Annotated in this window: 53 protein-coding genes and 2 riboswitches; of the genes, 16 read left to right on the forward strand and 37 right to left on the reverse strand. The window is 37.9% G+C overall.

All coding sequences use genetic code 11. The annotated features are described in order from the left end of the window. Window positions 1-696 precede the first annotated feature (696 nt). On the forward strand, window positions 697-1,023 hold the full coding sequence (locus tag ABS917_RS09175; RefSeq protein ID WP_350478690.1) for a hypothetical protein: 327 nt from the start codon (window positions 697-699) through the stop codon (window positions 1,021-1,023). Between the two features lie 100 nt (window positions 1,024-1,123). Here the strand turns inward: ABS917_RS09175 and ABS917_RS09180 are convergent, their stop codons facing one another. The 6 genes from ABS917_RS09180 to ABS917_RS09205 form a co-directional block, all read right to left on the reverse strand. After that, window positions 1,124-1,672, reverse strand: a complete 549-nt coding sequence (locus ABS917_RS09180) for a VUT family protein (protein WP_350478691.1) — start codon at window positions 1,670-1,672, stop codon at window positions 1,124-1,126. A 9-nt stretch (window positions 1,673-1,681) separates the two neighbouring features. After that, window positions 1,682-2,335: a 7-cyano-7-deazaguanine synthase QueC gene (gene queC / locus ABS917_RS09185; RefSeq protein ID WP_350478692.1), complete on the reverse strand. Its 654-nt coding sequence runs from the start codon at window positions 2,333-2,335 to the stop codon at window positions 1,682-1,684. A 45-nt stretch (window positions 2,336-2,380) separates the two neighbouring features. Then, on the reverse strand, window positions 2,381-2,881 hold the full coding sequence (gene queF, locus ABS917_RS09190; RefSeq protein WP_350478693.1) for a preQ(1) synthase: 501 nt from the start codon (window positions 2,879-2,881) through the stop codon (window positions 2,381-2,383). A gap of 121 nt (window positions 2,882-3,002) precedes the next feature. Continuing rightward, window positions 3,003-3,049: riboswitch (PreQ1 riboswitch) on the reverse strand. Window positions 3,050-3,164: 115 nt separating this feature from the next. Beyond that, window positions 3,165-3,893: a 7-carboxy-7-deazaguanine synthase QueE gene (gene queE, locus ABS917_RS09195; protein WP_350478734.1), complete on the reverse strand. Its 729-nt coding sequence runs from the start codon at window positions 3,891-3,893 to the stop codon at window positions 3,165-3,167. Beyond that, the gene (queD, locus tag ABS917_RS09200; RefSeq protein ID WP_350478694.1) at window positions 3,886-4,359 is read right to left on the reverse strand and encodes a 6-carboxytetrahydropterin synthase QueD; all 474 of its coding nucleotides are present in this window, start codon (window positions 4,357-4,359) and stop codon (window positions 3,886-3,888) included. The genes queE and queD overlap by 8 nt, the downstream gene beginning before the upstream one ends. A gap of 152 nt (window positions 4,360-4,511) precedes the next feature. Further along, window positions 4,512-4,558: riboswitch (PreQ1 riboswitch) on the reverse strand. Window positions 4,559-4,905: 347 nt separating this feature from the next. Continuing rightward, complete coding sequence (locus ABS917_RS09205; protein WP_350478695.1) at window positions 4,906-6,015, reverse strand: NAD(P)-dependent alcohol dehydrogenase; 1,110 nt, start codon at window positions 6,013-6,015, stop codon at window positions 4,906-4,908. Between the two features lie 198 nt (window positions 6,016-6,213). Here ABS917_RS09205 and ABS917_RS09210 point away from each other — a divergent pair, with 198 nt between their 5' ends. After that, window positions 6,214-6,810, forward strand: a complete 597-nt coding sequence (locus tag ABS917_RS09210; RefSeq protein ID WP_350478696.1) for a TetR/AcrR family transcriptional regulator — start codon at window positions 6,214-6,216, stop codon at window positions 6,808-6,810. Window positions 6,811-6,975: 165 nt separating this feature from the next. Here ABS917_RS09210 and rlmH read toward each other — a convergent pair whose 3' ends face one another. From rlmH to ABS917_RS09280, 14 genes are all read right to left on the reverse strand, one after another. Then, window positions 6,976-7,455: a 23S rRNA (pseudouridine(1915)-N(3))-methyltransferase RlmH gene (gene rlmH, locus ABS917_RS09215; RefSeq protein ID WP_350478697.1), complete on the reverse strand. Its 480-nt coding sequence runs from the start codon at window positions 7,453-7,455 to the stop codon at window positions 6,976-6,978. Window positions 7,456-7,545: 90 nt separating this feature from the next. Then, window positions 7,546-7,710 carry a CxxH/CxxC protein gene (locus ABS917_RS09220; RefSeq protein WP_350478698.1) on the reverse strand — a complete coding sequence of 55 codons (165 nt, stop codon included), beginning with the start codon at window positions 7,708-7,710 and terminating at the stop codon, window positions 7,546-7,548. 163 nt (window positions 7,711-7,873) lie between these two features. Further along, entirely contained in the window at window positions 7,874-9,166 is a 1,293-nt protein-coding gene (locus tag ABS917_RS09225; RefSeq protein ID WP_350478699.1) for a S1C family serine protease, read from the reverse strand. A 181-nt stretch (window positions 9,167-9,347) separates the two neighbouring features. Continuing rightward, the gene (locus ABS917_RS09230; protein WP_350478700.1) at window positions 9,348-10,136 is read right to left on the reverse strand and encodes an MBL fold metallo-hydrolase; all 789 of its coding nucleotides are present in this window, start codon (window positions 10,134-10,136) and stop codon (window positions 9,348-9,350) included. 12 nt (window positions 10,137-10,148) lie between these two features. Next, window positions 10,149-10,982, reverse strand: coding sequence for a two-component system regulatory protein YycI (locus tag ABS917_RS09235; protein ID WP_350478701.1), 834 nt, complete (start codon window positions 10,980-10,982; stop codon window positions 10,149-10,151). After that, window positions 10,969-12,303: a YycH family regulatory protein gene (locus ABS917_RS09240; protein ID WP_350478703.1), complete on the reverse strand. Its 1,335-nt coding sequence runs from the start codon at window positions 12,301-12,303 to the stop codon at window positions 10,969-10,971. The genes ABS917_RS09235 and ABS917_RS09240 overlap by 14 nt, the downstream gene beginning before the upstream one ends. Continuing rightward, on the reverse strand, window positions 12,300-14,135 hold the full coding sequence (gene walK / locus ABS917_RS09245; protein ID WP_350478704.1) for a cell wall metabolism sensor histidine kinase WalK: 1,836 nt from the start codon (window positions 14,133-14,135) through the stop codon (window positions 12,300-12,302). Before walK ends, ABS917_RS09240 begins: the two co-directional genes overlap by 4 nt. A 5-nt stretch (window positions 14,136-14,140) precedes the next feature. Then, complete coding sequence (yycF, locus tag ABS917_RS09250; protein ID WP_008408338.1) at window positions 14,141-14,851, reverse strand: response regulator YycF; 711 nt, start codon at window positions 14,849-14,851, stop codon at window positions 14,141-14,143. A 238-nt stretch (window positions 14,852-15,089) separates the two neighbouring features. Further along, the gene (locus ABS917_RS09255; RefSeq protein ID WP_350478705.1) at window positions 15,090-16,559 is read right to left on the reverse strand and encodes a peptidoglycan DD-metalloendopeptidase family protein; all 1,470 of its coding nucleotides are present in this window, start codon (window positions 16,557-16,559) and stop codon (window positions 15,090-15,092) included. Window positions 16,560-16,843: 284 nt separating this feature from the next. Continuing rightward, a complete protein-coding gene (locus tag ABS917_RS09260) occupies window positions 16,844-18,130 on the reverse strand; it encodes an adenylosuccinate synthase (protein ID WP_350478706.1) in 1,287 nt (428 codons plus the stop codon). 194 nt (window positions 18,131-18,324) lie between these two features. Then, window positions 18,325-19,677, reverse strand: coding sequence for a replicative DNA helicase (gene dnaB / locus ABS917_RS09265; protein WP_008408341.1), 1,353 nt, complete (start codon window positions 19,675-19,677; stop codon window positions 18,325-18,327). 12 nt (window positions 19,678-19,689) lie between these two features. After that, window positions 19,690-20,136, reverse strand: a complete 447-nt coding sequence (gene rplI / locus ABS917_RS09270; protein ID WP_350478707.1) for a 50S ribosomal protein L9 — start codon at window positions 20,134-20,136, stop codon at window positions 19,690-19,692. Beyond that, window positions 20,133-22,109 carry a DHH family phosphoesterase gene (locus ABS917_RS09275; protein ID WP_350478708.1) on the reverse strand — a complete coding sequence of 659 codons (1,977 nt, stop codon included), beginning with the start codon at window positions 22,107-22,109 and terminating at the stop codon, window positions 20,133-20,135. The genes rplI and ABS917_RS09275 overlap by 4 nt, the downstream gene beginning before the upstream one ends. Window positions 22,110-22,122: 13 nt before the next feature. Then, on the reverse strand, window positions 22,123-23,070 hold the full coding sequence (locus ABS917_RS09280) for a YybS family protein (RefSeq protein WP_350478709.1): 948 nt from the start codon (window positions 23,068-23,070) through the stop codon (window positions 22,123-22,125). Between the two features lie 503 nt (window positions 23,071-23,573). On the opposite strand from ABS917_RS09280, the gene ABS917_RS09285 reads away from it, so the two are divergent. From ABS917_RS09285 to rbsB, 6 genes are read left to right on the forward strand one after another with little or no spacing between them, the layout of a single operon-like run. Continuing rightward, window positions 23,574-24,560, forward strand: a complete 987-nt coding sequence (locus ABS917_RS09285; protein ID WP_350478710.1) for a LacI family DNA-binding transcriptional regulator — start codon at window positions 23,574-23,576, stop codon at window positions 24,558-24,560. Continuing rightward, the gene (rbsK, locus tag ABS917_RS09290; RefSeq protein WP_350478711.1) at window positions 24,557-25,435 is read left to right on the forward strand and encodes a ribokinase; all 879 of its coding nucleotides are present in this window, start codon (window positions 24,557-24,559) and stop codon (window positions 25,433-25,435) included. The genes ABS917_RS09285 and rbsK overlap by 4 nt, the downstream gene beginning before the upstream one ends. Beyond that, window positions 25,432-25,821 carry a D-ribose pyranase gene (gene rbsD / locus ABS917_RS09295; RefSeq protein ID WP_350478712.1) on the forward strand — a complete coding sequence of 130 codons (390 nt, stop codon included), beginning with the start codon at window positions 25,432-25,434 and terminating at the stop codon, window positions 25,819-25,821. The genes rbsK and rbsD overlap by 4 nt, the downstream gene beginning before the upstream one ends. 15 nt (window positions 25,822-25,836) lie before the next feature. Further along, entirely contained in the window at window positions 25,837-27,333 is a 1,497-nt protein-coding gene (locus tag ABS917_RS09300) for a sugar ABC transporter ATP-binding protein (RefSeq protein ID WP_350478713.1), read from the forward strand. Further along, a complete protein-coding gene (rbsC, locus tag ABS917_RS09305) occupies window positions 27,320-28,261 on the forward strand; it encodes a ribose ABC transporter permease (RefSeq protein WP_350478714.1) in 942 nt (313 codons plus the stop codon). Before ABS917_RS09300 ends, rbsC begins: the two co-directional genes overlap by 14 nt. A 16-nt stretch (window positions 28,262-28,277) precedes the next feature. After that, complete coding sequence (gene rbsB, locus ABS917_RS09310; protein WP_350478715.1) at window positions 28,278-29,216, forward strand: ribose ABC transporter substrate-binding protein RbsB; 939 nt, start codon at window positions 28,278-28,280, stop codon at window positions 29,214-29,216. A 151-nt stretch (window positions 29,217-29,367) separates the two neighbouring features. Here the strand turns inward: rbsB and rpsR are convergent, their stop codons facing one another. The 6 genes from rpsR to ABS917_RS09340 form a co-directional block, all read right to left on the reverse strand. Further along, complete coding sequence (gene rpsR, locus ABS917_RS09315; RefSeq protein ID WP_172954456.1) at window positions 29,368-29,607, reverse strand: 30S ribosomal protein S18; 240 nt, start codon at window positions 29,605-29,607, stop codon at window positions 29,368-29,370. 41 nt (window positions 29,608-29,648) lie between these two features. Beyond that, window positions 29,649-30,206 (reverse strand): single-stranded DNA-binding protein, encoded by a 558-nt coding sequence (ssb, locus tag ABS917_RS09320; protein WP_008408356.1) that lies wholly within the window; start codon window positions 30,204-30,206, stop codon window positions 29,649-29,651. Between the two features lie 38 nt (window positions 30,207-30,244). Then, window positions 30,245-30,535 carry a 30S ribosomal protein S6 gene (gene rpsF, locus ABS917_RS09325; protein WP_008408357.1) on the reverse strand — a complete coding sequence of 97 codons (291 nt, stop codon included), beginning with the start codon at window positions 30,533-30,535 and terminating at the stop codon, window positions 30,245-30,247. 208 nt (window positions 30,536-30,743) lie between these two features. Next, window positions 30,744-31,844: a redox-regulated ATPase YchF gene (ychF, locus tag ABS917_RS09330; protein WP_350478716.1), complete on the reverse strand. Its 1,101-nt coding sequence runs from the start codon at window positions 31,842-31,844 to the stop codon at window positions 30,744-30,746. A 128-nt stretch (window positions 31,845-31,972) separates the two neighbouring features. Then, window positions 31,973-32,173, reverse strand: coding sequence for a DUF951 domain-containing protein (locus ABS917_RS09335; RefSeq protein WP_079523585.1), 201 nt, complete (start codon window positions 32,171-32,173; stop codon window positions 31,973-31,975). Window positions 32,174-32,176: 3 nt separating this feature from the next. After that, on the reverse strand, window positions 32,177-33,082 hold the full coding sequence (locus ABS917_RS09340; RefSeq protein WP_350478717.1) for a mechanosensitive ion channel family protein: 906 nt from the start codon (window positions 33,080-33,082) through the stop codon (window positions 32,177-32,179). 115 nt (window positions 33,083-33,197) lie between these two features. Here ABS917_RS09340 and yyaC point away from each other — a divergent pair, with 115 nt between their 5' ends. Beyond that, window positions 33,198-33,824, forward strand: coding sequence for a spore protease YyaC (yyaC, locus tag ABS917_RS09345; RefSeq protein WP_008408365.1), 627 nt, complete (start codon window positions 33,198-33,200; stop codon window positions 33,822-33,824). Here yyaC and ABS917_RS09350 read toward each other — a convergent pair. The 11 genes from ABS917_RS09350 to rpmH all read right to left on the reverse strand — a co-directional run bounded on the left by ABS917_RS09350 (window position 33,741) and on the right by rpmH (window position 44,021). Then, window positions 33,741-34,448 carry a DUF554 domain-containing protein gene (locus ABS917_RS09350; RefSeq protein WP_350478718.1) on the reverse strand — a complete coding sequence of 236 codons (708 nt, stop codon included), beginning with the start codon at window positions 34,446-34,448 and terminating at the stop codon, window positions 33,741-33,743. The two genes, yyaC and ABS917_RS09350, sit on opposite strands and share 84 nt — an antisense overlap. A gap of 109 nt (window positions 34,449-34,557) precedes the next feature. After that, the gene (locus ABS917_RS09355; RefSeq protein WP_350478719.1) at window positions 34,558-35,403 is read right to left on the reverse strand and encodes a ParB/RepB/Spo0J family partition protein; all 846 of its coding nucleotides are present in this window, start codon (window positions 35,401-35,403) and stop codon (window positions 34,558-34,560) included. Next, window positions 35,396-36,157 carry a ParA family protein gene (locus ABS917_RS09360; protein ID WP_079523590.1) on the reverse strand — a complete coding sequence of 254 codons (762 nt, stop codon included), beginning with the start codon at window positions 36,155-36,157 and terminating at the stop codon, window positions 35,396-35,398. The genes ABS917_RS09355 and ABS917_RS09360 overlap by 8 nt, the downstream gene beginning before the upstream one ends. Window positions 36,158-36,378: 221 nt before the next feature. After that, complete coding sequence (gene noc / locus ABS917_RS09365) at window positions 36,379-37,263, reverse strand: nucleoid occlusion protein (protein WP_350478720.1); 885 nt, start codon at window positions 37,261-37,263, stop codon at window positions 36,379-36,381. Between the two features lie 248 nt (window positions 37,264-37,511). Then, entirely contained in the window at window positions 37,512-38,228 is a 717-nt protein-coding gene (rsmG, locus tag ABS917_RS09370; protein ID WP_350478721.1) for a 16S rRNA (guanine(527)-N(7))-methyltransferase RsmG, read from the reverse strand. 59 nt (window positions 38,229-38,287) lie between these two features. Further along, a complete protein-coding gene (mnmG, locus tag ABS917_RS09375; protein ID WP_350478722.1) occupies window positions 38,288-40,183 on the reverse strand; it encodes a tRNA uridine-5-carboxymethylaminomethyl(34) synthesis enzyme MnmG in 1,896 nt (631 codons plus the stop codon). A 27-nt stretch (window positions 40,184-40,210) separates the two neighbouring features. Then, window positions 40,211-41,596, reverse strand: coding sequence for a tRNA uridine-5-carboxymethylaminomethyl(34) synthesis GTPase MnmE (gene mnmE, locus ABS917_RS09380; protein WP_350478723.1), 1,386 nt, complete (start codon window positions 41,594-41,596; stop codon window positions 40,211-40,213). A gap of 174 nt (window positions 41,597-41,770) precedes the next feature. Continuing rightward, window positions 41,771-42,535 carry an RNA-binding cell elongation regulator Jag/EloR gene (gene jag / locus ABS917_RS09385; RefSeq protein WP_350478724.1) on the reverse strand — a complete coding sequence of 255 codons (765 nt, stop codon included), beginning with the start codon at window positions 42,533-42,535 and terminating at the stop codon, window positions 41,771-41,773. After that, window positions 42,536-43,318 (reverse strand): membrane protein insertase YidC, encoded by a 783-nt coding sequence (yidC, locus tag ABS917_RS09390; RefSeq protein ID WP_087617927.1) that lies wholly within the window; start codon window positions 43,316-43,318, stop codon window positions 42,536-42,538. It abuts the gene before it with no gap. Between the two features lie 130 nt (window positions 43,319-43,448). Then, window positions 43,449-43,790, reverse strand: a complete 342-nt coding sequence (gene rnpA / locus ABS917_RS09395) for a ribonuclease P protein component (RefSeq protein ID WP_008408387.1) — start codon at window positions 43,788-43,790, stop codon at window positions 43,449-43,451. A 96-nt stretch (window positions 43,791-43,886) separates the two neighbouring features. Next, on the reverse strand, window positions 43,887-44,021 hold the full coding sequence (gene rpmH / locus ABS917_RS09400; RefSeq protein WP_008408389.1) for a 50S ribosomal protein L34: 135 nt from the start codon (window positions 44,019-44,021) through the stop codon (window positions 43,887-43,889). 687 nt (window positions 44,022-44,708) lie between these two features. On the opposite strand from rpmH, the gene dnaA reads away from it, so the two are divergent. The 7 genes from dnaA (at window position 44,709) to ABS917_RS09435 (ending at window position 54,701) form a co-directional block, all read left to right on the forward strand. Further along, window positions 44,709-46,052, forward strand: coding sequence for a chromosomal replication initiator protein DnaA (gene dnaA / locus ABS917_RS09405; protein WP_350478725.1), 1,344 nt, complete (start codon window positions 44,709-44,711; stop codon window positions 46,050-46,052). A 171-nt stretch (window positions 46,053-46,223) separates the two neighbouring features. Further along, window positions 46,224-47,360, forward strand: a complete 1,137-nt coding sequence (gene dnaN / locus ABS917_RS09410; RefSeq protein ID WP_079523597.1) for a DNA polymerase III subunit beta — start codon at window positions 46,224-46,226, stop codon at window positions 47,358-47,360. A gap of 125 nt (window positions 47,361-47,485) precedes the next feature. Continuing rightward, complete coding sequence (yaaA, locus tag ABS917_RS09415) at window positions 47,486-47,722, forward strand: S4 domain-containing protein YaaA (RefSeq protein WP_350478726.1); 237 nt, start codon at window positions 47,486-47,488, stop codon at window positions 47,720-47,722. A 3-nt stretch (window positions 47,723-47,725) separates the two neighbouring features. Next, the gene (gene recF, locus ABS917_RS09420) at window positions 47,726-48,844 is read left to right on the forward strand and encodes a DNA replication/repair protein RecF (RefSeq protein WP_350478727.1); all 1,119 of its coding nucleotides are present in this window, start codon (window positions 47,726-47,728) and stop codon (window positions 48,842-48,844) included. A gap of 61 nt (window positions 48,845-48,905) precedes the next feature. Next, a complete protein-coding gene (gene gyrB, locus ABS917_RS09425) occupies window positions 48,906-50,831 on the forward strand; it encodes a DNA topoisomerase (ATP-hydrolyzing) subunit B (protein WP_350478728.1) in 1,926 nt (641 codons plus the stop codon). 92 nt (window positions 50,832-50,923) lie between these two features. Beyond that, the gene (gene gyrA, locus ABS917_RS09430) at window positions 50,924-53,422 is read left to right on the forward strand and encodes a DNA gyrase subunit A (protein WP_350478729.1); all 2,499 of its coding nucleotides are present in this window, start codon (window positions 50,924-50,926) and stop codon (window positions 53,420-53,422) included. 163 nt (window positions 53,423-53,585) lie between these two features. Beyond that, entirely contained in the window at window positions 53,586-54,701 is a 1,116-nt protein-coding gene (locus ABS917_RS09435) for an HD-GYP domain-containing protein (RefSeq protein ID WP_350478730.1), read from the forward strand. The last annotated feature ends 409 nt before the right edge of the window (window positions 54,702-55,110 follow it).

A 55,110-nucleotide genomic window follows, 5' to 3' on the forward strand; every position in this document is an offset into this window, starting at 1 on the left:
TTTACAATTTTTCGTAAGTTATTCTATCCAACCTATTAAGAGTACCATTATTTGTACTTTTAGGTGTATGTGTTTATAAAAGTATAATAATAGAGATTCTATTATTTTTAATTGCAATTATCTCATTGGATATTCTATCAATGTCTCTTACAGAAAGCCTCTCTGCTTAAAAAGTTTTTCACTACTGTATAATACGCTTCTCCGTAACGAGTATAAGTGCGGTTACGTCTACGTTTATAATAATGAAAAGGAGTGATAACATGCTTGGAAAAAACATAGAAAATCAGCTAATAAATTTAATTCAAACTAAAATAAATCCAGATTCAGGATATTGTTCGGTTCATTTGCAAAGGGAACAAATCGCGATGATGCGATATCGACTTAGCTTATTTCAGCAATGAGCTGTTATCATTGTACGAACGTTTTTTGCTTACAGGCAAATGGCTGAAATAGCAGGGCGAGAAGTAGATTAAGTTGATCTATAACAAATTGATACAGTTTTTACGTTTCAACCACAAGGAATACCTATATATTCAAGATGAAAATGAATTTATGCGACAAAAAATGCGAGGATACAGTATATTGGCAACATTAAATAAGCAACGTGCAGGCATAATTGAAAGTATTAAAGAACGGGGAAGTGTTTTTAGCGATGAATAATGTATTTTATAGATTTTACGAAGGTAGTGTTACAACTTGAAGCATAACTATTTTAAGTTAAATGAAGATGATATTATAAGTATTCTAAAAGATTACTTACTTACTCAACTCGATTACAATCAATCTCAAGGAAATCTGGCATTAGTTCAATCTGAAAATAATGAGATTCAATTAATCGCAGCGTTTGGGGAAGCTAGCGATGACTCTATTCATAAATTAGATTTAAAAAATTTAGCGAGCACTATACCTTTAAATGGACCTATCTCAGCATTAATGGATGAATCTCAATTTAATTTAAACTCGCCTGAAGCAAAAACAGCACTTGAAAAATTTATAGAAAAACTAGAAAACGAAGGAATCTAACAGGATTCCTTCGTTTTCTTTATGGGCTGACTTTCTTATGATACGGTTCACCTTAATTAATGTAAGTGCGGTAAAAATATATTTAGCGTACTATTCTTAATTAGGCAGATATTTTAGATAGACGCTTTTCTTTATACACTAAACCTTGCGCTAATAAAGCCGCGCCAATCATTTGCATCACTATTTTCACAAACACTTGACCAACTATAGCTGCAGGGACGGCTACCCAAGGTATAAAGCCCGCACCAATCGGACTTAATCCTACAACTACAAAAATAACTGAATCTAACAAGCCTCCTACAATTCCACTATAAAACACGCGCCACGCCATCGGTAATTTTAAACGTGTATATATTTCTGTATCTGTCGTTTCTGCTACTAAAAATGACAACGCTGAAGCTGCAACGATGACCAATGTATCTCCTAATAAATAGGACACCACTGCTGATAATACTAACGCTAAGAAAATAAAGGCATATGTCTTTTTGCGGCCGTATTTATTTTGAACTATGTCGCGGAAAATAAATGTCGCACCAATAAAGAATGAACCCATCGGTACAATAAACATTCCAAATTCAAGTGGCATAAATCTCGCTGTTACGACATTTGCCGCAACAATTGATATTAAATAAAGTAAAACTCTACTCATAAAATCCTCCTATCTTAACGATTGTGCATAAGCTTCCATTCCTTGCAGACGAAGCTTACATGCCGGACACTCCCCGCATCCATCCGCTATTATTCCGTTGTAACATGTCAATGTTTTTTGACGTACAAAATCAAACGCACCTAGCTGATCCGCTAAAGCCCATGTCTCTGCTTTATTGATCCACATGAGTGGCGTATGTATAACAAATGATGTATCCATTGATAAATTTAATGTGACATTTAATGATTTTACAAAGGCATCGCGACAATCTGGATAGCCACTAAAATCGGTTTCGCATACACCTGTCACAATATGCTTAGCGCCAATTTGGCTTGCTAAAATCCCTGCGAATGATAAAAAAACTAAATTACGACCCGGTACAAATGTAGATGGGAGCTCGCCTTCCTCTCCTTCATTTATTTCGATATCGTCACGCGTTAAAGCATTCGGTGCTAACTGATTCAAAAGCGACATATTTAAAACATGATGTCGTACGTTCAATTCCTGTGCAATATGTTTAGCGCATTCGATTTCTAGTGCATGTCGTTGTCCATAATCAAAAGTTACTACTTCTACCTCTTTAAAGTTTTTTAAAGCCCAAAACAAACACGTTGTACTATCTTGTCCGCCACTAAATACAACAACGGCTTTTTCATGCTTCATTATTTTTCCCCTCTCTTTGCATGCAAAATTTATTGAATAAAGAAATTATCGATTATCAATTTTTTCAGGATATAAATCATGATTCATTAAACGATAGTTTGCTATTTCTTCATATTTCGTACCTGGACGACCGTAGTTACACCACGGATCGATTGAAATACCCCCACGTGGCGTAAACTTGCCCCATACTTCAATATAGCGAGGATCTAAAAGTTTAATCAAATCATTCATAATAATATTTACACAATCTTCGTGGAAATCACCGTGGTTTCGGAAACTAAATAAATATAATTTTAATGACTTACTTTCCACTATTTTTTTATCTGGAATATATGAAATATACATCGTTGCAAAATCCGGTTGCTGCGTAATCGGACAAAGACTTGTAAACTCTGGGCAATTAAATTTTACAAAATAATCACGGTTTACATGTAAATTGTCGACAGACTCTAATACTTCTGGTGCATATGCAAATGTGTAATTCACATTTTGATTCCCTAATAACGTTAAATCCTCTAATCCTTCTGTTTGGTGACGACCAGACATAAAAAAACCTCCTTAAGTTAATACCGTAGTATTCCAAGGAGGGCTAGCTGTAACGACTATAAACAAACTATTAGAGGCATAAAAAAAGCCACATCCGATATGGACATGGCGTAATATACATGTATCCATAGTTTTTTATAGAGGGTATCAGCTATGAACCTCTCCTGAACAACTCAGGTATTTCATTGTTTTTCATTTTATTATATATATTGTCATATGTAAATTAATATTTCTAAAATAATTTGAACTTACTTAAGATTCCCTATCATTTTACTGTCCTGAATTACACGCCTCTTTTATTTCCCCATATGAGAGTATGCAGCTGTGGAAGAACTTTAACATCGTTTAATTGTTCATCCATCATCACTTGATCAATGAGCATTTCATACTTTGCCAATAGATAGTTTGCTAATTGTCCTGTGTCTAAAGAGGTAATGTCATCATTTCCGACTTGTAAATAAAATGGGGTGTCTGGGTATCGTCGATGTACTTCTTTTGCATACTCATAATCCTCTTGATTAAACACGACGATTTTTAGCGACACGTGCTGATTCCCATTTTGAATTTTCAACTTCTCTAAAATATGGGACAGCATCAGAAAATCTGTTGTCATGCCTGAGCTAGGTGGCTTTGGTGAAATTGTTAATTCATCGATATCGTATAGCCAATCCTGCCACTTACTTCCTTGCGTCTCTACCCCAATTTTTATATTATTTTCTTTCAAAATCGCAGTCAGTGCACCTAGGTTGAAAAGAAGAGCTGGATTTCCTCCTGAAATGGTGACAAACGAAAACCTGTTTCCACCAAGACGTTTTAACTCCGCCCATATATCCTCCGCTGTCATTTGCTTGATTAAATGCTTGCCGCTGCCATCCCATGTAAATGATGAATCGCACCAAGAACAGGCATAGTCACATCCAGCTGTGCGTACAAACATCGTCTTCTGACCTATTACCATACCCTCACCTTGAACTGTAGGACCGAAGATCTCGATTACAGGGACTTTACTCAACTTCCATCCATTCCCTTCTTGCTTCAGCATAGCTCGTAGGCGTTTCATATAGCTTAACAAACTCTACACGTGCGCCATCATAACGTTGCTCCTTTTGCAAAGCTTCACTTAACCTTTCATAAATCCAAACAACGATATTTTCAGCTGTTGTATTCATCGGTGGTAGCGTTTCATTGATATAATGATGGTCCAAGTGCGTTTCGATTTGTTGCTTCCAAATTTCCTTAATATCCCCAAAATCAATCATCAATCCTCGATCATCCGTATAGCCGCTCAAGCCTAAAATTACACGATACGTATGTCCATGTAAATTTTTACACTTTCCCTCATAGTTATGTAAATGGTGCGCGGCGTCAAACGTAAACTCTTTACTCACAAGCACCCGTTTTGAATGATACTTTAATTGACTTTTTTTTATATCTACATCCATTTTTTGTAGCTTATCGACAATTCTAAAACCTGGCATACGTTAAAATCCCCTCCACATATAAATATAAAAAAACTCCCTCGTAAAATGTTTCCGACACTTTCCAAGAGAGGTTGCTATGAATCGTTCTATTAAAACATATGAATAAAACATAAAAAGCCATGTCCTATATGGACATGGCGAATTGTCATGTTTCCATAGTTTTTTATAGAGGGTATTAGCTATGAACCTCTCCCGTTTTACTTCGGGTGTTATTGTATAAGATTATAATATATAAGTTTCCGGAAGATTTCAAATGTAATTCCAATAAAACGGCACTTACTTATGATACCTTTGAAGATTTTTTAGGTAAATTAGATATTGGAAGGAGTTTTTAAATTGTCTAGTATTTACTCAACAGCTATTTTTTCTGGTATCGGATTAATAAGTAATTTTTATTATTCGCTACTTTATTAAGAAACAACGGACTCATAAGGACTTTTATATTGTAGTCATATCATGCGTTTTTTTCTCTATATTAACATTATATTTAATTGATATTCATTTAAAGTGAATCAATATCCTTAAAAATGTGCGAAATTAGTTTTAAGCCTTATACGCCTTGTCTAAAACTAATATAGGTTTAATAGTTGAACCGTTTTTAGAATCAGCAAATGCTTGTTCAATTTGATTAAAATCATAAAACTTCACTAATTTATCTACCGGGAATTGGCCATTTTTAAAGAATTGAACTAATTTTGGGATAATTAATTGTGGTACTGCGTCACCTTCAATAACCCCTTTTAAAGTTTTTGCAGGACCAACAATCTCAGTAAACACGTTTAAAGTTAAGTCACGTTTTCCAACAGCTACAGAAGCGATTTCACCTTTTACGCGTAATGAGCGAATGCCCGTTAATGTTACTTCTGGAACACCAGTAGTTTCTAATGCATAATGAGCACCTTTACCAGTGATTTCAATAATGCGTGCTGTTACATCTTCTTGCTTACTATTAATTGTGTGTGTTGCACCTAGCTCTTTTGCTAATTCAAGTCGACTATCATGAATGTCTACAGCAATGATTGGGTAGCATCCCGCAATTTTTGATGCCATCATACCTGCTAATCCTACAGCACCAGTACCGAAAACGACAAAGCTTGAACCTGGTTCTGGTGCAAGTGAATTTAATACAGTACCACTACCAGTCATAATACCGCAACCTAATGGTCCAAGAAAGCGTAGGTCAATATCTTTATCTACTTTAATTGCATTACCTTCAGCAACTGTGGCGTAAGTGGCGAATGAAGATTGTCCAAAGAATTGAGATACATCTTGATTGTTTTCTGTGTGAAGTGGCGTCTCACCGTGTTTATTTTTACCCCCGAAGTTTAGAGGAAGCATATTTTCACAGCCACCAGCGTTACCTTCTAAGCAGTTATCACAGTGACCGCAGTAAGTGAAACCAAGTACCACATGGTCTCCTGGTTGAACTGTCGTTACGTTTGCCCCAACTTTTTCTACAATTCCAGCACCCTCGTGGCCAAGTACCGCTGGGTAAGGAACAGGTGTAGATTTATCTAAAACAGTTGCATCCGTATGGCAAACACCCGTTGCAACGATTTTCACAAGTACTTCATCAGCTTTAGGCTCGTCTAAAATCAAAGTTTGTTGTTCGAAACTAGTAACATCCGTTGTTACCATTGCTTGAATTTTCATGTTAATACCTCCTAAAAGTTGAAATGAATAAGATTCTATCGGTATGATAGTATTACTCATTTAGAACTAATTATAGTTAGCGGAAAATTTGTATTCAATCATTATAAAAGTATTTTTGTATAGGTTTTCATCACCTAATCATAAGATGTATTGGTATTCAACATTATTATAAAAATGTCGATTTTGGAGGGTTGGTTGGTGGAAAAAAAAGAAGATCGTCGCATTGAAAGGACTAAGAATCAACTTAGGCAAACATTGAAAACACTTGTGGTAAAGAACGGTTATTCGAATGTACGTGTAAAGGATATTGTAGAAAATGCTAACTATAACCGAACAACCTTTTATGTGCATTACGATAGCAAGGATGAGCTTGCTGCAGAAATTATTGCGCTCGAAATGGAAAATTTCTTGTATGAATTTTGTAAGCCAGTTCGAGATAATCCATTATTAGATTTACGTAAAATGGATGCTTCAGGTACGGACGTATTTCATTATATCAAAGAGAATCGAAGCTTTTATGATTTACTTGTGCTTGAAAATACAATTCCAAATATTAATCAAACCTTATTAGCAGTATTACAAGATATATTCCAAAATCGGATGTATTTTTTAGGAGATCAAGCTTCTGAAATTAACGCACCTTACTTTATTAATTATCGCTCCTACGGTATATATGGATTTATTTTAGAATGGATTCGAAGTAGCTACGATGCAAAACCAGCCGAAATGGCAAGACGGATTATTAATCTATTACATTATCATTCCTCACTTATGACTCAACTAAGTGAGGAATGAGGTAATGGCGAATTGCTCATACAAGCCGTCGAGTGAAAAGCCAGTCGAAATAATTATGATAAACGCAAAAAGTGACCTCTTTGATCGTAAAAAAATATATAAATAACAAAGCACCTAGAACACTTGATTAGGAAGCGTCCTAGGTGCTATTTTTAAAAACCGCACTTACTTATGATAAGGTTCACCCTTAATAATTCTAAAACTGCGGTAAATTTGTTCTACTAGCACGAGTTTCATCAACTGGTGGGGTAGTGTCATTTTTCCGAAGCACAATTTTTCATCCGCGCGCTTAAGTACATCCGTATGCAATCCCAATGATCCGCCTATAACAAACGCCACTTTGCTTTTCCCGTAAGTCATTAGCGCCTCTAGGTCTGCGGCCATTTCTTCACTTGTTTTCATTTTACCGTCAAGAGCTAACGCGATGACATATGTACCGTCATTAATTTTAGCAAGGATACGGTCCCCTTCCTTACGTTTGACGATTTCCATATCAGCTTCACTTAACTGCTCAGGTGCTTTCTCATCCGGTACTTCTACTAAATCGATTTTTGCATAGCCGCCTAATCGCTTCACATATTCCTCAATGCCCATTTTTAAATATTTTTCTTTCAACTTACCAACCGAGATGATAGTAATATTCACAACTTATCCACCTTTACGTTCCATTTACAAACAAGTTATCCACAAAAGTTATGCACATATCCACAAATATAAACTATATATTGTGTAAAGTTATTTACTTGATACAACATATGTTGCTGGCTGTTCACAGTAGGAACAAGTTGTTGATAACTTTTCCCCTTCTGATAACAAATCCATCATCGGGAAATTTTCCGTTTCTGCCACGTGCATATCTAACGCATGATCTATATGGGTTTCACAGCTGTATGTCTCCATTTTTAAACCTTCTTTCTATTCTGAAATTTCCACAAACTTATTCACAATTTTTAAAATGTTATCCACAACCCATTGTAACAGACAAAAAACGAGTAGAAAAGACAAGCCTTTTTCTTCTCTACCCGTTGTGTACAATTTCATTCTTTAATTAAGTTATCCACATTTACAATTGTGCATTTTCTACTAACTCTAAATTAGCTTCTACTATTTTACCGTTGCGATATACTTTAATTTTCAACGTATCGCCTATAGATTTTTCATTATATAAATGTTTGCGAAGTTCAATTGCATTTTCAATTTTTTCTCCATCCATTTCTACAATGACATCATACTGCTGTAATCCTGCCTTATCCGCAGCTGAACCTCTTACAACTTGGGAAATGACAACACCATTCGTTACTTCTTCAGGTAATTTTAACGTTTGCTGTTGATAATAAGCCGGTACTTCCGCTAAATCAACTAAGGAAATTCCCATCGTTGGGCGTTGTACTTCTCCGTGCTTTTCAAGTTGTTCAATAATCGGAATTGCTGAATTGATTGGAATTGCAAATCCTAAGCCCTCAACTGAAGACTGGGCAATTTTCATAGAATTTATACCGATTAATTCACCTGCAATATTCACTAATGCGCCACCTGAGTTTCCTGAGTTGATTGCTGCATCAGTCTGTAATACTTCTGTAGACCAGTCTTCTGCACCATCCTCATTTAAGTCGACTGGCACCGAGCGGTCTTTCCCCGAAATTACACCTGTTGTTACAGAACCATAAAAATCTAAGCCCAATGGATTTCCGATCGCGATTACCGTTTCACCTTGTTTTAATACATCCGAATCTCCGAAGTTAGCTACTGTATCAATTCCTTCACTTGGTATTGAAAGTATTGCTAAGTCTGTCCAAATATCAGAACCGATAAGCTCTGCTTTTACTTTTTCGCCATCATCTAAAGTTACTTCAATTTGTTCTGCCCCATCTACAACATGGTGGTTCGTTACGATAAAGGCAAAGTTCCCTTCTTTTTTATAAACAACCCCTGAACCGCTACCTACCGCTTGAGCTTCTCCAGTACTTTGATTCCAGAAGTTTGGTGCTACATTTTGAATATTTGTAATCCCAACAACGGCACTCGATACTTTTTCAACCGCATTTGTTACATCTGTTGTCACCTCTGTTGCAGTTTGACTGATCGTTGAGTTTGGGGAATCATTTGTAACCGAGTTTACATCATTACCACCTGGTAGCTGATTTGCCAACGAGGGAAGCAGGAGCCATAATAATAAAGCACCAACGACAACACCGCTTAAGCCAGATAAAAAGTATCCGCCTTTATTGCCTCCTTTTTTTTCTTTTCTATTTTGCCGCTGTTTTTTTTCTTCTTCTTCTCTTTTTAAACGAGCCTCAAGCTCTGCAATACGATCATTTTGGGTTTCTTTCTTATCGTCTTCAGGATAGTATCCCATATCGCTCATCCTTCCTTTATTCTTCTTACTGATAGCATACACACTTAACATTAAAATTAGATGAAAATCACATAAAACCTAATTAAAAATTGTCACAAAAATAAAAAAGGTATGCTAAAAGTAGAAACTTTTAACACACCTATCTTTTACCCATATTTACTTCAATTATGCCTTGCTGCAATTAAACTGTCACAAGCTTTGTCGGCTCATTTGCATCGGTATCATGCAGATGCAGATATTCCCCTGCCATAATGCCGCAAGACTCCAATGTCTGTTCTACGCTCATCCGCGCCAAATCTTTCATATTGTTGTCTTTACTTAAATGCGCCAAATAAATTTGCGTCGGTTTTTCTGCAACAACATCAGCCATTGCCACTGCAGCATCCTCATTCGATACATGTCCTACATCGGATAATATACGGCGTTTAATACTCCAAGGGTATTTGCCCATTTGAAGCATACTCACATCGTGATTACTTTCAAATACGTAGGCATCTGCTGCTGAAATATATCCTTTCATCCGGTCGCTGACATAGCCTGTATCTGTAATGACCACAAGCTTCCGTCCGTTTTCATAGAATGTATAGAACATTGGTTCAGCAGCATCGTGAGACACGGCAAACGATTGAATATCCAGCCCTCCAAACGTTTTTACTGTTTCCATATCAAAGTCGAAACATAAATCTGTTGGAATTGTTCCTATGAGCCCGTCCATTGCTGTCCATGTTTTTGCATTTGCAAAGACCGGAATATTATATTTACGTGCAATGACACCAAGCCCTTTAATATGGTCACTATGCTCATGTGTTACTAAAATACCTGATAAATTTTTCATATCACGATCTATATTAGCAAACAGTTGCTCCATTTTCTTTCCGCTTAAGCCTGCATCAATCAAAAATGAATGTTCATCATTTTCTACGTAGACTGCGTTTCCTGTACTGCCACTTGCTAAAACGCTAAATCGCATTGTTAAAACTCCCTACTCTTCCAAATCCTCTGTCTGCTCGACAATTTCGGATAAGTCATTTTGGATCTCCACAATTCGTCCCTGTACCGCATTCACAAAATGTATTTCTTCTGTGTCATCAGCCAGCTTTACCCGTACTTCCCATGTCGGTGCAAATACTTGTGTTTGCGTTAATTGAACAATTGTAGAGTAGCCTAGATTCATTTCCGTAATCTGAGAATCCGGTTTTAATAAATTCTTTCCATATAAAATCTGCAATACTTGTCTTGCAGTTAATAGATTTTGCTGTTTATCTAACTTTTCATGCTTTTCCAGCATTGTTTGCTCATAAGAAACAATATGGTTTTCATCATCCCAGTAAAGTTTTACATAACCACGCACATTATAATACAGTGTTACGTCATTCACCTTCTGGAAAAATGTCGCTTCTTTTTTCTCTTTATCGATATCCCAAAGCACATAGGAATCACCTTCATATACATTGTTGTGGACAAAATCAGTATAGGAATCTCGGGTATCGCTTTTCTGAAGCTTTACAGGCTTGTCCATTGTCACAATCAGCTTATTGTTATTTTCTATCTTTGCGCTTTGATTCTTAAAATATGGCACCTCAGATGGAGAGAAATTTTTAATTTGTCCGGAATAATATGCTGCACTTTCCTTATTGTTCGGAAGGGCAATATACGTTATATTATCTTCCTTCAAACGTGCTTCAATTTCCATCGTTTCCCCTAAAACTTCTATTTTCTCTCCTTCTTTATAGCTTTCTAAATACTGCGTATATAAAAAGAGATTCAATACTAGAAAAACCCATATAAAAATAGTTTTCGTTCTACTCCAATCCAACTTCATCACCCCCTATTTCCTCGGGTGAAAGGCGTGTCCATACATTGTTTGTAACGGCAAACCATCTTGGCTCCAATACGAGGACCAAATCCGTATCCTGCTCTGATTCTTCAAGCGTTAATTCGTACCCAACAACGATTTCCTCTGTTTCATTAAATAATTTATTATCTTTTGTACGAAGCAACTCAACTATTTGTTCCCCTGATTCCAGATCCCTCTGTACCCTTTCAATATTAGTACCCATTGAATAATAAGGGCGGCGGTAACGGAAAATACGGTTTTCACCCCAAGTAGTTACGAGACGCGTTGTCGTAACTTTACTGTATACAGGAAGACCCTGTAAAAATAGCTGATATTCTGCAATATGCCTATCAATGTCCATAGAAGACAGGCGGTAATCCATTGTAAATCCACCATGATCATTTATAAAATTATAACTGTCAAACAATAATCTTGAGGAAGGAATCGATGCATTACTTTCTGCAGTCGGGTATACATAATTTATACTCCGGTTTTGGCTATCAACTGTCATTAACGATGTCCCATCAGTAAACCTTTCAGATTGGGAACTTTCAATATTCCGTTGTACGATTTTTAAATCGGTGAACAGAATTTTTTTAAATAGATCAGGTTTAATATCTACAGCTAAATATCTGTTCCTTGCTGACTGTATAGGATCTTTGGCCACATATAAAGAGCGTAAAGCATCCCGTTCAACTTCAACATATTGGCTATAATCATTTGCCGGTTCAATTACCTTCTCCATGAAATAATCCTTATCCGGTACGCTCGCATACGCTCTATATAACGATCGCTCTTCTGTGTTTAGGAAAAGCAACTGTAGCTGATCACTATTCTCTACATTTGACCAGTCTATAATAAGACGTGTAAAGCTTACATCTGGTATTTCATTATCACTAAATGACAAGAGATTAGAAAAAACGCGCAAAGGAATTTCTTCATTAAAAAACATTGTTATACGATTATTCGCCCGCAGCATTTCGTTCATTTTACTGTCTGAAAGATCACTGTTAATTAAATCCATCTCGTAAACTTGCCATGAACGTAAGTGGCTGTACAATCCTTTCAAAGGTGTTGAAGAGACTGTTCCGTAAAATTGCTCGTTTTGGCGATACAACAATCTGTATGGTTTTATTACTTCCTGTAAGTCCTTCGGTTTGCCGACAAGTACTTCCTCAATCTGGGTCTCCTTTACCGTTTCATATTCCGGTTTGTAATTCCAAATAAGAAGTGTGAACACAATGCTAAGTAAAACGAGGAATGCTAATAAAAGAGATTTTATTTGTTCAACATATTTCATTCCCAATCCCCCGCTTCATCCAATTCATATGGCAATGTGAAGAATATCGTAGTACCCTGGCCTTCCTCACTTTCTGCCCAAATTTTCCCGCCGTGTGCTTCAATCATTTCACGAGCAATTGCAAGACCTAAACCTGTTCCACCCATCGACCTTGCTCTTGCTCGGTCTACACGATAGAAGCGATCGAAAATTCGCGTCACATTTTCTTTCGGAATTCCCATACCATCATCTGAAATCATAACGCGAATCATATTATCATGAACGGTAAAACCAAAACGAATATTGCCGCCATCCGGAGAATATTTCAATGCATTTGAAATAATATTATCGATTACCTGTGTAAGCTTATCGGTATCAATATCAACAAAATAGCTCTTTTCTGGAAGCAAACGGACAAATTCTACATTCTGTGACTTCGACATTTCAAAACGGTCGATAATTTGCGTGAAAAACTTATTAAATTCAACAAACTCCAGATTCAGTTCATATTCCTGGCTGTCCATTTTTGATAATTGAAGCAAATCATTTACAAGGCGGATCATACGCTCTGTTTCAGTTTGCGTAACGTTTAAAAATGTCGGCGCTATATTTTCATCTTTCCATGCACCTTCTGCAAGTGCTTCTAAATAACTACGCATCGTCGTTAACGGCGTACGCAATTCATGGGAAACATTCGCAACAAATTCACGACGCTCCATATCAATTTTTTCCTGTTCGGTAATATCATGCAATACCGTAATCAGACCATTTACAAAACCTGTTTCCTTTTGAATTACAGAAAAGTTTGCACGTAACACATACGGTGCATCATTCATACTAAAATCAAGATTCACAGGATCTTTCATATGAATCAAGTCTTCAAAACTATACTCCTGGTCTAAGCGTAATACCGATGCAATCGGGCGGTTTAAAGTTGTTTCACGTGAATCATGAAGCAATTCCAATGCCGGATCATTAATCAATATAATTTTCCCTTTGCGGTCTGTGGCTATTACACCATCTGTCATGTTACTAAGTACACTTGCCAGCTTTCGGCGTTCAGCCTCTGTCGTAGATTGTGCTTCCTGCAGACGATTGGTCAAATGATTGAAGGCAATGGCTAACTGTCCTATTTCATCTGTTCCGTATACACGCACTTTTCTTGCATAATTTCCTTTTGACATTGCCTGCGCCTGTTTTCGCATATCGGAAATAGGGCGAGTAATGGTCCGCGCAACTAAAATTCCTAATATAATGGTAATAGCAAGCGATACTGCAATACCTGCCGCAAAAATCCGGTTAATTTCATTTAGTTGCTCGTATACCTTTTCAATATTCGATTGAACGTAAATAACGCCTTTCAAATCCTCTTTAGATCCTACATTATCCATAATAGGAACAGCTAATATCCATATGCGCTGTCCTGTATCCCGATCCAATGAAATCTTATCCAACAGTGTTTCGGAAGACGCGGCCTGTTGTATAATTTCTTCATTTATACGCTGACCAACAATTGTCTGGTCATCTTCGGAAGTAGCCAATATACGGTCGTGACGGTCCACTACATTGATTTTGTTAATATCTTCTGTAGAAAACCCCTGCAGAATGGGTTTTAAACTATCCTCTATCGTAGGAGGGGTATTTTCATCGCGCACTTTTAACATTTCTTCACGCACACTATAATGCACAAGCTCTATTCTTTGGCGAATCGAATCTTGAAAATTCGTTTTTAAATTCGTCTCCAGCTGCTTTGAAAAATAAATGCCTATAATTTGAAGGGCAATAATAATCAATAGGACATAAATCAATACAAGCTTTACATGGATGGACTTAAAAAAGCTCACTTTTTGCATGTATTTTACTCCTGTTCAGGGTTTCGTAAGTAATAGCCTACTCCTCGTCTCGTAACAATCCATAAAGGATGACTTGGATTATCTTCAATTTTTTCACGTAAACGGCGGATTGTTACGTCCACTGTTCGTACATCACCGAAATAATCGTAACCCCATACTGTTTGCAGCAAATGCTCACGCGTCATTACTTGACCAATATGTTTTGCTAAATAATGTAGTAATTCAAATTCGCGGTGTGTTAATTCAATTGACTCGTCACGCTTTAATACTAAATAGGCATCTGGCTGGATCGTTAAAGAGCCTACTACAATATCATTCGTTTCAGCCTGTGCTTCTTCTATTTGAGCTGGCACATTTAATCTGCGCATATTAGCTTTTACACGGGCGATTAATTCACGTGTACTGAACGGCTTTGTTACATAATCGTCAGCACCCATTTCCAGTCCTAGCACTTTATCGATTTCCGACCCTTTTGCCGTTAGCATAATAATTGGGAAATCATATTTTTTACGCACTTCACGACATACTTCCATACCGTCACGTTTAGGTAGCATAATATCCAGCAACATTAAATCAGGCTGTTCCTCTTCTACTCTTTGAAGCGCTTCGTCCCCATCGTATGCACAAATGACGCGATAACCTTCTTTTATTAAATTAAACTGCAGAATGTCTGCAATAGGTTTTTCATCGTCTACAACTAATATCGTTTTATCCATCATCTAATTCCTCTTTTCTCATAAATTCTCTATATAATTATGAAATGTTATCTTTATTTTTACTATAACTACTCTATCATGCTTTGCAATTTGGTGCATTATACAGCTATACTGCTATGATTATTTTCCGGGAAATATTCCACCCATATAAGAATAGTTTTTGAACTTTTTCCATTCAGGTAACTTGAGGACCATATTATAGAAAAAGCAGTCCAATTCTGTGTTGGACTGCTAAAAATTAATCTAAATATGATAATGGATTTACTTCTTTACCGTTTTTATGAACTTCGAAATGTAAATGTGTGCCTGTTGAACGTCCTGTTGAACCCATTTGTCCTAAAGCGGAACCTTGTTCTACTATTTGTCCAACCTGTACATCGATGCGAGATAGATGAGCATATAACGTTTCAAAACCGTTTTTATGGTTAATCACTACATAATTTCCGTATGTTGCATGTTTGCCTGCAGTTTTGACAACACCGTTATCTGAAGCTTTTATCGTATAGTTTGTTGGTCGGGCAATATCAATTCCGTAGTGGTAACGTCCCCAACGCTCTCCCATATTACTTGATATATAGCCTCCAACTGCCGGCCAAGCAAAAGTACCTGTTCCAACAGAAGGGATTACTTTAGTTCCGACAACGACAACACGGTCTTCCGGCTCTGCTACTACATCTGCCTCTGATTGTATTCTTTCCGTTCGGACACCATTCTCTTCAGTAATTAAGTAGGAAACTTCTTTTTTGCCCTTTTCGCCTTCCTGTTTAACTACTTTTTTACCTTTAAGCATCGTTTCATCTTCTTTGACGATTTTAGCAAAGTCGATTTCCTCTACTTTTTTCTTTTCATAAACTGCCTTTACTGTAACAAATGGCTTTTGTACAGTTACATTGACTTGTTCGCCAATTTGAAGGACAGTGTCTGCTTTAAGCGTAGGGTTGATTTTTAATAATTCTGCAGTTGTTAAATCATGTGCTTTTGCAATTGAACCTAACACATCTCCTGCTTTTACAGTGTATACTTCTTGCTCCAATGCACCCGTTTGTAAAAGTTGTACCGCTTTTTTGGCAGAAACAATATTTGCCGGCTCGGCTAACACTTCATCCCCTGTAATCGGAGTGGATAATGTAAGATCGACCAGGCGTGTTTCATCCTTTTGTAATTCGGGTACAGAACCTTTAGTTGCATTGTTTTGCAATTCTTTTAAATCGTTTTGTGTTACAAATTGAAGCTTTAATCCGTCAATTACAGCTTCAAGCTCTTCTCTATCCTTCACTGATGCAACGACTGTTTCCCCCACTTCTAGTGAGTAGGCTTTTGCCTGAACAGTTATTGCCTCTTGAAGGTTTTTTAATGTCTGCTCTTCATTAGCTTCGACTGTAAATACTTGTTCTGGTATAAGTGAGATATCAGCGCCTGCGTCAATTGTTAAGTCTTCATATTGCTCGCTTGCCTCTTGCTCTTTTTGTTCTACAATCTCATTTACTGTCGCTTCATCTGCAACGGAACCTACGTATGTATCAGCTACATAAACGTGGAAAACTTTAGCGAATTTTTCTTTATCTGTTTCATTCGCGAAACCTGTATTGAATGTCACTGTAGAAACAAGCAAGGCAAATAAGGTAGCCATTTTTAGTTTACTATTATGACGATTCATTAGACTTAGATTAGATTTTTTTAAGTCTACCTTGTTTCCTTTTGAACTCATGATAAAGCTCCTTTCGACTAGATCTGTTCTATAAAAATGATGTATTTTTAATAACTAGCAATGGCTAAAAACACACTTTGCTAATGTACCATATTTCTCATTTCAAATGAACCGGGTCAGTCTTTTTGTAATGTAATTGTATTATTTTCTAAAAGAATGTTACATTTTTAGTAGGTAAAATAGTCCATCACCCCTCCTTATATCCATTTATAGTTTTTCTTAGTAATAAAAAAAGCATATTAAAAGTCGGCTAGACTTTTAATACACTTCTATAACTTCAATAATCATTTCCAAATTTCATTTACGATATTTGTTTGCTCACGTGAAGGGCCGACTGAGAAAGTCATCAATGAAATACCTGTAAGCTCAACAATGCGCTGTACATATTTTTTCGCATTAGCAGGCAGCTCATCAAATGTCCGAACGTTTGTCACATCTTCTGACCAACCTGGAAGTTCTTCATAGACAGGTTTACACTGTTCAATGATTTCCAAGTTTGCCGGGTATTCTGTAATCTGTTCTCCGTTATACTCATAAGCTGTACAAATTTTAACCGTTTCAAGACCTGATAAAACATCAATAGAATTTAAAGCTAAATCCGTTATTCCCGAAACTCGGCGTGAATGACGAACAACAACCGTGTCAAACCATCCAACACGACGCGGGCGACCTGTTGTTGTACCATATTCACGGCCTACTTCCCGAATTTGCTGGCCAATTTCATCATGAAGTTCAGATGGAAATGGACCATCCCCAACACGGGATGTATATGCTTTACAAACACCAACAACACGTTCTACAGCTGTTGGACCAACACCTGATCCGATTGCTATACCGCCTGCAACTGGATTTGAAGAAGTTACATACGGATAGGTTCCTTGATCGACATCAAGCATAATCCCTTGTGCCCCCTCAAACAGCACCTTACCGCCTTCATCAATAACATCATTCAGCACTTTCGAAGTATCCGTTACATATTGGGCAATTTCTTGACCGTAAGCGTAGTATTCTTCGAATATATCATCAAACTGTAAGCCTTCCACTTCATAAAATTTAGTAAATAAGCGATTTTTTAAAGTTAAATTTGCGCGTAACTTTTTTTCAAATGTTTCTTTATCTAATAGGTCTGCTACACGGATCCCGATTCGGGCAACTTTATCTTGGTAGCATGGACCAATTCCTTTTGCTGTCGTTCCTATTTTTTCATCACCACGTGCCTGTTCCTCTGCAATATCCTGATAAATGTGGTATGGCAAAATAACATGTGCACGATTGGAAATTCTTAAATTCGATGTATCAATTCCTCTAGCTTGCAGTCCTTTTAATTCCGTTACAATTGACTTTGGATTAAGAACAACACCATTTCCTATAACCGAAAGTTTATCCGGATAAAAAATTCCTGAAGGGATTAAATGCAATTTATATGTCTCTCCACCGATTTTAATTGTGTGACCCGCGTTATCTCCACCAGCATAACGTGCGATTGCATCTGCTCTTTTTGAAAGGAAATCCGTAATTTTACCTTTCCCTTCATCTCCCCATTGCGTACCTACTACAACTACAGCTGTCATCTATGTGCACCTCCGACGAATGATTCACCTAATGACTAAAATTACGTATTAAGTATTTCATTCTTATTCATAAGAATTTACCTTTTAATTCCTTAATGATGAAACATGAACATTTTAACAATTTCAAATCATAAATGTCAACAAAAAACACGAACATCCACATTTAACTTATGTGGAACGTTCGTGTTTAAGTGTCATTCCTCTCGTGGAGGAGGGGTGAATTCTAAATTCAGGAACTTATTGTACTCTTTACGGAATGCTAAGCTTACCGTGCCTGTTGGGCCGTTACGCTGTTTTGCAATAATGATTTCGATTATATCTTTACTTTCCGATTCTTTATCGTAGTAATCATCACGGTATAAGAAGGCTACGATATCGGCATCCTGCTCGATCGAACCGGATTCACGCAAGTCACTCATCATCGGTCTTTTATCCTGACGCTGCTCTACACCACGCGACAGCTGTGAGAGGGCAATTATAGGTACCTTTAGTTCACGCGCTAAACCTTTTAAAGAGCGGGAAATTTCCGATACTTCCTGCTGACGGTTTTCCCCTGGTTTACCGCTACCTAAAATAAGCTGCAAGTAATCGATCATAATCATTCCTAAACCGTTTTCCTTAGCTAACCTTCGGCATTTGGCACGTATATCTGTCATGCGTACACCCGGAGAGTCATCGATGTAAATACCGGAATTTGATAAACTTCCCATAGCCATTGTCAGCTTGCTCCAGTCCTCTGTTTCTAAAGCACCTGTACGTAAGCGTTGTGCATCGATATTACCCTCTGCACATAACATACGCATGACAAGCTGGTCTGCACCCATTTCAAGAGAGAAAATCGCTACATTTTCACGGGCCTTTACAGCAACACTTTGGGCTACGTTTAAGGCAAAGGCTGTTTTCCCTACTGATGGACGGGCTGCCACAATAATTAAATCGTTGCGTTGGAAACCGGCCGTCATCTTGTCCAAATCACGGAAACCGGTAGGAATACCTGTCACATCCCCTTCACGTGACTGGAGCTGTTCAATATTATCAAATGTTTGAACGAGTACATCTTTTACGTGCTTAAAGTCGCCCGCATTTTTACGGTTCGAAACTTCAAGCATTTTCTTTTCGGCTTCTGCTAAAAGAATTTCTACCTCATCTTCGCGCGTATATCCGTCATCCGCAATTTTAGATGCAACGCGAATAAGGCGACGTAAAATCGCCTTTTCTTCTACTATCTTTGCATAATGTGCGATATTGGCAGCTGTCGGAACAGCACTCGCCAATTCCGTAATATAGCTTAATCCGCCGATATCCTCGAGCTCTTTTTTTGCTGATAATTCTTCCGTTACAGTGACAAGATCAATTGCTTTTCCCTGATCGCTCAAGTTCAGCATCGTTTGGAAAATCTTTTGGTGTGCAATATGATAAAAATCATCTGCTATAACAATTTCAGATGCTGTTATTAGAGCTTGTGGTTCAAGGAAAACGGCTCCAATGACCGATTGTTCCGCTTCACTATTATGCGGAGGAACACGGTCCATCATGGATTCGTTCATTGTTGTCGCTCCTTATTCTTCAATTACATGTACCTTTAAAGTAGCCTTTACATCTTGATGTAACTTCACTGGTACATTGGCATAACCTAATGAACGAAGTCCGTCATTACAATCCATTTTACGTTTATCTACTTTAAAACCATGTTTCTTTTGTAATGCATCTGCAATTTGTTTTGTAGATACTGAACCAAATAGGCGACCACCTTCACCTGATTTCGCTTTTACTTCTACTGTAATTGCTTCTAATTCCTCTTTTAAATCTTTTGCTGCCTGCAACTCTGCCGCCGCATTTTTCTCTTCTAAACGCTTTTGACCTTGCAGTTCGCTAATTGCCTGATTATTGGCTTCTTTTGCATAACCGTTTTTAATTAAAAAGTTACGTGCATAACCTTCTGCTACTTCTTTAATTTCACCTTTTTTTCCTTTACCTTTTACGTCTTTTAAAAATACTACTTTCATGATTCTTTACTCCCTTCGACTACTTCATTAATTGCTTCATATAAATATTTTTTAACCTCATCAATGGATTGTGCTTCCATTTGGGTAGCGGCATTTGTTAAATGGCCTCCACCGCCAAGCTTTTCCATGACAAGCTGGACATTTACTTCTCCTAATGAACGAGCACTAATGCCAATTAGTCCATCATTGCGATGAGCAATGACAAACGAGGCACCGACATCTTTCATTGTTAGTAAAATGTCTGCAGTTTGTGCGATTAATACGGAATCGTATACTTTTGAATCTTCACCATTTGCTACTGCAATTCCTGCAAACGGGAATTCTACAGTTTGAATAATTTTTGATCGTGCCACATATGTTTCTACATCTTCTTTTAACAGACGTTGAATCAGCACGGTATCAGCACCAAATGTACGTAAATATGAAGCGGCTTCAAATGTACGCGCACCTGTTCTTAATGTAAAACTTTTTGTATCCACAATAATACCAGACAATAATGCTGTCGCTTCAAGCGGCAATAACTTTTCATTTTGAGGCTGGTATTCCAGCAGCTCCGTAACGAGTTCTGCTGTAGAGGATGCATATGGCTCCATATATACTAATGTAGGATTATTGATAAATTCTTCCCCACGACGGTGATGGTCAATAACAACCACCTTATCCGTTCTGTTTAGTATCCGACTATCAATTACCATACTTGGCTTATGTGTATCGACAATAACTACAAGTGATTTTGGAGTTATTTTTGATAAAGCTTCGTCCGGTGTAATAAAGCGATCGTAAAAATCGGTTTTTTGTTCCAACTCGGTCATTAATCGGTCTACACTTCCGCGTACTTCATCAAAATTGACTACGACAAATCCTTCAATACCATTCATCGCAACCATTTTACGAACACCGACAGATGCTCCTATTGAATCCATGTCCGGATTTTTATGGCCCATTACGAAAACGCGGTCACTATCTTGAATTAAATCACTCAGTGCATGTGAGATTACACGGGCACGTACTCTTGTGCGCTTTTCAACAGGGTTTGTTTTACCTCCATAAAAGCGTATCTTACCATTGGACTGCTTAATGGCAACTTGGTCACCGCCACGGCCTAGAACTAGGTCAAGTCCCGACTGCGCTAATTGCCCAAGCTCCACAAGAGATTGAGAGCCTGCTCCAATACCGATACTTAATGTTAACGATAAATTTTTCTGCATCAATGTTCGTTCACGGATTACATCTAAAATTGAAAAGCGCTTCTGCTCAAGCTCAGATAAAATTGATTCATTTAACACAGCCATGTAACGGTCCGATGCGATTCTTTTAACAAAAATATCATATTGTGCTGCCCATTCATTTATAATCGATGTCATCATCGTATTCGTTACGCTTTTTGTCTGGTCATCCATGCCCGATGTAAGCTCATCATAATTATCGATAAATAGAATGGCGAGTACTGTCCGGTCCGCCATATATTGCTTTTCAATCTGAACTTGCTTTGTAATATCGAAGAAATAGAAAAGTTTCTCTTCTTCTTTATAATAAATATGATATTTCCGATCATTGATAGCAATGACCGTTTCATTTTTTTGATCTTGATTAACAAGTATAGACAGCTCTTCTGAAATCATTTCCAGTTCATATCCGACTAGCGATTCTTGCTGCAGGACGCGAAGCATAAACGGGTTTGCCCATTCCACCGTCATTTCATCATTCATTATCAGGATTCCGAATGGCATTTCCAGAAATGCCTCTTTTCCGACATCCTCCATCCGGTAAGAAAGTGTTTGGATATGCTTTTCGGTTTCTACATATGTTAATAATTCAACTTTTACCGTGTAGTAAGCAGCTACTGAATAAATAGCTATAAAGGCTATTCCCACCCATACATTCCACATCATAATAAGGATAGCTGCTACTGCACCAAGTAAAAATAATACTAATAGTGGATATCGAATTGGTCTTTTACGAAAAATCCCCATTCCCATCAGCTCCTCATTTCTGACTCTTTTCTTGAATGTAACTACGTGCATTAAAGCCTAAATCAACAATACCTACTAAAATTACAAATGAATAGAGAGGTATTGCTAAAATTGTACTTAAAACTTTTATAAACTTCGGATAGCCAAACGCATCAATGACAAAATGGATAAATGAGATACCTTGTATTGTTAATAATACCCACAATACCATTGAAATATTTAGCATGATAATAGCCAATGAAGAACCGGCTTCTGGACGAACGAATAAATTCACTGATAAAGCGATTAAGTAATACCATAATACCGAACGTGGCAAACGTAATTCACTAAACTTCGCAAAACTCGGTACGTCTACTTTTAAACGCTTTAAAATCGGTAAATTAACAGTAATAATAATAAATGTTAAAAGTAACATGCCAAATGTAATGGAAGCCGGTATTGTCATTTCCAACGTATTTAACATAGTATTCGCCAAATCCATTGTTTCTTTGGGCACAGGTTGTCCAGTCAGACTTTCCGTCATTTTAATCGATTCCATATAGCTCGTCTTCATGAGCGCAAGAGAATCCCGAATAAAATCTACTTCAAACAAACGCAATGAAATTAAATACTGAATCGCAAATGTGATCAGCAGTACAATACTCGTTGAGATAAACATAAATACTTTACTCTTTTTATGATAAATAGCATCCCCTATCGCTACACCTGCTGCTGCAAAGATTAATGAAGCGGGTAGTAATAGCAGTCCACCAATAAAAAAAGTAATAAATACAGCAATCACTGCGACTAAAAGCGATGACTTCCGATTATAGTTTGCGCTATACCAAATCATCGGTAATGGAGCAATAATCGCCGCTATAATATTCGCCAACGGAATATAAAATACGATTGCCATCAGCACAGTGAACAGAGCAATCATCATTGCACCTTGTGCCAGCTTTCTTGATTGATTATTTTGCATGGAGAACCTTCCTTATCTGTTGTTCGTAAGACTTTATAATGCAAGGACTATTCAAACTTTGCTATTACATTCGATCGGCTTTTCGACCAGTCTACTTTCAACTTTTCTCACCTTTCTATTGTACCATTTTTGCATGGTCAAACAAAATAACCGTTACGACAACCAAGAACGAATTAAACCAATCCATTATGACATTCCCTTTAACTTCTCCTCTACGTGTAAAAAATCTGCCTACATCTCAAGTTTTATAAGTGCACGTAAATACTGGCATATGACCAATATATAGGGTAAAACTCCATAGAATAGAGTGCAAAAGAAATCAATAGTATGTCATTATGATTATTTTAGTATAACTTAATATGGAGTATTTTTTGTTTGAATAACTATATTCTACGTATTAAATGCTATTTTCCTGTCTTTTATGTCCTTTATTTCGTTGACAATTTGTATTGTATAGCATATATTATGTAACCGGTAACACATTTTGTTTAGGGGGCGAATAGATGGTTAACATTAAAGATGTAGCAAAAGTTGCAAATCTTTCTGTAGCAACAGTATCACGCTACTTAAACCAAAATGGTTATGTCAGTAAAAAGTCATCAGAACGTATAGAACAGGCAATTCTTGAGCTGGATTATAAGCCAAGTAGTGTTGCACGTTCTTTAAGTAAAAAACAATCCAATATTATTGGTCTCATTGTTCCGGATATAAAAAATCCATATTTCCCAGAACTGGCGCGTGCTGTGGAAGACATGGCATGGTCTTATGGATATACGGTTGTTCTTTGTAATTCAGACGACCAGGTGGAAAAAGAATTGTTATATATAGAGCGCCTGTCACAAACATATGTTGCCGGCTTAATAGTAGCAACAAGCTTACTGGATCCTTCTGTTTATATGTCCATCAGTACACCAATCGTTGCACTTGACCGAATAATCGATGTAACTGTTCCAACTGTAGCAACCGATAACGAAAAAGGAGCCCGGATTGGGGCGGAGTACTTACTTACGAATGGAGCAGGAAATTTACTATGTATACGTGGTCCGCAAGGTTTAAAAACTGCGGATGATCGCCTTACAGGATTTCTTAAAGCAACGGATAAACGAGGACTAGAGCCAATTGTTATAACAACATCATTTGATTTTAAAGTTGCTGCTGAAGCGATTGAACAGACTTTAGCTGTAAATCCTAAGATTGACGGTATTTTTGCAAGCAGTGATACATTAGCCATTGCTGCACTTCATATTGCGCATAAGCTTGGAAAGCGCGTACCCGAAGAACTGCAAATTGTAGGCTTTGATGGAATTGCACTCGGTGAAATGGTATCACCCCCATTAACAACGGTCGGCCAGGATCTGTACAAAATGGGTGCTGCAGCCGCAACAATGTTAATTGAACAGATTGAAGGCAAAGAAATAATACAAACGGTATTAAATATAAATCCACAACTAATTGTGCGAGGGACGACAAGAAAGGAAGCTGCAAAATGATTACGGTAATAGGAAGCATCAATATGGACTTAGTCGTTCAAATGGATGTATTCCCCAAAAAAGGGGAAACTGTTTTAGGAAGCATATTTACAACGGTTCCAGGCGGTAAAGGTGCGAATCAGGCAGTAGCTGCTGCACGCTTAGGTAGCCAAGTTAAAATGTTAGGTGCTGTTGGCACGGACAGCTTCGGTACGGAGCTGCGTGCGAATCTGAATGAAGAAAATATAGATACAAGCTTAGTTATAAATACAAATGGTGCTACAGGCATTGCAAATATTCTACTCCACGAATCGGACAATCGTATTGTCGTTGTACCAGGCGCCAACTCTAAAGTAACACCTGAAGAAATTGCATCAGCAAAAAAAGTTATTGAAAACAGTCAGTTAGTAGTAATGCAGCTTGAAATTCCAGTAGAAACGATTGAGTACAGCTTAAAGCTATGTAAAGAGCTTCAAGTACCGGTGCTATTCAACCCTGCCCCGGCAGCAAACTTCGACATTGAGTGGATGCCGTATATTAAATACTTAACACCAAACGAAACTGAATGTGCTTTACTTTTCGGAGCCGATGTTGAAGCAGCAGTAGAAAAATACCCAAATCAGTTAATAGTAACATTAGGTGAAGATGGTGCGCGCTACTTCGATGGAACAAAACATGTTCATGTAAAAGGATATAAAACAACAGCTATTGATACAACAGGTGCCGGTGATACATTTAACGGTGCATTTGCACATGCCATTACAAAAGGTCAGTCGATTGAAGAAGCAGTATTTTTTGCGAATATAGCGGCGTCATTATCCGTTGAAAAATTTGGAGCCCAAGGTGGTATGCCAAAATTAGAGGAAGTAATTGCTCGAAAGGAAGGCGCAAAATGAAAAAACAGGGCATTTTAAATCGCGAATTAGCCGGCATATTTGCTCGTTTAGGTCATACAGACAAAATTGTTATTGCCGATTGCGGCCTACCGATTCCGGACGGCGTTACATGTATCGATTTATCATACAAACTGGGGGAACCAGGATTTATGACTATTTTAGAAGTTGTTCTAGAAGATTTTAAAGTAGAACATAGTTACTTAGCTGAAGAAATCATAACTGCAAACGAAACAATTCATTCATCTTTATTGAAAATTGTGGAACCGGTTACATATATACCCCACGAACAATTTAAAAAGATGTCGAGCGAAGCAAAAGTTATTATTCGTACAGGTGAAATGACACCATACGCCAATATCATGCTACAAAGCGGCGTAATTTTCTAAGGTAGGTGACGGAACATGATTGAAATGAAGGGCATAAGAAAAGCATTCAATGGCAACGTCGTATTAAACAATGTTGAGTTCACCCTGTTAGACGGGGAAATCCACGCCTTAATGGGTGAAAATGGTGCCGGTAAATCAACGATGATGAAAATTTTGGCCGGTATCTACTCGCGAGATAACGGTGACGTGCTAGTTGACGGTCAGTCGTATACATTTACTTCAGCAAAAGACGCAGAAAACTTAGGCATTCACGTAATTCACCAAGAATTAAATATTCTGCCGCATTTATCTGTAGCAGAAAACCTGTTTTTAGGAAAAGAAAAAACAATTGGTTGTACTGGATTCCTGCGTACGCGCGAAATGAATAAAGAAGCAAAGACACTATTGGCAAAGCTCGGTTTGCATATTGATGTACGTCAGCCTGCCGGTTCGCTATCAGTCGGAAAACAACAGCTGATTGAAATTGCCAAAGCGATTAATTCAGAAGCAAAGTATATCGTAATGGATGAACCGACAGCTGCCCTTACAGATCGTGAAATTGAAACTCTTTTTGAAACGATTAGAGAACTGAAAGCAAAAGGTATTTCGTTTGTTTATATTTCACATCGTATGGAAGAGATTTTTGCAATTTGTGATCGTATTACGATTTTACGTGATGGTGAGTATGTTGGGGTTCGGGAAATTCCAAAAACAACTTTCGATGAAATCGTTAAAATGATGGTCGGACGTGAGCTTGGTGAACGTTATCCAAGCCGTAATGCAAAAATTGGGGATGTTGCTCTAGAAGTAAAAGGGCTAACATGTCCTGCGGTATGCAATGATATTAACTTCCAGATCCGCAAAGGGGAAATACTAGCATTTGCCGGTTTAATGGGAGCAGGCCGTACAGAAGTAGCACAGGCGATTTTCGGTAATCTTAAAAAGTCTAAAGGTGACATCTTCATCCACGGGGAAAAAGCTACGATAAAAAACCCGATTCAAGCAATGAAATACGGGATAGGATTTGTTACGGAAGACCGTAAAACAGAAGGTCTTGTACTGGATTTTTCAATTAAGGAAAATATGTTTTTAACAAATTTGAAAACGATTGCAAAAAGTGGCTTTATTCAACCACAACAAGAGCAATTGCATGCTGCGAAATATATTGAGCAGCTAAATATTCGCTGCAGTAATGCAGCACAGGCTGTCGGCTCATTAAGCGGGGGTAATCAGCAAAAAGTAGTTATCGCAAAGTGGTTAAGCACAAAACCGGATATTTTGATCTTGGACGAACCTACTCGCGGTGTTGATATCGGCGCCAAAAAAGAAATCTACTCGATTATGAATCAGTTAGCCGAGGAAGGTGTAGCCATTTTAATGATTTCCTCAGAGCTAACGGAAGTGTTAGGTATGGCTGACCGTGTAATGATTATGCATGAAGGTCGTCAAACAGCTATTTTAGACAATGTTGACTTAACACAAGAAACTATTATGCATTACGCAACAGGAGGAGAAGAAGTTGTTAAAAACTAGCTCAAAAGAAATGTTAGGAAAGCTAGGTCCTCTTTTAGGATTATTTTTAATTGTAATTGTCATTACGATTTTAAATCCAAGCTTTATGACAACAGATAATGTTTTAAATATTTTACGTCAAGTATCAATAAGTGCGCTTATCGCATTTGGTATGACTTTTGTTATTTTAACTGGCGGAATCGATTTATCGGTTGGCTCGACATTAGCGCTTACAGGTGCCGTAGCTGCCACAATGCTCGCTTCAGGAATAGATCCTGTATTAACAATTCTGGCGGCCTTATTATTAGGTGCCGTTCTTGGTGCTGTAAATGGTATTATCATTGCAAAAGGAAAAGTTGCACCATTCATCGCAACATTGGCAACAATGACAATTTACCGTGGATTAACGTTAGTATACACGGATGGGCGCCCTGTTTCAGAATTAGGAAACGAAATTACATTCCAAATGTTAGGGAAAGGATATTTCTTCGGTATCCCTGTTCCGGTATGTACAATGATCCTAGCTTTCATTGTGTTATATGTAATTATGCATAAAACGACATTCGGTCGCCGTGTTTATGCAGTAGGCGGCAATGAAGCGGCATCTAAATTATCAGGAATCAATGTAGATCGTGTAAAAATTGCCGTATATTCATTAACAGGTATGTTAGCTGCTTTATCCGCGCTGATTTTAACATCCCGTCTAAACTCTGCCCAGCCAACAGCAGGGACGTCTTATGAATTGGATGCAATTGCAGCAGTTGTATTAGGTGGGACAAGTTTAACAGGCGGTAAGGGCTGGATTTTCGGTACATTAGTAGGTGCCTTGATTATCGGCGTGTTGAATAACGGATTGAACTTAATCGGTGTTTCTTCATTCTTCCAGCAAGTAGTAAAAGGAATTGTTATTTTAATCGCGGTATTAATTGACCGTAAAAAAACAGCATAGAAAGTAGGTCATTAGCTTGAAAAAACGTTTGATATTTTTAATGGCACTTATGGCCACTGTAATGTTATCGGCTTGTTCAGTAAAGCCGGGGTTCTCTTTGGAGCCTTCTTTTGGTACATCTGCTACATCTTCTGAGAGTAATAGCGATACGTTGACAATTGGTTTATCTATTTCAACTTTAAACAATCCTTTCTTTGTAACGCTAAGTGAAAATGCAGAAGCAAAGGCAAAAGAGCTTGGTGTGAAAACAACAATTGTAGATGCGCAGGATAATGCATCCAAGCAAGCATCCGATATTGAAGATTTAATACAACAAAACGTTGATCTGATCATCATTAACCCGGTAGATTCTGTTGCTGTGGCAACTGCAGTTGAATCTGCTAATGCTTTAAATATTCCTGTTATCACAGTAGACCGTTCATCTGAAGGTGGCGAAGTCGTATCACATATTGCCTCTGATAACGTAGCTGGCGGAAAGCTGGCTGGAGAGTATATAACAGAGTTGGTTGGTGAAGGTGCCAAAGTTGTTGAATTGGAAGGCGTCGCAGGGTCGTCTGCTGCACGTGATCGTGGACAAGGGTTCAATGAAGCTGTCACAGGTATATTAGACGTCGTTGCAAAGCAAACAGCGAACTTTAACCGTTCAGAAGGCTTAACAGTGATGGAGAACATTCTGCAGTCCAATCCGGATGTTACAGCCGTATTTGCACACAATGACGAAATGGCATTAGGTGCACAAGAAGCAATTTCGGCTTCGGGTAAGAAGATTGTAGTAGTCGGCTTTGATGCGACTGACGATGCGGTAGCTGCTGTAAAAGCTGGAAGTTTAGCTGCAACGGTTGCGCAAAAACCCGATGAGATTGGAAAGATCGCAATGGAAACAGCGATTGCTTATTTAAACGGTGAAACGGTTGAAAAAGTGATTCCAGTGAATCTTGAATTAATTACAAAATAATAATGCAACAGCCTGCAAATAGGCTATTGCACCTCTTAGGCTGTCACAAGTAATTTTGTGGCAGCCTTTATTATGGAACTATAAAAACTTAGTACAATAAAAAAAAGTACAACAGAGGCCTATTAAGCCTTTGCTGTACTTTTAAGAAAAATTATTTTTCTTCAGCTACGAATGGTAATAATGCCATAATACGTGAAACTTTGATTGCAGATGTAAGTTTACGTTGGTATTTAGCAGAAGTACCAGTTACGCGACGTGGTAAAATTTTACCGCGCTCAGAGATGAATTTCTTTAAAAGATCTACATCTTTGTAGTCGATGTGCGTAATGTTATTTGAAGTGAAGTAGCAAACTTTACGGCGTTTGCGGCCTCCGCGACGTGGTGCCATTATCGTGTTCCTCCTTTTAATTTTTAATTATAGATGTGAAGTTCTTAGAACGGTAAATCGTCTTCAGAAACTTCAATCGGTCCTTTACTGTTTGCAAATGGATCTTCATCTACACGTGTATAGTTTTGCTGATTTTGAGCTGGCTGTTGATAAGAACCGTAAGAATCCTGAGATTGCGCGCCTCCAAATTGTTGGTTAGGCTGATTATAAGATGGCTGACCACCATAATTTTGCCCTCCACCGTATTGTTGGCTTGGTGCACCTTGTGATGCATTAGCTCCTCCACGTGGTTCTAAGAACTGCACTGAATCAGCAACGACATCTGTTGTATACACACGCTTTCCATCTTGTCCTTCAAAGCTACCTGTTTGAATACGACCTTCTACACCAATCAAACTCCCTTTTCTCATGAAGTTTGCTAAGTTTTCAGCTTGTTTTCTCCAGGCGATACAGCCTATGAAATCTGCTTCGCGTTCACCAGACTGGCTCGAAAATGTACGGTTTACGGCAATCGTAAAGCGTGCCATTGGAACTCCACTCGGTGTGTAACGAAGCTCTGGATCCTTTGTAAGCCTTCCGACTAATACGACACGGTTAATCATCAATGCACCCTCCTTTTTTCAGCATTTAAGTTTAAAAATTATTTGTCTTCTTCGCGTACTGCGATGTGACGGATGATGTCTTCGCTGATGTTAGCTAGACGAGTATATTCGTTGATAGCTTCAGTACCAGCGTTAACTTTCACGATTTGGTAGAAACCTTCGCGGAAGTCATTGATTTCGTAAGCTAAACGACGCTTACCCCAATCTTTTGCTTCTGTGATCTCTGCACCATTTGAAGTTAAGATTTCTTGGAAACGCTCTACTAAAGCTTTCTTCGCTTCTTCTTCAATGTTTGGGCGGATGATGTACATTAATTCGTACTTTCTCATTTGTGTTTGCACCTCCTTATGGACTTGGGCTCTCCTACTAAATAGGGAGCAAGGAGTAAGTAACTTCTATTACTCACATCAATGAATTGTATCATAGTTGTTATTTCTATGCAACTGGCTACATCTTTTAATATTAATGAAATAGATTATTTCATATACAAATAAACGCTTTGTGAGGATAGATTTCTACTCACAAAGCGTCTCCTAATTATACGTTAAATAAGAACTCCAATACGTCGCCGTCTTGTACAACGTATTCTTTACCTTCAGCACGCACTCGGCCTGCTTCTTTTGCAGCTGGCTTTGAACCGTATTCTACTAAATCCGTATATGCTACTGTTTCAGCACGGATGAAGCCGCGTTCAAAGTCAGAGTGGATAATACCTGCACATTGTGGTGCTTTCATGCCTTTGCGGAATGTCCATGCACGAACTTCCTGCACACCAGCTGTAAAGTAAGTAGCTAAACCTAATAGGCTGTATGAAGCCTTAATTAATTGGTCTAAACCTGATTCAGCAATTCCTAATTCAGCTAAAAATTCTTTTTTCTCATCGTCTTCCAACTCAGAGATTTCTTCTTCAATTTTCGCACAAACAGTAATTACTTGAGCGCCTTCAGCTGCTGCGTATTCTTGTACCATTTTTACATACTTGTTTTCAGATGGATCCGCTACCTCATCCTCAGAAACGTTCGCAACATAAAGCATTGGTTTAATCGTTAATAAGTGTAAACCTTTGATGACTTTTTTCTCGTCATCTGAAAGGTCTGCTGCTCGAGCAGGTTTTTCAGCCTCTAATACTTCTTTTAGCTTTTGAAGAATTGGCTCTTCTACCATCGCTTCTTTATCTTTTTGCTTCGCCATTTTTGCTACACGTGCAATACGTTTATCCACTGATTCCATATCCGCTAAAATCAATTCTAAATTAATAACTTCAATGTCATCGATCGGGTTTACTGTACCCGAAACGTGCGTAATATTTTCATCTTCAAAACAACGAACAACTTGGCAAATTGCATCTACTTCACGAATGTGAGCAAGGAATTTGTTTCCTAAACCTTCACCAGTAGAAGCACCTTTTACGATACCTGCGATGTCTGTGAATTCAAAAGTTGTCGGAACTGTTTTCTTTGGTACTACTAATTCTGTTAATTTGTCTAAACGCTCATCCGGAACAGTTACGCTACCAACGTTTGGTTCGATTGTTGCGAACGGGTAGTTAGCCGCAAGAGCGCCTGCTTTTGTAATTGCGTTGAATAAAGTCGATTTTCCTACGTTAGGTAAACCAACAATACCAGCTGTTAATGCCATATTGACACAACCTTTCTATGTTCAGTTCATTTAAGTTTATTATTAATTTTTTTATGGATTTTTCTGTCCATTAAATTTTACAACCTTGTCTATTATATTGATTGCGGGCATAAAAGTCTATTTTGCATTTAGACTTCTTCTGCCTGGCGTAAAATTTTCTTCATTTTTTTCTCAAACTCCCGGCGTGGAATCATAACGCTATGTCCGCAACCCTCACATTTTATACGAATATCGGCACCTAATCGAATTACTTTCCATTCGTTTGTGCCACAAGGATGTTGTTTTTTCATTTCCACAACGTCATTAAGACCGTACTGCTTTGCTTCCATCTACTATTCTCCTCCTTGATTTCGCTCATAAAACATCATTTTCGGTACAGCAAGAGGAATACCGTTGCGTGTTAAGATGTCGATTACATCTTTCCGAATAATACGTGATATTGAATATTGCTGTAATGGTAATGTTTCTATTGTAATAGCAATAGTCGCTTCTGTGCTTGTCGTATTTGTGACACCTAAAAAGACAGGAGCAGAAACAAGTTCCTCATATTTTTCCGGTAATGTATCCAGATAGTTTTGTATAACCATTTGAACTTTTTCAATATTGACATCAAGCGGAATTTGCATATTAATCGTAGCTTTTGAGTTATTGATAGAATAGTTGATAACATCTACAATACTGCCGTTTGGAATAATAAATTGTTCTCCTGTTACTCCCTTTACTTTCGTTGTACGAAGGCCGATTTCCATCACAGTACCTTCAGCCGTATTTATTTTCACAAAATCCCCTACACCGAACTGATCCTCTAAAATAATGAAAAATCCTGTAATAACATCCTTCACTAAGTTTTGCGCACCAAAGGCAATGGCCACAGAAGCAATACCTGCCCCTGCCAGTAACCCGGCAATTTGTATATTCATAGCCGATAAAATTCCCATAATGGCGGAGAAGTACACTAAATAGCTCAATACGCTTTGCAGCAGCTTTACAATCGTAAGCTGTCGACGCTCATTATTTCTTACACGCAGCATAAACACTCGATGAATGATCTTCTTGCCGATAAAAACGACAAGGTATGAAATAACGATAATCGCCAGAATCTTCGCGCTGGTTGCCAGAATCTTTACCAAAAATTCAGTACTTGTGACGTATTCCCAAAGTTTTGTCGTATAGTCTGCGAGCCCTTTAATATCCGTTTCAGCAAATTCCTCTAAATCTAATTTCAAATCTTTTTCCAAATTTACCACCTCTTGTATAACAAACTTTAAAATTGAATATACTGCATAAATATATCGTATTTTAGCTTATTTCTCGAGTAATCTACTTAAATCAAAAAATTAAAGGAGTGATAATATGACACAAGCATGTCCTCAAAATTATAGCGTCCATTACGAGCAGACGAGCGCAGTTTGGGAGCTGAGCGAAATCTTTTTAAAAACGATTCCTTTTGACCATGAAGAACTTATTTTTTGCTGTATCGGTACAGACCGATCTACAGGTGATGCACTAGGCCCGATTATCGGCAGCCAGCTGCACCAAACTTTTTCATTTCCATTTCCGGTTGTTGGAACATTGCAGGCACCGCTTCATGCGCTCAATATTGTAGAGCGATACGAACAGCTTATTAATGAAAAAGAACAACCTTTTATTATTGCGATTGATGCGTGTTTAGGTGAGTCAAATGCGATTGGTTCTATTCTAATCCAACAGGGTCCGCTTTATCCCGGAAAAGCCGTAAAAAAAGAGTTGCCCCCTATCGGTAACATTTCTGTTAAAGGAATTGTTAACGTAGGAGGCTTTATGGAAGCTAAAGTATTACAAAATACGAGACTGCATGTTACGTATTCTATGAGCGATAAAATCGTTCGGGCACTTGTTTTAGCATGGCAGCGCCATTTACTGAAACGGAAAAATAATCGCAACGAGTATCCCGACCATCAAAATCGCTGGCAGCAAATTGGCTATACGGATTTTCGTTAATCCGGCAATATTCAAACCGATTGCCATAATCATAATACCGCCCGTTGCCGTCATTTCTGTAATGAATAGGTCCAGTGCTTCACTAGGAATATATGTACTAATAACGCCTGCAAATAATGCAATCGAGCCTTGATATAAAAGTACAGGAATTGCCGATAGTAAAACACCTATCCCTAAAGTTGAACTTAATATAATCGACATAAACCCATCGATAATCCCTTTAGTAATGAGGATATTGTGATCATTGCGCAAGCCACTATCAAGAGCACCGAGAATCCCCATTGAACCAATAACAAAAATGAGCGTTGCAGTAACAAAACCCTCTGCAATCGTTCCTTTTTGTGCGCGCTTTCCAAAAAGGGACTCAATCCATTGACCGAAGCGATTAAACTTCCCTTCAAGGTCGAGCCATTCACCTATGACCGCACCAATGATTAAACTGACTATTAGCAGAATAAAATTCGTACTCTCCAATCCCATTTGAATTCCTAATAGCGCAACGACTAAACCGATAATGGATAACACTGTTTGCTGCATGGATTCCGGAATATTCTTAAAGATACGGCCGACCAATGCACCGATTATAATAAATAATGCATTTAACAGAGAACCTAGTAATACCATGAAATTTTCCTCTTTCTATTTGCTGTCTAACAAACCAACTTTATGTATTATTCTGTTTATATTATAACTGTTCATAAAAAAAGTGCTGGAACTTTTCGCTCAGCACTTTTTATTGTTGTTCCATATTTAATATTTCCAAAATACGATGCAAATCATCTTCTGAATAAAACTCAATTTCAATTTTACCTTTGTTCTTAGCCTTTTTGATCTGTACTTGTGTTCCAAAATAGTCACGTAATTGGGACTCAGTTGCCTGTATATGAATATCCTTTTTTGTCGGCTTTGTTTCACGTGAAACGGCTTCATTTAAATCCTGGATATACTTTTCCAATTGGCGAACATTAAGATGGTCCTTTATTACTTTATGTGCCACTTCAGGTATACGTCGTTTATTTTTTAATCCAAGCAATGCGCGGCCATGCCCCATTGTCAGTTTTCCTTCGTTGACAAGGTCTCGAATGTCTTCCGGTAGCTGCAACAGACGGATTAAGTTAGCAATATGCGGACGGCTTTTTCCTAATCGTTTCGCTAAATCATCCTGTGTAAAATTCAGTTTCACAATTAAACTGTTGTATGCTTCTGCCTCTTCAATCGGAGTTAAATCTTCACGTTGCAAGTTTTCCAAAATGGCAACTTCCATCATTTGCTGCTCATTAAAGTCTTTTACAATGACAGGTACTTCTGTTAAACCTGCACTGACAGCCGCACGATAACGGCGTTCACCTGCCACAATTTCATATTTCCTAGCATTTTTACGGACGACAATCGGTTGAATAATACCATGTTCAATAATAGAGCTGGCTAATTCTTCAATTGCAGTCTCATCAAAGATTTTACGTGGCTGAAATGGATTTGCTAAAATTTTCCCGACTGCAATTTGCTGTACCTGGTCTTCTTTATGTACGGCTTCTTCACGAAAAAGCGCATCAATTCCTTTACCTAAACCTTTAACCATTTTTAATCACTTCCCTTGCAAACTCTAAGTAAATTTCTGCTCCGCGTGATTTTGAATCATATAAAATTACCGGTTTCCCATGACTGGGAGCCTCACTTAACCGCACATTACGCGGAATAATTGAACGATATACTTTATCCTGGAAATAACGTTTTACTTCATCAATTACTTGAAGCCCTAAATTCGTACGGGCATCCAGCATTGTGAGCAACACGCCATCAATCATTAACTCCTTGTTCAAATGTTTTTGGACAAGGCGGACTGTCGAAAGAAGTTGGCTTAACCCCTCTAATGCGTAATATTCACATTGGACCGGGATAATCAGTGCATCGGAGGCAGTCAGCGCATTAATTGTTAATAAGCCAAGTGATGGCGGACAATCAATAATAATGAAATCAAAATTATTTTTAATCTCCTGCAATGATTTTTTCAGTCGAACTTCACGGGAAATTGTAGACACAAGCTCAATTTCAGCACCTGCCAATGATATTGTAGCAGGAACAATATATAAATTTTCTACATCCGTTTGTTGGATGACACCTTTAATATCTTCATCATTAATCAATACGTCGTATACACAGCTTTCTAAATCACCTTTTCGAACACCTAATCCGCTTGAAGCGTTACCTTGTGGGTCGATATCGATTATTAATACTTTCTTTCCTAAAAAAGCTAAACATGCACTTAAGTTAACAGAGGTTGTCGTTTTTCCAACGCCACCTTTTTGATTGGCTATCGCAATAATACGTCCCAATATCCGCACCTGCTTTCATCACTTCAATTTAGGTATATTTTTAAAGTCTAAAAATCTCGGATGACTAAATCTTCCTTTTACAATACTGTTTCTTTTATCTTAACAAAAAATGTTAGAAAACGATGCTATGAAACATAAATTATTTCAAAAAACTTGCTGAACCTACTAATCTACTAAAAAAACTGCCTAGAAAGTCGTTATCTTTCGGGCAGTTCAATAATTTATTTTTTCTTCGGAATTTTTACAGTGATTTGGTAGTAATCGTCTGTATCTTCTTCCTCCGTTTTTACATTAATTCCACTTTTCGTCACCATCGATAACGACTGCTTGATCGTATTAAGGGCAATACGCACATCTTTGCTGATCGCTTTTCTGCTTGGTTTACGTTTTTTTATCTCTGGCTCATCGGGATTTAGAATTTTTTGAATTTGTTCTTCAAGCTGTCTAACATTCCAATCATACTCTTTCGTCGCTGCAATGAGCTGCATTTGTAATTGCTCATCTTTGACTACAATTAAAGCCCGGGCATGACGTTCCGAAATTTCACGATTCAAAATAGCATCCTGAACAAATTGAGGCAACTTTAATAAACGCAATTTATTAGCTACTGTTGATTGTCCTTTACCAAGACGTTGTGCAAGCGCTTCTTGTGTAAGCTGATGCAATCCTAATAGTTGCTGATAAGCAAGCGCTTCTTCAATTGCTGTTAATTCCTCACGTTGAAGGTTTTCAATCAGGGCAATAGACGCTGTTTCCCGATCATTTAAATTGCGTACAATAGCAGGTACTTCTGTCCATTGTAGAGATTTCATCGCCCGATAACGTCGCTCACCGGCAATTATTTCATATTTATCTGCGTCATTATTGATTGGACGAATCACAATTGGTTGAATGACGCCATGTGTATGAATCGTTCTTGCTAATTCTTCAATCTTCTCATCATCAAAAACTGTACGTGGCTGATAACGGTTCGGAATGATTTTGTCTATTGGAATTTTAACTACTTCTTCTGAAGCCATCGAGATATTCTCTATTACTTCTACTTCACTTTTTACTTCAGGCTCTTTGCTCCCGCCTCCGAAAAAACGTGAAAAAGTACTTTTCATCCGTGTGGCACCACCTTTAGGAAACTGTCTACCTCATATACAATATTATTTCTGATTCATTCAAAAATGTACAGTGTTCAATGAATAGTAATTTACGAGAAAGACAGATTTCGCCTAAATAAGGACAAAATAATGTCTTTACCCATTTGTATTTCAAAATAAACTTATATTTTTCTATCCACTAAAAAAACATAAATATAAATATATATGCAGCAAAAGACGGATATATTTCAAATTTGGTTAATTTTTTATTTAATTGGTGTTTTATTAGGAACACCTGGTTTACGTGGGTATTTTTTTGGTGTCGGTTTTACTTTATCAAATACATAAAGTGAACGTTCGCTTTCCTCTACCGGTAAATGGAATGCAAACTCCTCTATTAATTTTCCGCCTAATGTAGAGATGGCTTTTGTCGCATCTTTTAATTCTTCTGCGCCTGCTGCAGCTTTTAATGCAACAAAATAACCGCCTTCTTTTGCTAAAGGAATACATAGCTCTGATAATACAGAAAGACGTGCTACCGCGCGGGCTGTTACAACATCAAATTTTTCACGATATGCTGCATTTTGGCCAAACTCTTCAGCACGGGCATGAACAAATGTCATATGATCCAAGTTTAACTCATTTGTTAAATGATTTAAAAACGTAATTCGTTTATTAAGTGAATCGACAATCGTAATTTGTAAATGCGGGAAGCAAATTTTAATCGGGATACTTGGGAAGCCTGCTCCTGCACCAACATCGCATACCGTTGTCACTTTTGTAAAATCAAAATAAAATGAGGCACTGATTGAATCATAGAAGTGCTTTAAATAAACGCCTTCCAAATCCGTAATCGCCGTTAAGTTCATTTTCTCATTCCACTCAACTAAAAGCTCAAAATATTTTTTAAACTGCGAAATCTGGTGTTCTGAAAGCTCAATCCCCTTTTCCTTCAATGCTTCGATAAACTGCTTTTCGTTCATAAAATGATTCCTCCATATTAAAGAATGAGCGCCTTTCTGGATAAAGACGCTCACATCATTCAGTTCGTAGTTACTTTTGCAATTTTACCTTGCTCAATATAGACAAGTAAAATTGAAACATCTGCAGGGTTTACACCTGAAATACGCGATGCTTGAGCAATTGAAAGCGGCTGAACACTTTTAAGCTTCATGCGTGCTTCTGTCGCCAAGCTTGGAATAGCATCATAATCGATATTTTCAGGGATTTTCTTATCCTCAAGCTTCTTCATTTTCTCTACTTGCTGAAGTGCTTTTTGAATATACCCTTCATATTTTAATTGAATTTCAATCTGCTCTTTTACATCACCTGAAAGTTCCACTTCTGATGGAGTTAGGGAAGCAACTAAATCATACGTCATTTCTGTACGTTTTAAAAGGTCTGCTCCGCGGATACCATCTTTTAGCTCCGCACCGCCAGCATTGCGGATGACTTCTTGTGTCGTCGCATTCGGCTTAATAATAATTTCACGCAGACGCGCGATTTCCTGTTCAATCTGTGCCTTTTTCTCTTGGAACTTCGCATAACGATCTTCCGTAATCATCCCTGCTTTATAACCGATTTCCGTTAAACGTAAATCTGCATTGTCATGACGTAATAGAAGACGGTACTCTGCACGGGAAGTTAATAAACGGTAAGGTTCATTCGTACCTTTTGTAACTAGGTCGTCAATTAATACACCGATATAGGCATCTGAACGGTCTAAAATAATTTCTTCACGGCCTAAAACTTTTGCTGCGGCATTCATTCCGGCCATTAAGCCTTGTCCTGCTGCTTCTTCATAGCCTGAAGTACCGTTAATTTGACCTGCTGTATAAAGACCTTGGATTTTTTTCGTTTCTAATGTTGGCCATAATTGTGTAGGAATAACTGAATCATACTCAATTGCATAGCCCGCACGCATCATTTCGGCATTTTCTAAACCAGGGATCGATGCGATTAATTTCTTTTGAACATGCTCCGGTAAGCTTGTCGATAAACCTTGGACATAAACTTCACGTGTATTGCGTCCTTCAGGCTCCAGGAAAATCTGGTGACGCGGCTTATCGTTAAAGCGTGTTACTTTATCTTCAATTGATGGGCAGTAACGTGGACCTGTCCCTTTAATCATCCCTGAAAACATTGGAGAAAGGTGCAGATTTTCTTCAATTGTACGATGTGTTTCTTCTGTTGTATAAGTTAACCAGCAAGGAAGCTGATCCATAATATATTCCGTTGTTTCAAAGCTGAACGCACGGGGTACATCATCACCAGGCTGAATTTCCGTTTTTGAATAATCAATTGTACGGTTGTTTACACGTGGTGGTGTCCCTGTTTTAAAACGGATCAAATCAAATCCTAATTCTTTTAAGTTATCCGCTAATTTGATCGATGGCTGCTGGTTGTTTGGACCTGAAGAATATTTCAGGTTTCCTAAAATAATTTCCCCACGTAAAAACGTACCTGTTGTAATAATAACAGCCGGTGCACGGTAAATTGCTCCAACTTGTGTAATGACACCTTTTACTGCGCCATCCTCTACAATTAGTTCATCGACCATTGCCTGATGAATTTGAAGGTTTTCTTCTTCTTCCAAAACCCGTTTCATCTCATGCTGATATTGGAATTTATCCGCTTGTGCACGTAAAGCGCGCACTGCTGGACCTTTCCCTGTATTTAACATGCGCATTTGAATATGTGTTTTATCGATAATGCGCCCCATTAAACCGCCAAGTGCATCAATTTCACGAACAACGATTCCTTTTGCAGGTCCGCCGACTGAAGGATTACATGGCATAAACGCAATCATATCTAAGTTAATTGTAAGCATGAGTGTTTTAGCACCCATTTTCGCAGCTGCATATGCAGATTCCACACCTGCATGTCCTGCCCCAACAACGATTACGTCAAAATTACCTGCTTCGTATTGTATTGACATGTTGTTCTTCCTCTCTATTATTCCGATTTATTTCCCTAAACAGAACTGCGAGAATAGCTGATTAATTAAGCTTTCCTGTACAGTATCTCCAATAATTTCACCAAGAATCTCCCATGTACGTGTCACATCGATTTGAATCATATCGACAGGTACACCTGATTCAGCTGCAGCAAGCGCATCTTCAATTACCTGTTGAGCTTGATGCAATAGCGCAATATGCCGCGCATTTGATACATATGTTAAATCGTTCGCTTCCACTTGCCCTTCAAAGAACAATGCTGCAATCGCTTCTTCCAGCTCAATTACACCTTCTTCTTTCAATAACGAAGTCGTTACGACACGATGTTTCCCAGCCAATTCATGAACACGGTTTAAATCGACTTTACGTTCGATATCTGTCTTGTTGACAACGACAATATAATCCATCGCCTGAATCGTTTCAAAAAGGCGTTCATCTTCTTCTGTAAGCTCTTCACCGTAATTCAATACAAGCAATATTAAATCAGCATCTTTTAATGCCTCTCTCGAACGCTCAACACCAATTCGTTCAACGATATCTTCTGTTTCCCGAATACCTGCTGTATCAACTAAACGTAAAGGAACTCCACGTACGTTTACGTATTCTTCAATAATATCACGAGTTGTGCCTGCAATGTCGGTTACAATCGCTTTATTTTCTTGAACTAAACTATTTAAAAGAGATGATTTACCTACGTTTGGACGGCCTAAAATAACGGTAGATAAACCTTCACGCAAAATTTTACCTTGAGATGATGTTTGAAGTAATTTAATAATTTCCTCTCGTACCCAACCGCATTTTTCAAGCAGTACAGGTATCGTCATTTCTTCCACATCGTCATACTCCGGATAATCAATGTTTACTTCCACTTGTGCCAACGTCTCTAATAATGCCTGGCGTAAAGATGTAATAAGACGAGAAAGCTTTCCATCCATCTGGCCGAGCGCAACATTCATTGCACGATCTGTTTTTGCACGGATTAAATCCATTACCGCTTCTGCCTGTGACAAGTCGATACGGCCGTTTAAAAATGCACGTTTCGTAAATTCCCCAGGCTCTGCTAAACGTGCACCGTAGCGTAATACAAGCTGCAGTACACGGTTAACAGACACAATACCGCCATGACAATTGATTTCGACAACATCTTCACGCGTAAATGTTTTAGGTCCGCGCATTAAGCTCAACATAACTTCCTCTACCACTTCATCGGTTTTCGGGTCGATCAAATGTCCGTAATGGATTGTATGTGTCGCAACTTCCGTCAGACGCTTATGATTTGGTGATTTAAATATTTTATCTGCAATCGCTACCGCCTCATCGCCGCTCAGACGAACAATCGCAATAGCTCCTTCTCCCATTGGAGTGGAAATCGCAGCAATCGTATCGAATTCCATTTATATCCTCCTATTTCAGTGTTATCCACATGTGGATAAATCACATCCGTGCTATACTAACTAACAATTTAGACTAACATATTTTCATTAAAATCTAAAGTAATGTAGATTTGGCTCCATTTTTCATTAAAAAAACGACCTATCCAAAAGAATAGGTCGAAATTTGTCTGTATATTATTTTACTGGCTCAATGACTAAATATCGGTTTGGTTCGACACCTTCTGAGTGCGTTTCGATATCTATTCGATTTGCCAAAGCATTATGAATAATCTTCCGTTCATAAGATGCCATTGGTTCAAATGATACGGGTTTTCGTGTTCGAATAGCCTTGTCCGCCATGCGTAATGCCAGCTGTTCAAGTGCTACTTGACGTCGCTCACGATAATCTTCCACATCCATTTGTAAAATCATAAACGATTTGGCTGTTTTATTAAGAATGAGCTGAGTTAAATGTTGGAGCGCATTTAATGTAAGGCCACGCTTTCCAATTAATAACGCTGCTTTCTCGCTCGATAACTTAAATGAAACATGTTTACCATCTGTTTCATGGTCAATTGTTAAATCTGTAATTCCCATTCCTGAAGCAATATTCGTTAAATACTCTTTTGCCTCTTCAATAGGATCCACTTGTTGTTGTTCATGGTGAATTGGTTGATCTTCATTAGCTGAAACCGGCTCATTCTCGATTGTTTTCTCGACAATTGTCAGTTCTTCCACATCAGATGCAGAACCTGAAGTCGTCTCTTGATCCACTTGCTGCTGAACAATTTCCTTTACCGTGACACGAACTTCAGCATTTCGTGCCCCAAAACCTAAAAATCCTTTTTTACCCTTTTGTAAAACTTCCACATCAACTTGTTCACGAGTATGGCCAAGCTTTTGTAACGCTAATGAGATCGCTTCTTCTACTGTTGCGCCTATTTGCGTAGTTTGTTTCACTTATTTCGCTCCTTTAGCATCGGTAGCATCCGGTTTATTTTTATTCCAAGGTTTGTAAATAACAAGGTTTTGTAATACAGATACAAAGTTTCCGACTACCCAATATAATGATAACGCAGCAGGTAAAATAATACCGAAACCAACAATCATTAATGGCATGATGTACATCATAATTTTCATTTGTGGGTTATCTACTGCTGGTCCAGTCATTAATACAACATACTGGATAAGACCTGCGATAACAGCAAATACAATACTTGGCTCCGCTAATGGAACCGCTAAAAATGTCCCTAATTCAAATGCATCCGGTGTTGCATTCATACGGCTAATCGCATGATAGAAACCGATTAGAATCGGCATTTGGATAAGGATCGGTAAACATCCAGCTAACGGGTTAACACCTGAAGTCTGCATTAACTGCATCATTTCCTGCTGGTATTTTTGCTGAGTTGCCGCGTCTTTTGAGCTGTATTTTGCTTGCAGCTCTTTTAACTTCGGCTGCATTTCCTGCATTTTCTTAGAACTTTTTACTTGTTTGATAGTTAAAGGCAGAATGATTAGACGAATAATAACAGTTACGATAATAATTGCAAATGCATAATTCGCAGCATTACCTTCAAACATATCAGCAAAAAGCTTGATAAATGATACTAATGGCCAAACAATATATTCATTCCAAAAGCCATCACTTTCAGATGAAATTGGTTGGTCAAATTCTGTACAGCCTGATAGCAGTAATACTACTGAAACAAGTGACAGCATTATCCATAGATTTTTCTTCAACCTTCTTCCTCCTAAAGCAAACCTATTCAATTTTATGACAATATTTTACCATTACGGACGTTCGTACACTACTAATTGTTCTGTAAATTCTAAGATTTGAGCAATGAATAATAAACAATTAATTGTGGAACTATCCTTTATATACTCTTGCAACCTTTAAAACATGCTGCAAGCTTTTTTTGGTTTCGTGAAAATCCAGTGTGGCCGCCTGCGTTCTGGCGATAATAACATAATCCATATCTTGTTTTACTTCATCTTTTAATTCCAGAAAAGCTTGGCGAATATAGCGTTTCACTTGAACCCGAGTGACCGCATTTCCTACTTTTTTGCTCACCGATAAGCCAATACGAAACGCCTGTTGTTCTTCCTTTTTCAAGCAATATACAACAAATTGGCGATTCGCAAACGACTTACCTTTTTTAAACACCTTTTGAAAATCTTCATTTTTCTTTATACGTTGGCGTTTATTCATGATCCATTCACCTGCTCCATCTAATCATTGGTACTTTTTTTTGCTCATTCAACAACGATAAAAGAAAAAAAAGACCACTGATGTGGCTCAGTGGACTTATGCTGATAATACTTTTCTTCCTTTTTTACGACGGCGAGCTAATACGTTACGGCCGTTTTTAGTGCTCATGCGAGCGCGGAAACCGTGAACTTTAGAGTGCTTACGTTTTTTAGGTTGGTACGTGCGTTTCATTTATATACACCTCCTGAATTCGAGCGTTACTATATCTATCTCTACATACAGACCATGATATTATATAAAGAATAAAACCTATTTGTCAATGCTTCAATTTTATTTTTCTCTTTTTCCCTATAAACCTCATATAATCCCCTTGCTGATCTACACTCCCACTTATCCACAATCTATAAAAATAATTTAAGTTTATGCTGTGAATAGTATTTTTGCCCTTAAAAATTATCCACAACGTTTATCTACAGGTTTTTCACATACTACAAACCTGTGGACAACTGTTATGTATATAACATATGATTATGTGGATAAGATCGTTTAAGTATTGAAATACCTAACTTTATTTGATACGATAACTGTGTTTTACTTTGTGGAATTCTTTTCTGGGAAATATATTATCCACAATTGTTGATAATCTGTGGACAAAGATTTCCCCTACTCTAGAACAACCTTTATCCACAACTTGTGGTTATGTGTATGAACTCCTTTTTAATTATAAAATATATATTTTATAGCTCTGTTTCCTATTAACCATCTAACAGAGCCTTTCTTTTTTCGTAAGCAAGAAAGTTTGCATTTGTAAGGAAATTCACATAAAAAGAGACTCTCAACTAATCTTTGTTAGTATGAGCTTTGTCATTTAAATATACGAATCGAATGTGAAATGAATTAATGAAAGGAAGAAAGAGCTTGGAACATTTAGAAAACCTATGGAATGCCGTCCTTGCCCAAGCTGAACAGAAAATCTCGAAACCGAGCTTTGATACTTGGCTGAAATCAACGAAACTTCTTGCACATAGTGGCACAAAAGTGACGATTTCCGCGCCTAACTCTTTTGCCCGCGATTGGCTTGAACAATATTACATCCATATGATTACAGGAATATTAAACGAGTTAACTGGAGAGGATCTAGTCATTAATTTTGTTGTCCAGAAAGATCAGGCCGCAGATGACTTTGAACTACCGCCCCCAATTACTCAAGCAAAATCAAGTGAACACCATGACATTACCCCAGGTATGCTCAATCCAAAGTACACATTTGATACATTCGTTATTGGTTCCGGTAACCGCTTTGCCCATGCAGCGAGCTTAGCTGTGGCGGAGGCACCTGCAAAAGCTTACAACCCGTTCTTTATTTATGGGGGGGTAGGTTTAGGAAAAACTCACTTAATGCATGCAATTGGACATTATGTAAAAGAACATAATCCGACAGCAAATGTCGTCTATTTATCATCCGAAAAATTCACAAATGAGTTTATTAACTCAATCCGTGATAATAAAACAATCGATTTTCGAAATAAATACCGCAATGTTGATGTACTGCTAATAGATGATATTCAATTTTTGGCTGGTAAGGAATCGACACAAGAGGAATTCTTCCATACATTCAATACACTGCATGAAGAATCAAAGCAGATTGTCATCTCAAGTGACCGCCCTCCCAAGGAAATTCCAACCTTAGAGGATCGTTTGCGTTCACGCTTTGAATGGGGACTAATTACTGATATTGCACCACCTGATTTAGAAACGCGTATTGCGATTTTACGTAAAAAAGCGAAAGCAGACGGACTGGATATTCCGAATGAAGTCATGCTTTATATTGCCAACCAGGTTGATACAAATATTCGTGAACTTGAAGGGGCTTTAATACGAGTAGTGGCCTATTCATCCTTGGTGAATATGGATGTTTCGCCTGAACTTGCTGCGGAAGCTTTAAAAGATATTATGCCGAATTCGAAACCGCGTATGATTTCCATTTTGGATATTCAAACTGCAACAGGTGAACATTACAGTATACGCTTGGAAGACTTTAAAGCAAAGCGCCGGACAAAATCGATTGCTTATCCTCGACAAGTTGCGATGTACTTATCTCGTGAATTAACAGATTATTCATTACCTAAGATTGGTGAAGAGTTTGGGGGGCGTGATCATACAACAGTGATCCATGCCCATGAAAAAATCTCTTCTTTACTTAAAACAGATCAGCAGCTTCAGCAGGATATTAAACAAATTCGTAGTATGTTAGGTAAATAAACTCTGTGTATAACTTTGTCTTTTTCACACAAGACTATTCACAACTTATCAACATGTGGATAGCGCTCTCTACCTGTGTAAAATAGGGGTTATCCACAAATTCACAGGCCCTATTACTATATCTATTAATATCTTTAAATAAATAATTAATTATATAAGAGAGGTAAACTAATGAAATTTACTATTTTACGTGATCGTCTTTTAGCAGGATTAAACGATGTAATGAAAGCTGTAAGTTCTAAAACGACGATCCCTATTTTAACGGGGATTAAAATCGATGTTACAAACGAAGGTATGACGTTAACTGGTAGTGATGCAGACATTACAATCCAGACATTCATTCCTGTAGAAGAAAACGGCGAACAGATTATGGATATTACACAAACAGGCTCTATTGTGCTACAAGCTCGTATGTACAATGAAATTATCCGTAAATTGCCTACTAATGAAGTAGAAATCGAAATTACAAACGGCTATGCAACTATTATCCGTTCAGGTAAGTCAGAGTTCCACCTTATTGGCTCAGATGCAACGGAATATCCACAGTTACCTGAAATTGCTGCTGACCGCCAATTTACGATTCCGACAGATTTATTAAAATCAGTTATTAGAGAAACTGTATTTGCTGTAGCGACATCGGAAAGTCGTCCGGTGTTGACAGGTGTAAACTGGAAAGTTGAGGGCGATGCATTAATATGCGTTGCAACGGATAGTCACCGTTTAGCGCGTCGCAAAGTGAATCTTGAAAATTTACCAAATGATATTACTTCAGTCGTAATTCCAGGTAAGAGCTTAAATGAATTGAACAAAATTTTAGAAGACACAAATAACCCGGTTCAAATCGTACTGACAAACCAGCATGTATTGTTTAAAACAGATGATGTCCTGTTCTTCTCTCGTCTTTTAGAAGGCAACTATCCGGATACATCACGTTTAATTCCGGAAGAGTTTAAAACAATGATCACGATTAACGGAAAATCTTTATTGCAGGCAATTGACCGTGCTTCACTTTTAGCTCGTGAAGATCGCAATAATGTCGTTCGTTTTGAAACACTGGAAAATCAAACAGTCGAAATTTCATCAAATTCACCTGAGATTGGTAAAGTTGAAGAACAGATCCAAGTGGAAAGTCTGGAAGGTGAAACATTAAAGATTTCATTTAGTGCCAAATATATGATGGAAGCGTTAAAAGCGATTGATGGACAAGATGTAGTAATTGAATTTACAGGTGCAATGCGCCCGTTCATCTTACGTTCTGTTGCAGATGATGCAATACTGCAATTGATTTTACCGGTACGTACTTACTAAAATTCAATAAAAATTCTAAAAGGAATGGTCTTAACTTGTTATTGAGACCGTTCCTTTTTTACTTATGGACAATTTTTAGGTATGATAGAATGATAAGACTTTATTTAAGTGGAGGATGAATTACGTTGAATGAATTAGTAATTGATACAGAATATATAACGCTTGGTCAAGCGCTTAAAATGACAGATGCAATTAGCTCTGGCGGTATGGCAAAGTGGTTTTTAAGTGAACATGAAGTGTTTGTAAATGGAGAAGTGGAAGATCGCCGCGGGAAAAAACTGCGTCATGGAGATGTGATTAATATCCCTGGTGTAGGACGTTACAAAATTGTCGATGCATTTATTGAAAACGGAGAAAATTAATTCATGAACATCGAGCGCTTGCAGCTAACAGATTATCGTAACTACGAATCGTTAACACTGGATTTTTCAGATAAAATTAATGTTTTTATTGGGGAAAATGCTCAAGGAAAAACAAATGTAATGGAATCAATCTATGTACTAGCGATGGCCAAATCTCATCGTACAGCGAACGATAAAGAATTAATACGTTGGGATGCGGATTATGGTAAAATAGAAGGTGTGGTAAATAAGCGTTACGGTGGCGTTCCTATCGAATTGACGATTTCAAAAAAAGGCAAAAAGGGCAAAATCAATCATCTTGAACAAACGAAACTAAGCAATTATATCGGACAGATGAATGTAGTAATGTTTGCACCGGAAGATTTGAATATCGTAAAGGGCAGCCCCCAAATTCGCCGAAGATTCATCGATATGGAAATCGGACAAATTTCCCCAGTTTACTTACATGATTTACTAACATTCCAAAAGATTTTGAAACAACGTAATCATTTATTAAAAAAGAATGCGGGAAAACAATCACTCGCATCTGATGTGATGTTTGATATTTATACAGAACAATATGTGCAGGCGGCAATTCAAATTATCCGTAAAAGATTTCAGTTTATTGAGCTTTTACAAGATTGGGCTGAACCGATTCACTTTGGCATTTCGCGAGGATTAGAAAAGCTTGTCATAAAATACCGCCCTGTAACGGGGATGGAAGCAAGCTGGACTGCCGAGGAAATGGCGGAATACTTAACAAAAAAACTAGAAGAAGTGAAGCAGCGTGAAATTGAGAGAGGCGTAACACTTATAGGGCCTCATCGGGACGATCTGCAGTTTTTTGTCAATGATTATGATGTTCAAGTATACGGCTCACAAGGGCAGCAACGCACAACGGCATTATCTTTGAAACTTGCCGAAATTGAACTTATTAAACAGGAAACGAAGGAAACTCCGATTCTTTTATTGGATGATGTTTTATCTGAATTGGACGATTACCGCCAATCACATTTATTAAATACAATTCAAGGTGAAGTCCAGACATTCGTTACAACAACGAGTGTAGAAGGTATTCACCATGACACAATACAGCACGCAAAATTGTTCCAAGTCACACAAGGAACAATTGAACAACCATAAGTGCATTGAAATACGTAATAAAGAAGCATACTGATAGTTATGAAAGAGTAGGTGAACAATAGTGGCTTTAGAAGATAATAAAGTCCAGCAATCTTATGATGCGGATCAAATACAAGTATTAGAAGGATTAGAGGCTGTTCGAAAACGTCCTGGTATGTATATTGGTTCAACAAGTTCAAAAGGATTGCACCATTTAGTTTGGGAAATTGTTGATAATAGTATTGATGAAGCTTTAGCAGGTTATTGTACAGGAATCACAGTAACAATTGAACAAGACAATTGGATTCGCGTAGAAGATAACGGTCGTGGTATTCCCGTAGATATTCAAGAAAAAATGGGTATGCCTGCTGTTGAAGTAATTATGACAGTACTTCATGCCGGCGGTAAATTCGGCGGCGGAGGCTACAAAGTATCAGGTGGTCTTCACGGTGTTGGTGCTTCTGTAGTAAACGCATTATCAAGTCAGACAATTGTTCAAGTACACCGCGATGGCAAAATCCATGAAATTATTTTTGAGCGCGGTCAAACGGTTCAGAAATTAACGGTCATTGGTGAAACAGACCATACAGGTACAACGACTCGCTTTAAAGCTGACAGCGAAATATTTAAAGAAACAACAGTTTATGAATACGATATTTTAGCGACACGTATCCGTGAACTGGCCTATTTAAATCGTGGCATCAGCCTTACAATTGCAGATGAGCGCATAGGACAGGAACGTTCTGAAACATTCCACTTTGAAGGTGGTATTCGTGAATATGTTGAGCATATAAACGAAAATAAAGAACCTATCCATGTACCGATTGATGTGTTAGGCGAAAAAGAAGGCATTACAGTTGAAATTGCTATGCAGTATAATGCAGGCTTCAGCTCAAATATTATGTCTTTTGCAAACAACATCAACACGTATGAAGGTGGTACGCACGAATCAGGCTTTAAAACTGCCTTAACACGTGTTATTAACGACTATGCACGCAAAGCAAACTTGATTAAAGAATCGGATGCCAACCTTACAGGCGAAGATGTTCGTGAAGGTTTAACGGCAATCGTGTCAATAAAACATCCAGAACCTCAATTCGAGGGTCAAACAAAAACAAAACTTGGAAACTCTGAAGTAAGCCAGATTACGAATGCTTTATTCTCAGATGGATTTGAACGTTTCCTGCTTGAAAATCCATCGGTTGCACGCCAAGTTATCGAAAAAGGTACAATGGCGGCACGTGCGCGTGTAGCAGCAAAAAAAGCTCGTGAATTTACACGTCGTAAATCTGCACTTGAAGTTTCAAGCTTACCAGGTAAGTTAGCAGACTGTTCTTCAACAAACCCTGCTGAATCTGAAATTTACATCGTAGAGGGTGACTCTGCCGGCGGTTCTGCCAAATCAGGCCGTGACCGTCATTTCCAGGCGATCTTACCGCTGCGCGGGAAAATCCTTAACGTTGAGAAAGCACGCTTGGACCGTATTTTATCGAATGCCGAAATCCGTGCGATGATTACAGCATTCGGTACTGGTATTGGTGAAGAATTTAATTTGGAAAAAGCACGTTATCACAAAATCGTAATTATGACGGATGCCGATGTCGATGGTGCACATATTCGTGTGCTATTGCTGACATTCTTCTTCCGATTCATGCGTCCATTAATCGAAGCGGGTTATGTATATGCAGCAAAACCGCCGCTTTACCAGGTGAAACAAGGGAAACATGTTGAATACTGCTACTCAGATCAGGAGTTAGAAGATATTTTAAACCGTCTTCCGAAGTTACCGAAGCCTAATGTACAGCGTTATAAAGGTTTAGGGGAAATGAATGCAACACAATTATGGGATACAACAATGGATCCAGAGCACCGTACTTTAATTCGAGTAGAATTGGATGATGCAATTGAAGCAGATAAAATTTTCGATCACTTAATGGGTGATGAAGTTGCACCTCGTCGTGATTTTATCGAAGAAAATGCAGTATACGTGCAAGACTTGGATATTTAACATCCTTCCGCGGGTTTTTAACACCCGCAGAAGGATGCAATTATGCTCGGACATAATTGATTAGTTAGTGCAATTGGAAGGAGGTCCTTATTTTGTCTGACATTCAGCATGGACATATTGAATCTAGAAATATTACAACAGAAATTAAATCATCTTTCTTAAGCTATGCGATGAGCGTAATCGTTTCGCGTGCCTTACCAGACGTGCGTGATGGACTTAAACCGGTACATCGCCGTATTTTATATGGTATGCAGGAGCTAGGAAATACTTCAGATAAACCATATAAAAAGAGTGCCCGTATCGTAGGGGACGTAATGGGTAAATACCACCCTCATGGTGACTCATCAATTTATGATGCAATGGTGCGTATGGCACAAGATTTCAGCTACCGTTACATGTTAGTCGACGGCCATGGTAACTTTGGTTCAGTTGATGGCGACGGTGCTGCAGCAATGCGTTATACAGAATCACGTATGTCAAAAATCGCGATGGAAATGTTGCGCGATATTAATAAAGATACGATTGATTATGGACCAAACTATGATGGCAGTGAAAACGAACCTTTAGTATTACCGGCGCGCTATCCGAATCTATTAGTAAATGGTGCTTCTGGTATCGCAGTAGGTATGGCTACCAATATTCCGCCCCATCATCTTGGAGAAACGATTGACGGTGTATTAGCAGTAGCAGATAATCCAGGCATTACGACGGAAGAGCTAATGGAAATTATTCCGGGACCTGATTTCCCTACAGGGGGAATCATTCTAGGGCGCAGCGGTATTCGCCGTGCTTATGAATCGGGCCGTGGCTCTCTGACAATTCGGGCTAAAGTAGAAATTGAACAAGCTTCAAACGGCAAAGAGACAATTTTAGTGCACGAATTACCATATCAAGTTAACAAAGCTAAACTAATTGAAAAAATAGCGGAGTTAGTACGCGACAAAAAAATCGACGGCATTACAAATTTACGTGATGAATCTGATCGTAATGGTATGCGTATCGTTATTGAAGTACGCCGTGATGCAAATGCAAATGTCGTACTGAACAATTTGTTTAAGCAAACAGCAATGCAATCAAGCTTTGGTGTAAATATGCTTGCGCTAGTTGATGGACAGCCAAAAGTATTAGGTCTAAAAGAAGTGCTTTATCATTACTTAGAACACCAGAAAGTAGTTATTAAACGTCGTACTGCATTCGAGCTTCGAAAAGCAGAGGAACGTGCACATATTTTAGAAGGTTTACGTATTGCGCTTGATCATATTGATGAAATTATCTCTATTATCCGAGCTTCTCGCAGCGGTGAAGAAGCAAGACCTCAATTAATGGAGCGCTTTAATTTATCTGAACGCCAGGCACAAGCAATTTTAGATATGCGTCTTGTGCGTTTAAGCGGATTGGAACGCGAAAAAATTGAGGCTGAGTACCAAGAACTTCTTAAGTTAATCGATGAATTAAAAGCGATTTTAGCTGACGAAGCAAAAGTAGTCGAAATTATCCGTACAGAAATGACGGATATTAAAGAGCGTTACAGTGATGATCGTCGTACAGAAATTACAGCGGGCGGTTTAGAAATGATCGAAGACGAAGATTTAATTCCTCGTGAAAACTCGGTACTGACATTAACACATAACGGGTATATTAAACGTTTAGCTGCGAACACGTATCGCTCACAAAAACGTGGTGGCCGTGGTGTGCAAGGTATGGGGACGAATGAAGATGACTTCGTAGAACATTTATTATTCACTTCTACACACGATACAATTCTTTTCTTCACTTCAAAAGGGAAAGTATTCCGTGCAAAAGGATATGAAATTCCGGAGTTCGGTCGCCAAGCGAAAGGACTGCCAATTGTAAACTTATTAAATATCGATAAAGGTGAGCATGTTACTGCAATGATTCGAGTAACAGAGTTTAAAGAAGATGCTTACTTTATCTTTACTACAAAAACAGGGGTAACGAAACGTACACCTGTTGATCAGTTTGCAAATATCCGTACGAATGGTTTAATCGCCATTACATTACGTGAAGACGATGATTTAATTTCTGTTCACTTAACGGATGGCACAAAAGAAATTATTATCGGTACAAGCGATGGTATGTTAGTACGATTTAAAGAGGACGATATTCGTTCGATGGGCCGTTCAGCTGCCGGTGTACGTGGTATTAAGCTTCGTGAAGGTGACTTTGTAGTAGGAATGGAAATTCTTGAGCCAGGTCAGGAAATTTTAGTTGTCACTGAAAATGGTTACGGTAAACGTACACCTGAATCCGAATACCGTTTACAAAGCCGTGGCGGGTTAGGTCTTAAAACGATGCAAATTACTGATAAGAACGGTAAAATGTGCGCGGTTAAGGCTGTGGATGGATCAGAAGACATTATGTTAATTACGATTAATGGTATGTTAATTCGTATGGACGTAAATGATATATCTGTTATTGGCCGTAGTACACAGGGTGTTCGTTTAATCAGACTTGCTGAAGGCGAACATGTAGCAACTGTTGCGCGGGTGAAAAAAGAAGATGATGCTCCGGATGAAGAAGAAATGGATTCTGAAACTGAAGAAGAGTCAAATTCAGCTATAGAAGAGTAAATTGAAAAGTAATCTAGTTAGTTTAGACTATCTAGATTACTTTTTTTGGTTGTAATTTATTTCCCATTCGTTATAATTAACGTTAATATGAAAAAATTAGTAGTTATTTAGAAAGTATAAGAATTTATCCTTACTTAATAACGGATAACGAGCTTAAGGGGTTGTGAAATTGGAAGCAATATTGATAAGAGTTGAGGAATTGCGATTAGGTAAAGTAATTGCTGAAGATATTTTTGCCAATACACAATATCCGATTATCTATAAAAATACAAAAATAAAACCAGAGCATTTACGCGTGTTTGAACTATTTAATTTAAAAACAGTATTAGTACATAATGAAATTGAAGTTGCAGAAACGGAGATAATTGAAGAAACATTAGATAGTCCTACAGTAGCGTTACCTTTACAGCAATCCACAAGTTTCGAAAAAACTTATTTTGATGGAATCGGACAATTGAAAAAGGAATTTTCAAATTGGGAAGCCGGCGGAAGAGTAGATCTGACAAAAGTAAGAAATATATTGATTCCGTTAATGGATATGGTTTTAGAAAATCGCTCTTATATATTTGATTTGAACAGTTATTCGAATGCAAAGGATTATTTATACCATCATTGTATAGCTACAGGTTTAATTGCAGCAGTCATTGCGAAGAAAATGGGATATGAGCGAGGGTATACGATTCAGCTGGCCATCGCCGGAATGTTGGCAGATAGTGGCATGTCGAGAATTCCCTCACGTATACGGGATAAGAAAAGCGTTTTAACAGAGTCCGAATTTGGGGAAGTAAGAAAGCATCCTTACTATAGTTACTTACTAATTAAAAATGTAACAGCTATAAAGGATATTATGAAAGTAGCTGTTTATCAGCACCATGAACGTTTGGATGGCAGCGGCTATCCAAAAGGTGATCGTAACGGATCTATTTCAATCTTTGCCCAAATTATTGCGGTAGCAGATGTATTCCATGCAATGACCAGTGAACGTATGCATCGTTCAAAGCAATCTCCTTTCAAAGTAATCGAGATGATTAAGGAAGAGGAGTTTGGAAAATTTGATATTAAAGTTGTTCAAGCTTTAATGAATATTGTCGTTGATTTACCAATAGGGACGAAAATTGAATTATCGAATTTAGAGCTGGGTGAAGTAATGTTCATCAATAAATACTCACCTACACGTCCACTTGTAAAATTATCACGTACAGGAGAAATGGTGGATCTTTCTTCTAATAGAAGTTTCTATATTTCGCGTATCATTACTCAAGGATATAAATCGAACTAATTGATCGTTAAGGGGCTGTTTCTTTATTTAAAGAAACAGCCCCTTTCTATATTAGTTTTGCCTGGATAAACACACTTAAAATAAAAATCGAAAAACATCGAATAAATTGTTGACGATTATAATTTCAAATGTTATTATATTTAAAGTCCTTACAAGATAACATCTTTTGAAAGATATACATTAAAAAAGTATTGACTTTAGTTGAAGGATGCTGTAACATAATATGAGTTGTCGCATCAAAGAGAAATGCTTCAACAGTAAAAAACTTTTCATTAAAAAGTGTTGACAAACAACACGAAATAATGATAAGATATAAGAGTTGTCACAGAGGCAACACAATGAACCTTGAAAACTGAACAAGCAACGTTAATGAAACAAGCTTCTTAAATGAAGCAAACAATAGATTTCA

Source organism: Solibacillus sp., from assembly GCF_040273735.1.
GTDB lineage: Bacteria > Bacillota > Bacilli > Bacillales_A > Planococcaceae > Solibacillus.

Excerpts from the sequence above, each read along its gene's own strand:
- rnpA (WP_008408387.1), bottom strand. The coding sequence starts at position 43,790 with ATGAATAAACGCCAACGTATAAAGAAAAATGAAGATTTTCAAAAGGTG.
- ABS917_RS09220 (WP_350478698.1), bottom strand. The coding sequence starts at position 7,710 with ATGGAGACATACAGCTGTGAAACCCATATAGATCATGCGTTAGATATG.
- ABS917_RS09205 (WP_350478695.1), bottom strand. The coding sequence starts at position 6,015 with ATGAAAATTCAAGCAATGGTAACAACGGATGTTACTAGTTTCGAACAA.
- rbsK (WP_350478711.1), top strand. The coding sequence starts at position 24,557 with ATGATTACGGTAATAGGAAGCATCAATATGGACTTAGTCGTTCAAATG.
- dnaN (WP_079523597.1), top strand. The coding sequence starts at position 46,224 with ATGAAATTTACTATTTTACGTGATCGTCTTTTAGCAGGATTAAACGAT.
- ychF (WP_350478716.1), bottom strand. The coding sequence starts at position 31,844 with ATGGCATTAACAGCTGGTATTGTTGGTTTACCTAACGTAGGAAAATCG.
- walK (WP_350478704.1), bottom strand. The coding sequence starts at position 14,135 with ATGCAAAAAGTGAGCTTTTTTAAGTCCATCCATGTAAAGCTTGTATTG.
- ABS917_RS09300 (WP_350478713.1), top strand. The coding sequence starts at position 25,837 with ATGATTGAAATGAAGGGCATAAGAAAAGCATTCAATGGCAACGTCGTA.
- noc (WP_350478720.1), bottom strand. The coding sequence starts at position 37,263 with ATGAAAAGTACTTTTTCACGTTTTTTCGGAGGCGGGAGCAAAGAGCCT.
- rbsD (WP_350478712.1), top strand. The coding sequence starts at position 25,432 with ATGAAAAAACAGGGCATTTTAAATCGCGAATTAGCCGGCATATTTGCT.
- ABS917_RS09255 (WP_350478705.1), bottom strand. The coding sequence starts at position 16,559 with ATGAGTTCAAAAGGAAACAAGGTAGACTTAAAAAAATCTAATCTAAGT.
- ABS917_RS09225 (WP_350478699.1), bottom strand. The coding sequence starts at position 9,166 with ATGGGATACTATCCTGAAGACGATAAGAAAGAAACCCAAAATGATCGT.
- queD (WP_350478694.1), bottom strand. The coding sequence starts at position 4,359 with ATGCCAGGTTTTAGAATTGTCGATAAGCTACAAAAAATGGATGTAGAT.
- rpsF (WP_008408357.1), bottom strand. The coding sequence starts at position 30,535 with ATGAGAAAGTACGAATTAATGTACATCATCCGCCCAAACATTGAAGAA.
- ABS917_RS09280 (WP_350478709.1), bottom strand. The coding sequence starts at position 23,070 with ATGCAAAATAATCAATCAAGAAAGCTGGCACAAGGTGCAATGATGATT.
- queC (WP_350478692.1), bottom strand. The coding sequence starts at position 2,335 with ATGAAGCATGAAAAAGCCGTTGTTGTATTTAGTGGCGGACAAGATAGT.
- ABS917_RS09355 (WP_350478719.1), bottom strand. The coding sequence starts at position 35,403 with ATGGTTAAAGGTTTAGGTAAAGGAATTGATGCGCTTTTTCGTGAAGAA.
- ABS917_RS09285 (WP_350478710.1), top strand. The coding sequence starts at position 23,574 with ATGGTTAACATTAAAGATGTAGCAAAAGTTGCAAATCTTTCTGTAGCA.
- mnmG (WP_350478722.1), bottom strand. The coding sequence starts at position 40,183 with ATGTCAATACAATACGAAGCAGGTAATTTTGACGTAATCGTTGTTGGG.
- ABS917_RS09260 (WP_350478706.1), bottom strand. The coding sequence starts at position 18,130 with ATGACAGCTGTAGTTGTAGTAGGTACGCAATGGGGAGATGAAGGGAAA.
- ssb (WP_008408356.1), bottom strand. The coding sequence starts at position 30,206 with ATGATTAACCGTGTCGTATTAGTCGGAAGGCTTACAAAGGATCCAGAG.
- rpmH (WP_008408389.1), bottom strand. The coding sequence starts at position 44,021 with ATGAAACGCACGTACCAACCTAAAAAACGTAAGCACTCTAAAGTTCAC.
- recF (WP_350478727.1), top strand. The coding sequence starts at position 47,726 with ATGAACATCGAGCGCTTGCAGCTAACAGATTATCGTAACTACGAATCG.
- ABS917_RS09350 (WP_350478718.1), bottom strand. The coding sequence starts at position 34,448 with ATGGTATTACTAGGTTCTCTGTTAAATGCATTATTTATTATAATCGGT.
- rplI (WP_350478707.1), bottom strand. The coding sequence starts at position 20,136 with ATGAAAGTAGTATTTTTAAAAGACGTAAAAGGTAAAGGAAAAAAAGGT.
- queF (WP_350478693.1), bottom strand. The coding sequence starts at position 2,881 with ATGTCTGGTCGTCACCAAACAGAAGGATTAGAGGATTTAACGTTATTA.
- ABS917_RS09230 (WP_350478700.1), bottom strand. The coding sequence starts at position 10,136 with ATGCGATTTAGCGTTTTAGCAAGTGGCAGTACAGGAAACGCAGTCTAC.
- mnmE (WP_350478723.1), bottom strand. The coding sequence starts at position 41,596 with ATGGAATTCGATACGATTGCTGCGATTTCCACTCCAATGGGAGAAGGA.
- ABS917_RS09180 (WP_350478691.1), bottom strand. The coding sequence starts at position 1,672 with ATGAGTAGAGTTTTACTTTATTTAATATCAATTGTTGCGGCAAATGTC.
- yycF (WP_008408338.1), bottom strand. The coding sequence starts at position 14,851 with ATGGATAAAACGATATTAGTTGTAGACGATGAAAAACCTATTGCAGAC.
- yyaC (WP_008408365.1), top strand. The coding sequence starts at position 33,198 with ATGACACAAGCATGTCCTCAAAATTATAGCGTCCATTACGAGCAGACG.
- dnaB (WP_008408341.1), bottom strand. The coding sequence starts at position 19,677 with ATGAACGAATCCATGATGGACCGTGTTCCTCCGCATAATAGTGAAGCG.
- ABS917_RS09335 (WP_079523585.1), bottom strand. The coding sequence starts at position 32,173 with ATGGAAGCAAAGCAGTACGGTCTTAATGACGTTGTGGAAATGAAAAAA.
- ABS917_RS09275 (WP_350478708.1), bottom strand. The coding sequence starts at position 22,109 with ATGGGGATTTTTCGTAAAAGACCAATTCGATATCCACTATTAGTATTA.
- rsmG (WP_350478721.1), bottom strand. The coding sequence starts at position 38,228 with ATGAACGAAAAGCAGTTTATCGAAGCATTGAAGGAAAAGGGGATTGAG.
- ABS917_RS09240 (WP_350478703.1), bottom strand. The coding sequence starts at position 12,303 with ATGAAATATGTTGAACAAATAAAATCTCTTTTATTAGCATTCCTCGTT.